The 57,671-nt window shown below is 63.7% G+C and carries 49 protein-coding genes (2 of these 49 cut by a window edge); 20 read left to right on the top strand and 29 right to left on the bottom strand.

Translation table 11 applies throughout. The annotated features are described in order from the left end of the window. Positions 1 to 740, top strand: the 3' portion of a protein-coding gene (locus tag UP09_RS24405; RefSeq protein ID WP_245302177.1) for a serine hydrolase domain-containing protein. 658 nt of this gene lie to the left of the window's left edge; only the last 740 of its 1,398 coding nucleotides appear in the window; the start codon falls outside the window, past its left edge; it ends in the stop codon at positions 738 to 740. Here the strand turns inward: UP09_RS24405 and UP09_RS24410 are convergent. Together UP09_RS24410 and UP09_RS24415 are read right to left on the bottom strand one after the other, a co-directional pair. Further along, positions 737 to 916, bottom strand: a complete 180-nt coding sequence (locus UP09_RS24410; protein ID WP_044540840.1) for a hypothetical protein — start codon at positions 914 to 916, stop codon at positions 737 to 739. The genes UP09_RS24405 and UP09_RS24410 overlap by 4 nt on opposite strands. 32 nt (positions 917 to 948) lie before the next feature. Beyond that, the gene (locus UP09_RS24415) at positions 949 to 1,155 is read right to left on the bottom strand and encodes a hypothetical protein (protein WP_044540841.1); all 207 of its coding nucleotides are present in this window, start codon (positions 1,153 to 1,155) and stop codon (positions 949 to 951) included. A gap of 301 nt (positions 1,156 to 1,456) precedes the next feature. On the opposite strand from UP09_RS24415, the gene UP09_RS24420 reads away from it, so the two are divergent. Beyond that, positions 1,457 to 1,699: a hypothetical protein gene (locus UP09_RS24420; RefSeq protein ID WP_044540842.1), complete on the top strand. Its 243-nt coding sequence runs from the start codon at positions 1,457 to 1,459 to the stop codon at positions 1,697 to 1,699. Between the two features lie 232 nt (positions 1,700 to 1,931). Here the strand turns inward: UP09_RS24420 and UP09_RS24425 are convergent, their stop codons facing one another. After that, positions 1,932 to 2,396, bottom strand: a complete 465-nt coding sequence (locus UP09_RS24425) for an Lrp/AsnC family transcriptional regulator (protein ID WP_044540843.1) — start codon at positions 2,394 to 2,396, stop codon at positions 1,932 to 1,934. Between the two features lie 160 nt (positions 2,397 to 2,556). Between UP09_RS24425 and UP09_RS24430 the strand changes: the two genes are divergently transcribed. The 3 genes from UP09_RS24430 (at position 2,557) to UP09_RS24440 (ending at position 5,119) form a co-directional block, all read left to right on the top strand. Next, positions 2,557 to 3,570 carry a 1-aminocyclopropane-1-carboxylate deaminase gene (locus UP09_RS24430; RefSeq protein WP_044540844.1) on the top strand — a complete coding sequence of 338 codons (1,014 nt, stop codon included), beginning with the start codon at positions 2,557 to 2,559 and terminating at the stop codon, positions 3,568 to 3,570. A gap of 113 nt (positions 3,571 to 3,683) precedes the next feature. After that, positions 3,684 to 3,938 (top strand): hypothetical protein, encoded by a 255-nt coding sequence (locus UP09_RS24435; RefSeq protein ID WP_245302206.1) that lies wholly within the window; start codon positions 3,684 to 3,686, stop codon positions 3,936 to 3,938. 257 nt (positions 3,939 to 4,195) lie between these two features. Then, positions 4,196 to 5,119 carry a sterol desaturase family protein gene (locus UP09_RS24440; protein WP_197082733.1) on the top strand — a complete coding sequence of 308 codons (924 nt, stop codon included), beginning with the start codon at positions 4,196 to 4,198 and terminating at the stop codon, positions 5,117 to 5,119. A gap of 15 nt (positions 5,120 to 5,134) precedes the next feature. Here the strand turns inward: UP09_RS24440 and UP09_RS24445 are convergent, their stop codons facing one another. From UP09_RS24445 to recQ, 3 genes are all read right to left on the bottom strand, one after another. Continuing rightward, positions 5,135 to 6,076 (bottom strand): metallophosphoesterase, encoded by a 942-nt coding sequence (locus tag UP09_RS24445; RefSeq protein ID WP_044540846.1) that lies wholly within the window; start codon positions 6,074 to 6,076, stop codon positions 5,135 to 5,137. 83 nt (positions 6,077 to 6,159) lie between these two features. Beyond that, positions 6,160 to 7,908: a flavin-containing monooxygenase gene (locus UP09_RS24450; RefSeq protein ID WP_044540847.1), complete on the bottom strand. Its 1,749-nt coding sequence runs from the start codon at positions 7,906 to 7,908 to the stop codon at positions 6,160 to 6,162. 678 nt (positions 7,909 to 8,586) lie between these two features. Continuing rightward, positions 8,587 to 10,455 (bottom strand): DNA helicase RecQ, encoded by a 1,869-nt coding sequence (gene recQ, locus UP09_RS24455; RefSeq protein WP_044540848.1) that lies wholly within the window; start codon positions 10,453 to 10,455, stop codon positions 8,587 to 8,589. 100 nt (positions 10,456 to 10,555) lie between these two features. Here recQ and UP09_RS24460 point away from each other — a divergent pair, with 100 nt between their 5' ends. The 3 genes from UP09_RS24460 to UP09_RS24470 are packed head-to-tail and all read left to right on the top strand — an operon-like array spanning position 10,556 to position 14,609. Continuing rightward, a complete protein-coding gene (locus UP09_RS24460) occupies positions 10,556 to 11,899 on the top strand; it encodes a cytochrome c (RefSeq protein WP_063840160.1) in 1,344 nt (447 codons plus the stop codon). Continuing rightward, complete coding sequence (locus UP09_RS24465; RefSeq protein ID WP_044540849.1) at positions 11,896 to 12,387, top strand: (2Fe-2S)-binding protein; 492 nt, start codon at positions 11,896 to 11,898, stop codon at positions 12,385 to 12,387. The genes UP09_RS24460 and UP09_RS24465 overlap by 4 nt, the downstream gene beginning before the upstream one ends. Continuing rightward, positions 12,384 to 14,609 (top strand): xanthine dehydrogenase family protein molybdopterin-binding subunit, encoded by a 2,226-nt coding sequence (locus tag UP09_RS24470; protein ID WP_044540850.1) that lies wholly within the window; start codon positions 12,384 to 12,386, stop codon positions 14,607 to 14,609. The genes UP09_RS24465 and UP09_RS24470 overlap by 4 nt, the downstream gene beginning before the upstream one ends. Before the next feature lie 10 nt (positions 14,610 to 14,619). On the opposite strand, the gene UP09_RS24475 is transcribed toward UP09_RS24470, so the two are convergent. Beyond that, on the bottom strand, positions 14,620 to 15,843 hold the full coding sequence (locus UP09_RS24475; RefSeq protein WP_044540851.1) for a T6SS phospholipase effector Tle1-like catalytic domain-containing protein: 1,224 nt from the start codon (positions 15,841 to 15,843) through the stop codon (positions 14,620 to 14,622). A gap of 379 nt (positions 15,844 to 16,222) precedes the next feature. Here UP09_RS24475 and UP09_RS24480 point away from each other — a divergent pair, with 379 nt between their 5' ends. Continuing rightward, positions 16,223 to 16,729, top strand: coding sequence for a hypothetical protein (locus tag UP09_RS24480; RefSeq protein WP_245302180.1), 507 nt, complete (start codon positions 16,223 to 16,225; stop codon positions 16,727 to 16,729). Between the two features lie 29 nt (positions 16,730 to 16,758). Here UP09_RS24480 and UP09_RS24485 read toward each other — a convergent pair whose 3' ends face one another. From UP09_RS24485 to UP09_RS24495, 3 genes are all read right to left on the bottom strand, one after another. After that, a complete protein-coding gene (locus tag UP09_RS24485) occupies positions 16,759 to 18,135 on the bottom strand; it encodes a VWA domain-containing protein (RefSeq protein WP_044540853.1) in 1,377 nt (458 codons plus the stop codon). Positions 18,136 to 18,142: 7 nt separating this feature from the next. Beyond that, complete coding sequence (locus UP09_RS24490) at positions 18,143 to 19,090, bottom strand: AAA family ATPase (protein WP_044541196.1); 948 nt, start codon at positions 19,088 to 19,090, stop codon at positions 18,143 to 18,145. Positions 19,091 to 19,370: 280 nt separating this feature from the next. Next, positions 19,371 to 20,003, bottom strand: coding sequence for an HAD-IA family hydrolase (locus UP09_RS24495; protein WP_044540854.1), 633 nt, complete (start codon positions 20,001 to 20,003; stop codon positions 19,371 to 19,373). 113 nt (positions 20,004 to 20,116) lie between these two features. On the opposite strand from UP09_RS24495, the gene UP09_RS24500 reads away from it, so the two are divergent. Then, positions 20,117 to 20,878 (top strand): S1 family peptidase, encoded by a 762-nt coding sequence (locus tag UP09_RS24500; protein ID WP_044541197.1) that lies wholly within the window; start codon positions 20,117 to 20,119, stop codon positions 20,876 to 20,878. 136 nt (positions 20,879 to 21,014) lie between these two features. Here the strand turns inward: UP09_RS24500 and UP09_RS24505 are convergent, their stop codons facing one another. From UP09_RS24505 to UP09_RS24515, 3 genes are all read right to left on the bottom strand, one after another. Further along, complete coding sequence (locus UP09_RS24505; RefSeq protein ID WP_044540855.1) at positions 21,015 to 23,237, bottom strand: acetate--CoA ligase family protein; 2,223 nt, start codon at positions 23,235 to 23,237, stop codon at positions 21,015 to 21,017. Between the two features lie 168 nt (positions 23,238 to 23,405). Continuing rightward, the gene (locus UP09_RS24510) at positions 23,406 to 23,975 is read right to left on the bottom strand and encodes a class GN sortase (RefSeq protein WP_044540856.1); all 570 of its coding nucleotides are present in this window, start codon (positions 23,973 to 23,975) and stop codon (positions 23,406 to 23,408) included. A 204-nt stretch (positions 23,976 to 24,179) separates the two neighbouring features. Continuing rightward, the gene (locus UP09_RS24515) at positions 24,180 to 26,396 is read right to left on the bottom strand and encodes a marine proteobacterial sortase target protein (RefSeq protein ID WP_502689079.1); all 2,217 of its coding nucleotides are present in this window, start codon (positions 26,394 to 26,396) and stop codon (positions 24,180 to 24,182) included. A 253-nt stretch (positions 26,397 to 26,649) separates the two neighbouring features. Here UP09_RS24515 and UP09_RS24520 point away from each other — a divergent pair, with 253 nt between their 5' ends. Continuing rightward, positions 26,650 to 27,414 carry a helix-turn-helix domain-containing protein gene (locus UP09_RS24520; protein ID WP_044540858.1) on the top strand — a complete coding sequence of 255 codons (765 nt, stop codon included), beginning with the start codon at positions 26,650 to 26,652 and terminating at the stop codon, positions 27,412 to 27,414. Positions 27,415 to 27,747: 333 nt separating this feature from the next. Here UP09_RS24520 and UP09_RS24525 read toward each other — a convergent pair whose 3' ends face one another. Further along, positions 27,748 to 28,968 carry an ABC transporter substrate-binding protein gene (locus tag UP09_RS24525; protein WP_044540859.1) on the bottom strand — a complete coding sequence of 407 codons (1,221 nt, stop codon included), beginning with the start codon at positions 28,966 to 28,968 and terminating at the stop codon, positions 27,748 to 27,750. 129 nt (positions 28,969 to 29,097) lie between these two features. Continuing rightward, positions 29,098 to 30,639 (bottom strand): acyl-CoA synthetase, encoded by a 1,542-nt coding sequence (locus UP09_RS24530; protein ID WP_044540860.1) that lies wholly within the window; start codon positions 30,637 to 30,639, stop codon positions 29,098 to 29,100. A 217-nt stretch (positions 30,640 to 30,856) separates the two neighbouring features. Here UP09_RS24530 and UP09_RS24535 point away from each other — a divergent pair, with 217 nt between their 5' ends. The 4 genes from UP09_RS24535 (at position 30,857) to UP09_RS24550 (ending at position 34,859) form a co-directional block, all read left to right on the top strand. Further along, the gene (locus UP09_RS24535; RefSeq protein ID WP_044540861.1) at positions 30,857 to 31,993 is read left to right on the top strand and encodes an acyl-CoA dehydrogenase family protein; all 1,137 of its coding nucleotides are present in this window, start codon (positions 30,857 to 30,859) and stop codon (positions 31,991 to 31,993) included. Positions 31,994 to 32,098: 105 nt separating this feature from the next. Further along, positions 32,099 to 33,268, top strand: a complete 1,170-nt coding sequence (locus tag UP09_RS24540; RefSeq protein ID WP_044541198.1) for an acyl-CoA dehydrogenase family protein — start codon at positions 32,099 to 32,101, stop codon at positions 33,266 to 33,268. Continuing rightward, on the top strand, positions 33,268 to 33,924 hold the full coding sequence (locus UP09_RS24545; RefSeq protein WP_044540862.1) for a glutathione S-transferase family protein: 657 nt from the start codon (positions 33,268 to 33,270) through the stop codon (positions 33,922 to 33,924). The genes UP09_RS24540 and UP09_RS24545 overlap by 1 nt, the downstream gene beginning before the upstream one ends. A 128-nt stretch (positions 33,925 to 34,052) precedes the next feature. Next, positions 34,053 to 34,859: a helix-turn-helix domain-containing protein gene (locus tag UP09_RS24550; RefSeq protein ID WP_502689080.1), complete on the top strand. Its 807-nt coding sequence runs from the start codon at positions 34,053 to 34,055 to the stop codon at positions 34,857 to 34,859. A 10-nt stretch (positions 34,860 to 34,869) separates the two neighbouring features. Here UP09_RS24550 and UP09_RS24555 read toward each other — a convergent pair whose 3' ends face one another. Then, a complete protein-coding gene (locus tag UP09_RS24555; RefSeq protein ID WP_044540864.1) occupies positions 34,870 to 36,093 on the bottom strand; it encodes an ABC transporter substrate-binding protein in 1,224 nt (407 codons plus the stop codon). A gap of 215 nt (positions 36,094 to 36,308) precedes the next feature. Between UP09_RS24555 and UP09_RS24560 the strand changes: the two genes are divergently transcribed. The 4 genes from UP09_RS24560 (at position 36,309) to UP09_RS24575 (ending at position 42,483) form a co-directional block, all read left to right on the top strand. Beyond that, entirely contained in the window at positions 36,309 to 37,175 is an 867-nt protein-coding gene (locus UP09_RS24560) for a beta-keto acid cleavage family enzyme (protein ID WP_044540865.1), read from the top strand. A 117-nt stretch (positions 37,176 to 37,292) separates the two neighbouring features. Then, complete coding sequence (locus UP09_RS24565; protein ID WP_044540866.1) at positions 37,293 to 38,891, top strand: AMP-binding protein; 1,599 nt, start codon at positions 37,293 to 37,295, stop codon at positions 38,889 to 38,891. Continuing rightward, positions 38,891 to 40,507, top strand: coding sequence for an acyl-CoA carboxylase subunit beta (locus UP09_RS24570; protein WP_044540867.1), 1,617 nt, complete (start codon positions 38,891 to 38,893; stop codon positions 40,505 to 40,507). Before UP09_RS24565 ends, UP09_RS24570 begins: the two co-directional genes overlap by 1 nt. Continuing rightward, positions 40,504 to 42,483: an acetyl/propionyl/methylcrotonyl-CoA carboxylase subunit alpha gene (locus tag UP09_RS24575; protein ID WP_044540868.1), complete on the top strand. Its 1,980-nt coding sequence runs from the start codon at positions 40,504 to 40,506 to the stop codon at positions 42,481 to 42,483. The genes UP09_RS24570 and UP09_RS24575 overlap by 4 nt, the downstream gene beginning before the upstream one ends. A 140-nt stretch (positions 42,484 to 42,623) precedes the next feature. Here the strand turns inward: UP09_RS24575 and UP09_RS24580 are convergent, their stop codons facing one another. The 8 genes from UP09_RS24580 to UP09_RS24615 form a co-directional block, all read right to left on the bottom strand. Then, positions 42,624 to 43,619, bottom strand: a complete 996-nt coding sequence (locus tag UP09_RS24580; RefSeq protein ID WP_044541199.1) for an ABC transporter ATP-binding protein — start codon at positions 43,617 to 43,619, stop codon at positions 42,624 to 42,626. Next, the gene (locus tag UP09_RS24585) at positions 43,616 to 44,629 is read right to left on the bottom strand and encodes an ABC transporter ATP-binding protein (protein WP_044540869.1); all 1,014 of its coding nucleotides are present in this window, start codon (positions 44,627 to 44,629) and stop codon (positions 43,616 to 43,618) included. The genes UP09_RS24580 and UP09_RS24585 overlap by 4 nt, the downstream gene beginning before the upstream one ends. Further along, positions 44,629 to 45,522 (bottom strand): ABC transporter permease, encoded by an 894-nt coding sequence (locus tag UP09_RS24590; protein ID WP_044540870.1) that lies wholly within the window; start codon positions 45,520 to 45,522, stop codon positions 44,629 to 44,631. Before UP09_RS24590 ends, UP09_RS24585 begins: the two co-directional genes overlap by 1 nt. A gap of 4 nt (positions 45,523 to 45,526) precedes the next feature. Beyond that, positions 45,527 to 46,474 carry an ABC transporter permease gene (locus tag UP09_RS24595; RefSeq protein WP_044540871.1) on the bottom strand — a complete coding sequence of 316 codons (948 nt, stop codon included), beginning with the start codon at positions 46,472 to 46,474 and terminating at the stop codon, positions 45,527 to 45,529. 89 nt (positions 46,475 to 46,563) lie between these two features. Beyond that, positions 46,564 to 48,159 carry an ABC transporter substrate-binding protein gene (locus UP09_RS24600; protein WP_044540872.1) on the bottom strand — a complete coding sequence of 532 codons (1,596 nt, stop codon included), beginning with the start codon at positions 48,157 to 48,159 and terminating at the stop codon, positions 46,564 to 46,566. 381 nt (positions 48,160 to 48,540) lie between these two features. Next, positions 48,541 to 49,428, bottom strand: a complete 888-nt coding sequence (locus UP09_RS24605) for a TauD/TfdA dioxygenase family protein (protein WP_044540873.1) — start codon at positions 49,426 to 49,428, stop codon at positions 48,541 to 48,543. Between the two features lie 68 nt (positions 49,429 to 49,496). Then, entirely contained in the window at positions 49,497 to 51,047 is a 1,551-nt protein-coding gene (locus UP09_RS24610; RefSeq protein WP_044540874.1) for an AMP-binding protein, read from the bottom strand. A 16-nt stretch (positions 51,048 to 51,063) separates the two neighbouring features. Then, entirely contained in the window at positions 51,064 to 52,218 is a 1,155-nt protein-coding gene (locus tag UP09_RS24615) for an iron-containing alcohol dehydrogenase (RefSeq protein WP_044540875.1), read from the bottom strand. A 377-nt stretch (positions 52,219 to 52,595) separates the two neighbouring features. On the opposite strand from UP09_RS24615, the gene UP09_RS24620 reads away from it, so the two are divergent. Then, a complete protein-coding gene (locus tag UP09_RS24620) occupies positions 52,596 to 52,898 on the top strand; it encodes a DUF6916 family protein (RefSeq protein ID WP_245302182.1) in 303 nt (100 codons plus the stop codon). Here the strand turns inward: UP09_RS24620 and UP09_RS24625 are convergent. The 5 genes from UP09_RS24625 to UP09_RS24645 form a co-directional block, all read right to left on the bottom strand. After that, on the bottom strand, positions 52,880 to 53,422 hold the full coding sequence (locus tag UP09_RS24625) for a GNAT family N-acetyltransferase (protein WP_245302184.1): 543 nt from the start codon (positions 53,420 to 53,422) through the stop codon (positions 52,880 to 52,882). The two genes, UP09_RS24620 and UP09_RS24625, sit on opposite strands and share 19 nt — an antisense overlap. A gap of 22 nt (positions 53,423 to 53,444) precedes the next feature. Further along, the gene (locus tag UP09_RS24630) at positions 53,445 to 53,972 is read right to left on the bottom strand and encodes a phage tail protein (RefSeq protein ID WP_044540878.1); all 528 of its coding nucleotides are present in this window, start codon (positions 53,970 to 53,972) and stop codon (positions 53,445 to 53,447) included. 9 nt (positions 53,973 to 53,981) lie between these two features. Beyond that, positions 53,982 to 54,485: a phage tail protein gene (locus tag UP09_RS24635; RefSeq protein WP_044540879.1), complete on the bottom strand. Its 504-nt coding sequence runs from the start codon at positions 54,483 to 54,485 to the stop codon at positions 53,982 to 53,984. A gap of 11 nt (positions 54,486 to 54,496) precedes the next feature. Then, positions 54,497 to 54,994, bottom strand: coding sequence for a phage tail protein (locus UP09_RS24640; protein WP_197082734.1), 498 nt, complete (start codon positions 54,992 to 54,994; stop codon positions 54,497 to 54,499). Positions 54,995 to 55,294: 300 nt separating this feature from the next. After that, a protein-coding gene (locus tag UP09_RS24645) for a cadherin domain-containing protein (RefSeq protein ID WP_044540881.1) crosses the window boundary here: on the bottom strand, positions 55,295 to 57,671 show its final stretch. Its footprint extends 6,767 nt past the window's final position; 2,377 of the gene's 9,144 nt are visible here — the last part of the coding sequence; its start codon lies off the right edge, out of view; it ends in the stop codon at positions 55,295 to 55,297.

A 57,671-nucleotide genomic window follows, 5' to 3' on the forward strand; every position in this document is an offset into this window, starting at 1 on the left:
GGGAGGGCAAGCGGCTGCTGCCATCAGACTTCCTCGATGCCGTCGGCCATGCCACCATCAGCATGAACGCGAGATTTGATCCTGCGCTGCGCTATGCCAACCAGTTCTGGGCCATCCCCGACAAGCACCTCTATATGGCTGTCGGGTACCACTGCCAGGTGATCATGGTGTTGCCCGAACGGGACATCGTCGCGGTGATGACAGCCAGGGATTTTTGTCCGTTCGGCAAACTGGCCGATGATATCTCAGGTGCCGTCCGGTCCGATCAGGCGTTGCCGGTCAATTCGGCGGCGACCGATCAACTGGTAAAGGCGATCGACGAAGTCTCCATCGAGAAGGCAACGAAGGTCGGCGCCACGCCCGCGACCGCGTCCGTGATCTCGGGCAAGACCTACAGATTTTCCGACAATGCGCTGGGCATCAAATCGCTGGCGCTTTTTCTGACCGATGAGAATCCGCACTACAAGGTGGAGACCTCAGCGGGTGATCCGGCGCGGCGTCGCCTCGACGGGCCGATCGGTCTCGACGGCCTCTACAGGAAGGGCACACCCGGCTTCCTCGGTGTTCGCGCCGCCAAAGGTACGTGGCAGAACGAGCAGACCTTCGTCGTCGACTTCCAGTATATCGGGCTCGGCGAGGCGTCGACATGGACGTTCACCTTCGACGGCGACAAGGCCACGCTGCGTGGCAAGGCGAGGAATGGGCGCGAGGCTTCGGCGGAAGGGGTGGCGGGCGGCTAACCGATCTTCCACAGCCCCTTATGGATATCGAACTTCACCAGACCCTCGTCGCGCATTTTCAGCAGCAGGGTTTGGCAGGCTTCCTCGTTCGGAATATTGGCGCGTTTCATGAGCTGGTAGACCTTTTGCGGCTTCTCGCGCAGCGCGCTCAGGATGTTCTCTCGATCGTTCAGCACGACTTAATCTCCGGCCACCACGGCGCGCACACTCACTGCGAGTACGAAAGCTGCTCTTCGGTCACCACGCGCTCGACATTGTCCGACTTGCTCTTGATGCGATAGCGCAGCCGGCCGTCCGCCTCGATCGGCATGCGTTGAATGATGGTGTAGACCATCGGCTGCTCGGCCTCTGCACGACCTTGCGGCCCCTGCGGCCGGTGGCGAACGTCCTGGTTCAGCTTGTAGGCGTATGACATCTGTCCACCTCTGCGATTTAGGGGTTGCTCTAACGTAGACCGTGCTGCGACGCAATGGAGCGATGGCCTTCCGGCGTGAAGGCGAATGGCTGCTGTGATCGATGCGCCAAGCCTTTCCGGAGCACGCGGGAGAACGTAAGCGACATTGACTGAAAACGCTGCAAATAGCCATCGAATACTTGGGTTTGACGCAGACTACGTCAGCCCATTTGGCGGGTTCCCCGCCAGCCTTTGCGGCTTCGATTGCCATTTGATCTCCGGAGGCGGATGCTGCCAGCCAACAAACACAGGGGAGCGCAGCATGAGCAAGCCAGGTCTCGACAACCGGCACCGTAACCACGACGGCGAAATCAGCAGCAAGCACGGCGAGACGCCGCTGCGCACCTTGCGCAAGATTTACGGGCCTGGTTTCGCGGCGGGTTATCCCGAGACGGAGAAGCTGAGCGACATCCTGGTTCATCTGAACGAGACGTCGTTGAGCCAGCTGCGCCGCGATCATGAGACCGGCCATCTCGGTCACAAGATCACCAAGGCCTCGAAGTAGGGCATTATCGGTTCTGATTGCATCAGAACCGAAACTCTAGATTCTTTGTCTTGACGCGTTTTCCCGGCGCGAACCGGTATCCATCCCGGATCAAGTCCGGGACAGGCTTTCGCTTGAAAACGCTCTAGAGCATGATCCGGAAAAGTGTGTAGCGGTTTTCCGAAAAGATCATGCTCAAAACAAAGAGATAGAGCGGGATGACGATTCGAAGAAACGTCATCTCGCTCGAGGCTCAAAACTCCAGCGCGGCATTGTCGACCACTTCCTTCATCACGAAGAAGGTGCGCGTCTGCCGGACGCCGGGCAGCGCGATCAGCTGCTCGCCGTGGATGCGTTTGAAGTCATCGACATCGCCGGCGCGGATCTTCAGGAAGTAGTCGAAGTCGCCCGCGACGAGGTGGCAGTCGAGCACGCATTTCAGCTTTGCCACCGCCTGCTCGAAGCTCGCGAAGCTCTCGGGCGTCGAGCGGTCGAGCACGACGCCGACCATCACCAGCGTGCCCTTGCCGACCTTGCGCGGTGCGACCATGGCGCGGACGCTGCCGACGAAGCCCTCGTCGAACAAGGCTTGCGTGCGACGATGGCAAGTTGCGGGGCTGACACCGACCTGATCGGCAAGCTCGGCGTTGCTGAGCCGGCCGTTCTTCTGCAGCAATCTCAACATCTTGAGGTCGGTTCGATCGAGCCGGGCCGACATGGAAGAATCTCTCACATTTGGCGACGTTTGTGAAAGAAAGCATAGCAAAATAAGAAATAGGTGCAACAGATGAAGAAGGCTTAGCCCGAGTTAGAGAGCACCTTTCGCGCCGTCGGTGATAGGTATTTGCCAACACCAGATCATCAATGGGGATGCCAGCATGCTGGAAAAATTCGCGCGCTACCCGCTCACCTTCGGGCCGACGCATATCGAGAAGCTCGATCGTCTTTCAAAACATCTCGGCGGCAAGGTCGAGCTGTACGCCAAACGTGAGGACTGCAATTCCGGGCTCGCCTTCGGCGGCAACAAGCTGCGCAAGCTCGAATACATCATTCCCGATGCGATCGCCTCCAATGCCGATACGCTGGTCTCGATCGGCGGCGTGCAGTCGAACCACACGCGGATGGTGGCGGCGGTTGCGGCCAAGATCGGCATGAAGTGCCGTCTGGTGCAGGAAAGCTGGGTGCCGCACGAGGACGCCGTTTATGACCGCGTCGGCAACATCCTGTTGAGCCGCGTGATGGGCGCGGACGTGCGCCTGGTCGACGAAGGTTTCGACATCGGCATCCGCCAGAGCTGGGAGCAGGCGATCGAGGAGGTCAAGGCTTCCGGCGGCAAGCCCTATGCTATTCCGGCCGGCGCCTCCGTGCACAAATTCGGCGGGCTCGGCTATGTCGGCTTCGCCGAGGAAGTGCGCGCGCAGGAGAAGGAGCTCGGCTTCAGGTTCGACTATATCGTGGTGTGCACCGTCACCGGCTCGACCCATGCCGGCATGCTGGTCGGCTTTGCCGCCGACGGCCGTGCGCGCAACGTGATCGGCATCGACGGTTCGTTCACGCCTGCGCAGACCAAGGCGCAGGTGCTGTCGATCGCGCAGAACACCGCAAAGCTGGTCGAACTCGGCAAGGACATCGTCGCTGACGACGTCGTGCTGGTCGAGGATTATGCCTATCCCGCTTATGGCGTGCCGTCGGATGAGACCAAGGAGGCGATCCGCCTCTGTGCCCGGCTCGAGGGCATGATCACCGATCCCGTCTACGAGGGAAAATCGATGCAGGGCATGATGGACCTCGTGCAGAAGGGCTACTTCCCCGCCGGCTCGAAGGTGCTCTACGCCCATCTCGGCGGCGCGCCGGCGCTCAACGGCTACGCCTACGCCTTCCGCAACGGCTAAAGCCCGGCCGGGCGGGGGCCTGCCCCCGCCCATTGTGGCGTCTCATGTCAGGCTTGTGTCAGCTTGTTTCGGTATCCTTGTGGGCCGGGCGAGCCAGGAGGCCTGCATTGAGGATGATGAATGCGCTCAGTCGCGCCATTGCCGCTATCGGCATTGGCATCGCCGCCGTCGGACACTGGTTCTGGATCCATCAGCACCATCCAACCCTGCCGCGCTCCAGTCTCTGGGCGATGAACGGAGCGTTCGATCTGTACGCCGGCATTTTCCTGCTCGGCGTCGGCGTCCATGCCCTCGCATCCGGGTACTGGCTCGGCGATCTCGGGCAGCCAAATCGGCCGGCGCCAAGCTCGGTCCGAGAGCCGAATTAGTCGCGTGTCGGGGCGTCGGAGTGACCTTGGCAAGGGCCGCGAGGGCGAGTCAATGCGGCCTGCACCAGTGACGTGAACTTGCGGCAGCGCCATCACCGCGCCGAGCAGTTAGATGGAGGGGGTGCGGTCCAGGACTGTCACCAAAACCGAGGTATCGATTCACCCGGCCTTAAGGCAAATCCCGCTAAAAACTGCACTGCCGGCTTGGCTTCGCAATGGGTCTGCGCCGGCTTTGCGTCCGGACTGATGCGGGTCACGTGGACAACATAGTCAATACCAGCACGTTCGTGTTCGAGGCTTGGCGTGGCGCGGTTTCCGATCCCGGCAAGCAATTGATCTTCGCTGCCCTGCTTCTGCTGCTGGCTGCTTACATGGGCTGGCGATCGTCCTGGCCGCGCCGTGCGGTCGATGCGGTCGAAAGCGTGACGGCGACGCTCGCCATCTTCCTCATCAACATCCTGCTGACGCCCGCTGTGTGGCTGTTGTCGGAGCATTTCAAGGCGCTTTATGCATTGCTCGGAATACCGAGCGTGCCAGGCTCGGTCTGGGAGGGATTGCCGCTCTGGCTGCTCAGCGCCATCGCCATCGTGACTCAGGATTTCGCCAATTACTGGAATCATCGCGCCATGCATCTGAAATGGCTGTGGCCGGTGCACGCGATCCATCATTCCGACCCTGTCGTCAACGGCTTGACGACATACCGCATCCACATCCTGGAGGCGTTGGTGATGTGGGGCTCCTATACCATTTTGCTGACGTGGCTCGGCATGCCCGCCGACGCAATCGGTATCGGTGCACTCTTCGTGACGTTCCACAACGTCTACGTCCATATCAATGTCGACTGGGGCCATGGTCCGCTGCGCTTGTTGATCGCCTCCCCGCGCTTTCACCGCTGGCACCATGCCGATGTGCCGGAGGCTCACGGCAAGAACCTCGCCAACATCTTTCCGTTCTTCGACTGGATGTTTGGCACCTATCGCGTCCCAGGACCATGCGATGCACCTGTTGGCGCCGCGGGTATACCGCGCAACGACGTTGTGAAGCTGACATTGTGGCCGCTGCTGGAATGGGCACGGCTGGCGACCCTGTGGGTCGAAGCAAGACGAGCACGGATCGTCGGCTGGCTGGCGCGCGGCGCCGGTCTGGGCAAGAGCATGCCTTTCGACATCAAGGCCGACTAGAATTGCTCCGGCGTCCTATTCGAACCGCCGCAGCGTGTGCAGCGTGATCTCGGCCGGGCAGTTGAGCCGCACCGGCGCGAGGCTGGTGCCGGCGCCGGTTGCGGTATAGCCGGCGAGACGCTCAAAACGCCAGGGGCCGGCGCCCATCCGGCGCGGCAGCCGCGCCTCCAGCTTGATCGCGATGCCGCCGGGCAGGCAGAGCTGGCCGCCATGGGTGTGGCCGCTCAGCATGAGATCGAAGCCGGCCTGCGCCGCCGCACGATACGACTCCGGCGTATGTGCCAGCAGCACCGAGAACGCATCGCGTGGAATTCCTGCAGCTGCCTTCGCAATGTCGTCGGCGCGATAGAAATGCGCGTCGTCGATGCCGGCGAGATGGATGGTGTCACTGCCGCGTGCAATCGTCTCGGATTCGTTGAACAGCATCCGGATCCCGATCGCCTCCAGCGCCGGCGTCATGCGGATGCTGTCGTGATTGCCGAGGATGCCGTAGAGCGGCGGCCTCAGCCGGGCGCAAAGCTCCGTCATCAACGCGAGGCTTGTGTCGAACGGACCGAAGGTTTTGCCGCGATAGTCGCCGGTCAGCACGCAGATGTCGCACGCAATGTCGCCGACAAAACTCGTCAGGTGCCGCATGGCGCCTGTGCTGATGTCGGCGTGAAGATCGCTGAGCTGCAGGATTGTGAAGCCGTCGAAGCTCGCCGGCAGGTTGGCTGACGTCACGATGTTCCGCCTCAGCTCGACACGGTCCGCATTGCGCCGCGCGCGGCCATAGAGGCCCGCGGCCTTGAGTGCGCCTTCGACGATCCATGGTGCGAGCTGCCAGTTCTCGACATTGAACAGCAGCGTACCCTGGCCGAACAGTTGCGCCTCGTGCTCGGTCTCGACCGCGAGCCGGCGCGCGACATGGTCGGCGCCGATCCGCTCGATCAATCCCTGCAAGTCTCCCTCGGTCATCGTCGTCCGTCCGCACCGCGGGTGCGGCTCGCGTGACACTATCACGCGTGATGAGGGCGCGGAAAACCTCTGGGCTTGTCGCCTCAGACCATGGGGACGCGCCTGGCGGCAATCGCGGCCGGCGAGATCACCTCGATGTCGAGCGGCACTTGCCAGCGTTCGGTGAAGCGCACAAGCGGCGGCGCGTTGCTGCCCCGCGCGCCCTCCAGCACGAAGCCGTCATAGCCCGAATTCATCACCTCGTTGCACTTCTGCACATAGACCGGGAAGCCGCCGATATAGGGCATGAACACCCGGGGCCGGCCGGGGATGTTGGTGCCGACATACCAGGAGCTGCAGGTCGAGCGCAGCGACACCGTCGAGACATCGGTGACATGGGCGACCCAGGCGTCCTCATCCTCACGTGTCGGCTCGATGGTGCCGGCGCCGATGTGGCGCATGTGGCCAAGGCAATCCGCCAGCCAGTCGACATGCTGCTCGATCGCCTGGATCATGCTCGCCAGCACCGACGGGCTGCCGGGCCCGGTGATCATGAACAGGTTTGGAAAGCCTTCGGAGGCGAGGCCGAGATAGGCGCGCGGGCCGGCCCGCCATTTCTCGGCGAGCGTGCGACCGCCGCGGCCGGTGATCGCAATCTTGTCGAACGAGCCGGTCATCGCGGCGAAGCCAGTGGCAGACACGATGGCGTCGAGCTTGTACTCGGCGCCGTCGACCACAATGCCGTCGGTGGTGAAGCGCTCGATCGGCGCTTTGGACACGTCGACCAGCTTCACATGCGGCAGATTGTAGGTCTCGAAATAGTTGGTATCGACGCAGAGCCGCTTGCAGCCGAACACGTTCTGCGGGGACAGCAGCTCGGCGGTCGCGGGATCCTTGACGATGCCGCGGATCTTCTCGCGCGCGAAGCCGGCGATGGTGTCGTTGGCGTCCTTCTCGAACAGCAGGTCGCCAAACGCACCGAGGAACGGCAGACCGCCGCGCTGCCAGGCCTCCTCATATTGCCGCTCGCGCTCCTCGGCGCTCGCCTCCAATGCGGGCTGGGCGTTGAACGGGAAATAGAAGCCGGTCGGACGCGCCCGCGCCTTTGCGCGCAGTTCCGGATAATGCGCCTTGGCCTCTCTCAGATAGTCAGCGGACAGCGCCTCGTTCCATGCCGGCACCGACCAGGTCGCGGTGCGCTGGAACACGGTGAGCTGCGAGGCCTGCCGCGCGATGATCGGGATCGACTGAATCGCCGACGAGCCGGTGCCGATGACGCCGACGCGTAGGCCGGTGAAGTCGACACCCTCATGCGGCCATTCGCCGGTGTGATAGATCGGTCCGTGGAAATCCTCCATGCCGGCGAAGACCGGACGGTTCGGCGCCGACAGGCAGCCGACCGCCATGATGCAGAATTTTGCGGTGACCCTGTCGCCGCGGTCGGTCTCGACCGTCCAGGTGCCGACCGTCTCGTCGAAGGTCGCCGCGGTGACACGGGTGTCGAACACGATCTGGCTGCGCAGGTCGAAGCGGTCGGCGACATGGTTGGCGTACTCGAGAATTTCCGGTTGCGGCGAATATTTCTCTGACCAGCTCCAGTCCTGGTCGAGCTCTTCGGAGAACGAGAACGAATATTGCAGGCTCTCGACGTCGCAGCGCGCGCCGGGATAGCGGTTCCAGTACCAGGTGCCGCCGACACCGCCGCCGGCCTCATAGACCCGCGCGGTGAAGCCGAGCCTGCGCAGCCGATGCAGCATGTACATCCCGGCAAAGCCCGCGCCGATCACGACGGCGTCGAACGTTCCGGTCTCCGCGGAGCGCGCAGTCTCGCGCGCGGCGCTCTCCTGGGCCATGGCCAGTCCCTTCCCTGTTTGTTTTGGCCGCGCCTCATGGGACGCGGCAAGGAAGATTAGGGCGAGCGCGGTATGGCCTGCAAGCAAGCGCGTTGCCGCGCAGCGAATGGCTCGTATGTCGGGGCAATCGCTGCGGTATCCGGACGCCCTTTTGCGAGGATGGGCGCGGGATGGACCTAAGCGCCTGAACCCCCACTTTATGAAGCCGTTAACGTCGACCAGCGCTCGCTGAGACGAATGGGGTTTTGCAACCTGTCTCTATCGGGAATCACGATGAAACTCGGCTGGCGGCCACAAAAGTGGCTGGAGAAGAAGAGCAAATCAGGTTTTCGCGGCTACCCTGTCGGAACCGTGGCGTTCTACGGTCCCGACGATAAACGCGCCAGCAAGGTCGCCGTTGCGGTAATTACAGCGCCGGAGGCGCCGCCGTTCGCATTGCGCAGATGGCTCGTTGAGAGCGGCGATATCCGCGACAATTCGACGGTCATGGAGGAGGTTGCCGCCTTTCTCCGTGCGGAAGAGGTCCGCTCTGTCGCGCTAACGCCGGAGTTGTTGGGATGTCCACATGAAGAGGGAGTCGATTATCCCGAACGTGAGGGTCTGTCCTCACTGTCCATACTGGGCAAACCGCAAGCGTCCCGTATCCCGGGATGGATGAACAAGGCGGTTGGCGTCCGATCAGCCTTCCGTCCTGTTCACCAACCTGATCAGCTCGGTGCCGTAATGCTCGAGCTTTTTGTCACCGATTCCGGCGATGCCGCGCAGATCGTCCAGCGTGTCCGGCCGCATCGCGGCAATACCGTCGATCGTGGAATCATGCAGCACCACATAGGCCGGCACGCCGCGCTGCCGCGCCACCTCCGAACGCCAGGCGCGTAGCGCCGCATGCAGCGTGGGGTTGGCGGCGGCGCCCTTGCTATCGGCCGCCTGTGCGAGTTCGCCGCGGCGCGACTTGCCGCGGATCGCGCGGTTGCGCGCGCCTTCCGGCTGCTCGCGTAGCATCACCGCAGTCTCACCCTTCAGCACGCCGCGGGCACTCTCGGTCAGCTTCAGCGCGCCGAAGGCGTCGCTGTCCGCGCGCAGATGACCCATCGCCACGAGCTGGCGCAGCACCGCGCGCCACTGCTTCTCGTTGAGTTCGCGGCCGATGCCGAACACCGACAATTGCTCATGGTTGAACTGCTTGACGCGCTCGGTGAGGCGCCCGACCAGCACATCGATCAGGTGCATGGCGCCAAAACGTTGCCCGGTGCGATAGACGCAGGACAATAGTTTCTGCGCCAATACCTTGCCATCGCGAATGCGCGGCGGCGTCAGGCAATTGTCGCAATTGCCGCAGCTCTCGCTGCCTTGCGTCTCGCCGAAATAGCCGAGCAGGCGCTGCCGGCGGCAGTGCACCGTCTCGGCCAGCGCGACCAGCGCGTCGAGCTTGCCGATCGAGACGCGTTTGAAGGCGTCGGAGCCGGTCGATTCGTCGATCATGCGGCGCTGCTGCACGATGTCGGAGAGGCCGTAGGCCATCCAGGCGGTCGACGGCTTGCCGTCACGCCCGGCGCGGCCGGTCTCCTGGTAATAGGCCTCGACGCTCTTGGGCAAATCGAGATGCGCGACGAAGCGCACATCCGGCTTGTCGATGCCCATGCCGAACGCGATGGTGGCAACGATCACGACGCCGTCCTCGTTGATGAAGCGATCTTGATTCCTGGCACGCACGCTGGCATCGAGCCCGGCATGGTAGGGTAGCGCGAGAATGCCGGCGTCGCTCAGTGACGCCGCGACATCCTCGACCTTGGCGCGGGACAGGCAGTAGACGACGCCGGCGTCGCCCGGATGCCGTTCGGCGATCAGATTCTTGAGTTGCGTCGTCGCGTTCTGCTTGTCGACGATCTCGTAGCGGATGTTGGGCCGGTCGAAGCTCGCAACGAATTCCGGCGCGTCGACGAGTTGCAGCCGCTCCGCAATCTCTTTCCGCGTCATCGCATCGGCGGTCGCGGTCAGCGCAATGCGCGGCACGTTGGGAAAACGTTCGGCGAGCGCCGAGAGGCCGATATATTCGGGACGGAAGTCATGGCCCCATTGCGAGACGCAATGCGCCTCGTCGATCGCAAATAGCGCGATCTTCGCCTGGCCGAGCAGATTGAGGCAGCGCGGCGTCAGCAGCCGTTCCGGCGCGACGTAGAGCAGATCGAGGTCGCCCGCGAGCAGCCGCCGCTCGACCTCGGAGGCCTCCTGATAGGACAGCGTCGAGTTCAGCACGGCGGCATTGACGCCGGCCTCGGTCAGGCCCGCGACCTGGTCGCGCATCAGCGCGATCAGCGGCGAGACCACGATGCCGCAGCCGTCGCGCAGCAATGACGGCAGCTGGTAGCACATCGACTTGCCGCCACCGGTCGGCATCAGCACCAGGCAATTGCCGCCGTCCGCGACATGGCGGATGATCTCTTCCTGCGCGCCGCGGAAGCCCGGCAAGCCGAACACGTGGTTGAGCACGGACAGCGCATCGCGAGGCGGGGCAGATGCACGATCGAGGGCGGGCTGGGCGGTCATGAGTCCTGGGGTCAACAGGCGGTGATCGAGGTCCTGGGACCGAACGATACCGGAACGAGATGTGTTAATACGCTGGTCCCATCGCAAACTCAATTCAGGCATGGCCGGTCAATTGCGGATCATCACAGGCATTGCCGCTGTCGTGCTGGTCGCCGGCGCGGCCGCGGGCTTTGCCGTCGCCTGGCGGCCGTCGATTGCGGCGATCGCGCCGCCGCGGCCGGACGCTTTCGGTCCTGACATCGTCAAGCGCGGCCGCGATCTCGCTGCGATCGGCAATTGCAACACCTGCCATACCGTGCGTGGCGGTGGGAATTACGCCGGCGGCCTTTCGGTTCCAACGCCGTTCGGTACCATTTTCTCGTCCAATATCACACCCGATGCCGAGACCGGCATCGGGCACTGGCCGGAAGCGGCGTTCGTCCGCGCGATGCGCTCGGGCGTCAGCCGCGACGGCCATCATCTCTATCCGACCTTCCCCTATGACCATTTCACCAAAGTCTCTGATACGGACGACCGGGCGCTCTATGCGTTCCTGATGACGCGGCAGCCGGTTCATGCGTCGCCGCCGGCGAACCGGCTGTCGTTTCCGCTCAATTATCGGCCGATGATCGCCGGATGGAAACTGCTGTACTTTCGCGGCGGCGATGTTGATTCGGATGCGACCAGGAGCGCGGAATGGAACCGCGGCGCCTACCTGGTCGATGGGCTCGCGCATTGCGGCGCCTGCCATACACCGCGCAACGCGCTCGGCGCGGAACGCGTCAACGCGCAGTTTTCCGGCGGCGATGTCGACAGCTGGCACGCCTATGCGCTGAACGACACCTCTCACGCGCCGGTGCGATGGAACGCGGACGCGCTCCACGCCTATCTGCGCCGCGGCTGGCATCCCGATCACGGCACCGCGCGCGGGCCGATGGCTGACGTCGTCGGCAATCTGTCTGATGTCGCCGACAGCGACGTGCGTGCCATCGCCGTGTACATGGCCGATATCTCGGGTGCGCCGGCGCCGGACGGCAAGCGCCCCGCGCCACCGCCTGCGACGGATACGCCTCAGGCCAATGCCGCCGACGCGGCGATCTATGCTGCGGCCTGCGCCACCTGTCACGAAAGCCACCGGCCGTTGCCTTATGGCGGCGTCAATCTCGCGCTCTCTACGGCCATCGCAAGCCCCGATCCGCGCAACCTCGTCAACATCGTATTGTCAGGTATAGGTGCCGTCGAAGGCGAACGCAGCCCGATCATGCCGGGCTTTGCTGCCAGCATCGACGACACACAAATGGTGGCACTGCTGAACTACCTGCGCGTCCGGTTCGGCAAGCAGCCGGTGTGGGGCGATCTCGACAAAACCGTACGCGATGCGCGCGCCGCGCAAACCGTTTTGCTCACGGCTTCGCACGATCAGCGCGATGCGCCTGCGGATTCTCTTCAGCGAGGCAAGCCATGATGACATTGAAAGTCAATGGCCGGGACCATCAGGTCGCCGCCGACCCGGATGCGCCGCTGCTCTACGTGCTGCGCGACGACCTCGCGCTCAACGCGGCCAAGTTTGGCTGCGGGCTCGGGCAGTGCGGTGCCTGCACCGTGATCGTCGACGGCAAGGCGGTGCTGTCCTGCGTCACGCCGCTGGTCCTGCTCGAGGGCAAGCAGGTGACGACGCTCGAGGGACTCGGGACCTTGGATGCGCCGGCACCGATCCAGCGCGCCTTCATGGAGGAGCAGGCGGCACAGTGCGGCTACTGCATCGCCGGAATGATGATGCGGGCGCAGGCGCTGCTGATGCGCAATCCAAAGCCGACCGATGCGCAGATCCGGGCCGAGCTGCAGCCGCATCTGTGCCGCTGCGGCACCCATATGCGTATCCTGCGCGCAGTGCATCGAGCCGCCAGGCTGATGGATACGGCGGACGCCACGATCGAGGGGGGCGGCCGATGAACGCTCCCGTGATTCTCGACCGCCGCAGCGTGCTGGCCGGCGCCGGCGCGCTGATCGTCAGCTTCTCGCTGCGCGATGCGGAGGCGCAGGAACAGAAGCCCGGTAACGGGCCGAAGTTGCCAGGCAGCCTGGCAACCTCGTCCAATCTGGATTCTTGGATTCGCATCGATGCCGACGGCCGCATCACGGCCTTTACGGGCAAGGCCGAGCTCGGCCAGGGGTTCAAGACCGCGTTCCAGCAGATCGCCGCCGAACAGCTCGATGTGCCGTTCGACGCGCTAAATGTCGTCACTGCCGACACCCGGCTCACGGCAAATGAAGGCTACACCTCCGGCAGCCATTCAATGCAGGACAGCGGCACCGCGATCCTGCATGCCGCGGCGCAGGCGCGGGCGCTGCTCGTTGCGGAAGCGGCGAGGCGGTTCGATCTACCGGCAGACGGATTGCGAACGGAGAATGCAACCGTCGTCGCGCCCGATGGCCGGCGCCTGACCTATGGCGAGCTCGTCGCCACCGATATGCTGCATGTCCAGGCGCAGCCGACGTCGAGCTTGAAGGATCCGGCGACGTTTCAGGTGATGGGACAGCCGGTGCCGCGCGTCGATATCCCGGCCAAGGTCACCGGCGGCGCGGCCTATGTGCAGGACATGCGGCTTCCCGGCATGCTGCATGCGCGCGTGGTGCGGCCGCCAAGCTACGGTGCGCAACTGACCGAATGCGAGACGTCCGCGATCGAGAAAATGCCCGGCGTGATCCAGATCGTGCGCGACGGCAATTTCCTCGCCGTGGTGGCGGAGAAGGAATTTCTTGCAGTCAAGGCGATGAATGGGCTGGCCGCGGCGGCGAAGTGGCGAGAGATCGCAAAGCTCCCGAACCAGAATGATCTCGCCAACGTGCTGACGATGCTGCCGTCGCAGGATTTTGCGATCTTTACACGCAGCGATCCCTCCGCGACCGGAACGAAAACGCTGGAGGCGACCTACACGCGGCCCTACCAGTCGCACGGTTCGATCGGGCCATCCTGCGCGGTTGCGCAGTTCCTCGATGGCGCGATGACGGTGTGGACGCACACGCAAGGCGTCTATCCCGACCGGCAAGCTATTGCCGAGATGCTGGGGATGCCGCAGGCCAGCGTTCGCCTGATCCATGTCGAAGGCTCCGGCTGCTACGGCCATAACGGCGCCGACGATGCCGCGGCCGATGCGGCGCTGATTGCCCGCGCGCTTCCGGGCCGTCCCGTGCGGGTGCAGTGGACGCGTGAGCAGGAACATGGCTGGGAACCGTATGGTCCGGCGATGGTGACCAAGCTGAGCGCCTCGCTCGATGCTAACGGCAAGATCGCTGACTGGAATTTCGCGGTATGGAGCAACACGCATTCGATGCGGCCGGGCGGCGCCGGCTCGCTGCTTGCGGCCCAGCACATGGCGCGCTCCTTTGCGGTGCCCGCGCCGAAGCCGTTGCCGCTGCCGGAGGGCGGCGGCGATCGCAACGCGATTCCGATCTACAATTTCCCGAACGCGCATGTGGTGCATCATTTCATCCCGGCGATGCCGCTGCGGATTTCCGCGATGCGCGCGCTCGGCGCCTATCACAACGTGTTCTCGATCGAGAGTTTCATGGACGAATTGGCCGGTCTCGCCGGGACCGATCCCGTCGAATTCCGCCTGAAACATCTCGACGACCAGCGTGGCCGCGAGGTGATCGAGAAGGCTGCCCAAGGTTTCGGCTGGACGCGGGGGCAGAAGGCGCCGCCGAACCGTGGCTACGGCTTTGCGTTCGCGCGCTACAAGAATCTCGCGGCCTATTGCGCTGTTGCCTCCGAGGTGGAGGTCAATCGCGAGACCGGCCGTGCACGCTTGGTGCGCGCGGTCGCCGCCGTTGACGCCGGTCAGGTCGTCAATCCCGATGGAATCACCAACCAGATCGAAGGCGCGATCGTGCAGTCGACCAGCTGGACGCTGTATGAGAGCGTCAGCTTCGACGACACCAGGATCACCAGCATCGACTGGCAGACCTATCCGATCCTGCGGTTCAATTCGGTGCCTGATAACATCGACGTTCACATCATCAATCGCCCCGGACTGCCGTTCCTCGGCAGCGGCGAGACCGGACAGGGCCCGGCCGCCGCCTCGCTCGCCAATGCCATTGCCGATGCGACCGGAAAACGGCTGCGTGACCTGCCGCTCACCCGCAGGCGCATCAAGGATGCGATCGACGCGTAAGGGCGCGGGTTCAGACGACGGAGGGAGCGATCGGCGGTGGCATTGGCGTCAACTCCTCGATCTTGTAGTTTTTCGGCATGTTGATCGGACGGTAGGTTGGAATTTCCTCCATCCGTTCCAGCACCGAGCGATGGATCGTCGAACCGTCCGGAATCAGCCGCGGCTCGCCAAGTGGCAGATAGAAGCCGAGGAAGGATTTACGCTCGGGCCATTCCTTCCACTTGTCGCGCTTCGGAATCCACTCCAGGATTTCCCAGGCGCCGGTCAGCGAATTGTGCAACGGTCCCGTCGCGCTCGGCGGCACATAGACGTGCGCCGGCGGCGGCAGCGGCATTCCCCAGGCGAAATGATCGATCAGCATCCGGTCCATGTGCAGCCCGGCGGCCTGGGCCTGCGCGAGCATCCATATCAGCGGAAATTTCGATAGCCCGCTCTCGGCCTCCGGATAGCCGCCGCCGATGTCGGAGTGCACGCCGGCAAACCAGACCTGACGGATGTCCTGGTCCACGGCCGTCTTCGGATCGAACGGATTCGACCGGTACTTCTGCGGGTCGATCCAGCGGTTGAGGCGGAACATGCGCCGCCGCTCGTCCATCGAGATCGCCTGGCGGAATCGCTTGACGCTTGAATTGGTGCGGGTGAAGAGCAGCGTCTGCATATCGAACCAGAAATTGTCCTGCCGCGGCACGATGATGCAGGCCACGGTGTCCCAGACCCCGATGAATTCGATGTCGATGTTGCGGCCGCCGGCGATCTGGCTGAAATGCCAGACCTCCTTCAGCGGCGCTTCGTCGAAGGTCCCATCGGACCTCTGGGCGTCCGAACTGGCTTTCTTGAAGGTGCCGAACGCATAACTGGCGAGGTCGATCTGGTCGACCGGCAGCAGTCCCATTGCATGGATGAAGCCGGCCAGCACGCGCACCGTGTAGGCGCCGCGGCTGAAGCCGAACACCCAGACCCGGTCGCCGGGCTCCCAAGCCTTGCACAGGAAGACGTAGGCATCGAGCGTGTCCTTGTCGAGGCCTGCACCGAAGGCCAGCCCCCACAGGCCGCGCATCTGCTGCTTGAAGCGCCCCCAGGAATTCTGCATGCCGATCGTGCCGAGCCCGGGCTGGTAATAAATCCGTTGCCGATCACTCTTCTCGGTGACACGAAACAGCTTCAGCACGTTGGAAATATTGTCGCTGATCTCGCTGCCGGTGCCGTCGCAGCAAATGATGATATCCTTCGGCATCCGTTGCCCCCTGCGGTCGCCGTGAACTCCTGCGTCTATCTAGGGCAGAATGCGGTCCGGATTCAATCTTCAATTGAGCACGGTTGTGTTTACGCGGGATGACTCGCCACCCGGCGGCCTGGCGGAGCGTGTCTTGCTGCACCAGGCCGCAGCGCTGTGCACGCGCGTCCGGTTGCGGCAATCCGTAGAATTCAATTGCAACAGTGCGGAAAAGATGGGAATCTGGTCAACAACCATTGCGATATTGTATCCATACTTTCTATTTTCTGGAGATTTGCCCGGTGCGCGCGCATATTCTGCCCGCGGGTGTCCACCACACGTCTGACCACCACACGCCTGACCTGCACAGGGGCGGACCGATATGAGTCATGAAGCCCGCGTGACAGTCATCCTCGCTGGTTTGGTCGTGATTGCGTTTGGCTTGTTCTGGAGCGTCGGCAAGTACGCCGAGGCAGTCTTCGCAGGGAGATTTTCTTCGCGCTTTCCCGAGAAGACATTGAGCTACACAGCCGACCAGCTCAGCGCACTGGTTACGTCGGACCTTCGGTTCAAATATGTCTGCCCGATCCTGTTCCCGCTCGATCTGATCGTCATGCTGGCGCTTGCGGGCGCGATGGGCGCGGCATCGTCGCACTGGATCAAGCAACTCTATCCATCTGAGGCGTGGCTCGGGCTGCTGGTGCCGGGGGTATATCTGCTCAGCGACCTGATCGAGGATTGTCTGCTGGCGTGGTTGTTGCTGCGCGGCGAGCCGAACGAGGCGGCACGGACCGTTCCGATGTTGAAGGCGATCACGACCATCAAGTTCGTCAGCTTCTCCGCGGCGATCGCGCTAACGCTGATCTCATTGGCTGGATGGCTGCTCAGTGCCCGGCTTAACTCGTAGGCACCACCGGTCATTTGAAACCGCGGGGCCTATTGATACGTCGCCACAATGTCCGATACCGCGCGCTCGAGCTGCTGCGCGGTGCCGCATTGGCGCACCACGCTGCAGAAGGTCGCGTAACGCGGCATTTCCGAATCGCCAAAGCCCCAGACCATGCGGCCCTCGGGGTTGAGCCACACCAGCCGCTTGGAGCGTTCGCCGATGCGGCGCAGGATGTCGGCGCGCGGGTCGAGATTGTTGCTGCGGGCGTCGCCGAGCACAATCACGGTGGTCTGCGGTGTGATCGCGCCCATCCACTCGTTCTCGAAATCGGCGAATGAGTTGCCGTAGTCGGACGAGCCGAAGCCGACCTTGGACATGATCTCCTTCATCGCCTCTTCGGGCGATTTGGAGTCCAGGATGTCACTGACTTCGATCAGGTGTCCGGAGAAGGCAAACGAGCGGACGTCGTCGACCACCTCGTGCAGGCTGTGAATCAACAGCAGGAAGAAATCCGAGACCCGCGCGACCGAACCCGAGACGTCGCACAGCGCCACGATCTTCGGCCGGTCGCGGTGCTTGCGTTTCCATGCCGTGAGGAAGGGGACGCCGCCCCAGGCTGCGTTACGCCGCAGCGTGCGGCGCACGTCGAGATGGCCGCGGCGCTGGCGTTTGCGCGGCTTGGAAAAGCGCTCGCGCAGGCGGCGGGCGATCCGGCGGATCAACGCGCGCATCTGCTCGACCTGGCGCGGTTCGATCCGCGCCAGCGGCGCGTTGCGCAGGATTTCGTTGCGCAGGTTTTCCGTCTCCTCGCGGCCGTAGAGCAGCAGGGCCTGCGAGACCGTATCGCGGACGGTGCCGCGCAAACCGTTGAGCGCATCCTGCAGCCGCTCGGCGAGCGCGGGGTTGCGTGTGGTCAGGTCGTCGATGTCGTCGCGCAGCCGCTCGATGCCCATCGCATTGAGGATGCGGGTCTGGAAGATGCCGCGCTGGGTGAAGTAGCGAATGTCGGACAGCGAGGCCGCGCCCGAAGCGTTGGCGATTGCGGCCGAGAGCGCGTTGCGGTCTTGCGACAGCAGCATCTCGGCGAGCGATCCGATGTTCTCGCTCTCCGCGCCACCTTCCGCGTCGCCATGCGCATCGGCCGACGGGTTGGCGCCGGACTCACTGTCGTCGTCCTGCTTGTCCTGCTCGGAGGCGTCCTGTTGCGGCTCGGGCTGGCTGAAGAAAAGATCAAAACAGTCGCCGAGCGCGCGCTTCTCGTCCTGCGTCTTGGCGAGCGTCAGCAGGATGGTGTCGCGCAGGATCGTGCGATCGGCGAAGCCGACCTGAGACACCGCGCGCATCGCGTCGATGCTTTCGGCGGGTGAGACCCGGACCCCGGCTCCCCGCGCCGCACGAAAGAAGCGATGCAGGTTCTCGCGCATTGGAACCCTAGCTAAAGACGCCGTGCCGCGACGCCTTGGCGATGAACGCCGAGACCTGCGGCGTTGCGGCCTCGATATCGGCTTCGTATTTGAGGAGCACGTTGAGCGTGTCCTTGACGATCTCGTGGTCGAGTTCGGTGGCCTGCAGCAACACCAGCACGCGCGCCCAGTCGATTGCCTCGCTGACCGAGGGCAGCTTCTTCAGGTCCAGCGTGCGGATCTCATGGATGAAGCCGACCATCTGCTTGCGCAGGGCCTGCGAGATGCCCGGCACACGGGTCTCGACGATACGCTCTTCCAGCTTCTGCTCGGGGAAGCCGATATGCAGATGCAGGCAGCGCCGCTTCAAGGCGTCGCCGAGGTCGCGCTCGCTGTTCGAGGTCAGGATCACGGTCGGCGCCGCCACCGCCGTCACCGTGCCGAGTTCGGGAATGGTGACCTGGAAGTCCGAGAGGATTTCCAGCAGCAGCGATTCGAACTCGGCGTCGGATTTGTCGATCTCGTCGATCAGCAGCACGCAGCCGGCCGGTTGCTCCAGCGCCTGCAGCAGCGGGCGCGGCTCGACGAATTCCTTGGAGAAGAACACGTCGCCGAAGGCGTGGAGCTGGCCGAGCGCCTCATGCAGCGTCTGCGCGTCGCCCAGCACCTCGCCGAGCTTGTCCTTCAGGATCTGGGTGTAGAGCAACTGCTTGGCGTACTTCCACTCGTACAGCGCCTTGGCCTCGTCGAGGCCCTCGTAGCACTGCAGGCGGATCAATTTCAGGCCGCGCCAGGCGGCGATCGCCTTCGCCAGCTCGGTCTTGCCGACACCGGCGGGGCCTTCGACCAGGATCGGCTTCTCGATCTGCTGCGACAGATACACCGCGGTCGCGATCTGCCGGCTGGCGATATAGCCGTGCGCGGCGAGGCCGCTTTCCACGGCCTCGATCGCGGCGGTGGGCCTGGTATCAGCCACGAGGATCAGCTCCGAATTTGCCTTGAACTCGGACCTGTTCTGCCCCCGTTGCGGGCAAAGCACAAGGCTCGTTTGACCCGCAAAGGCCGGGGGTTAAAGGCCTGGGGTTAGCGCCTGCTTCCGGCGTATTTCCGCGGAGCGCAATACACACACACTACACGTAGCCCGGATGAAGCGAAGCGTAATCCGGGATCAGTGCTCACTACGGAGCTCGAGGTCCCGGATTTCGCTGCGCTCCATCCGGGCTACGAACGTCTGGTGAATGTGCGGGGAACCGGCTTCACCTCAGCGTGAGCCCGGTCGCGGTCTCGAGTTCGCCGATCGCCTGCGCGGCGTTGAGCACCTTGATCGTGGTCATGCCCATCTCGCGGGCGGGCTTCAGGTTGACGCCGAGATCGTCGAGATAGACGCAGTTCTTGGGATTCACTTGCAGCGTCTCCACCATCATCTGGTAGATTCGCGGATCGGGCTTGCGCAGCCCGATCTTTGCTGATTCGATCACATGATCGAACAGCACCATCACCTCGGCGATGTAGAGCGTGCGCCCGCTGTGGCTGCCGATCGCGTTGGCCGGCAGATTGTTGGTGATGCAGCCGGTCTTGAACTTTGCGTTGATGCGCTTCAGCGCTTCGACCATCTCGGGACGCAGGTCGCCGGAGAGCAGCGGCAGCACGTCCTTGCCGCGCACCTCGGCGCCGAGCGCTTTCGATTCCGTCGCGAAAAGTTCGTCAAAGGCGTCGATGTCGATTTCGGCGCGCTCGAATTTGGCCCAGGCGTTTTCGAGATGGTTGGCAGCGTTGGTGCGGCGGATGATGTCGGCGGGCAGGCCGCGCTCGGTCTCATAGCGCGCGAACGCCTCGAACGGCGAGGTGGTCAGGACGCCGCCGAAATCCCAGATCACTGCTTCGATCATTCTTCCCTGCCAGGTCATCTATTGCTTGAGGGAGCGGCTAACACGGATTGACGGCCGGAACCAGCCTGATCCGACGCTTGGCGATCCGCGCGCCGCGGGCTATTGCTGCGCCGATGAAGAAGCCTCAGCTCATCCTCGCGACTGTGATGTCGCTGATATCCGCTCCCGCCTCGGCCATCGTCGGCGGCGGTGCGCCGTCGGCTGACGGTGTCGCGCGCTCGGTCGTCACCATTGTCGGCTCGCGCGGCAATTTCTGCACCGGCGCGCTGATCGCACCAAAAGTCGTGCTGACCGCGGCGCATTGCGTGCAGCCCGGCGCCGACTACAAGATCGTCGATTATGGCGCGGACCGGCAGCCCAAGCTGCAGTACGTCAAGACGGTTGCGATTCATCCGGGCTTCAAGATGCAAGCGATGCTTAATCATGTCGCGACCGCCGATGTCGCGCTGCTGCAGCTCGCCGCGCCAATGGTTGGGAAAGCGCCATCGACGCTTGGTACGCCCAACATTCCGATCCAGGTCGGCGGCCGCTTCACCATCGCGGGCGTCGGCGTCACCGTGCGCGGCGACGGCAAGAGCGGCGGCACGATCCGCGTCGCGGGCCTGGTCGCGACCAGCAAACCGGGTACGCTGCAGATCCGTCTCGTCGATCCGGTTGGCCAGGGCACCCGCGACGGGATGGGCGCCTGCACCGGGGATTCCGGTGCGCCCGTGTTCGAGGACAAGCAGAGCGGGCCTGCGATCATTGGCGTGGTGAGCTGGTCCACGGGGCCGAATGGTACCGCTGGCTGCGGCGGCATCACCGGCGTTACGCCGCTGACGCTGTACCGCGACTGGCTGATGCAGACCGCGCGGCAGTGGGGGGCGAGTTTTTGAGTCACCTCGCCCCGCTCGCGGGGAGAGTCGGATTGCGAAGCAATCCGGGTGAGGGGGACTCTCCGCGAGTCGCGTTCGTGGATGCAGTCCCTCACCCCAGCCCTCTCCCCGTAAGAACGGGGAGAGGGAGTAGCGCCTAATGCCCCGCAGCCTTCTTCGCCGCTGCATTGTTCAGCACGACCAGGCCATCCACGGCGACGCCGAGCTTGCTGTTGATCAGGAACGGGTTGACGTCGATCGAGGCGATGCGGTTGCCGGCGTCGGCCATCAGATTGGAGAGGCCGACCAGCGCCTTCACCGCGGATGCTTCGTGCAGCGCGGGCTTTCCGCGATAACCCTTCATCTTGATGCCAGCCTTGGTCTTCGCGATCAGCTCTCGCGCCTCGGCGGCATCGAGCGGCGCGCCGGCAAGGGCGACGTCCTTCAGCAGCTCGATATCGACGCCGCCGGTGCCGAACAGCACCACGGGTCCCATCTCGGCGTCGAGCGAGGCGCCGACCACAAGCTCGAGGTCGGCCTTGACCTGCTGCGCGATCAGGATGCCTTCGAGCTTCGGCTTGCCCTTCAGCTTTTTCACCCGCGCGGTGATGTCGTTGAACGCCTTCTTCACCTCGGCGGCACTGTTGAGGTTCAGCACCACGCCGCCGATGTCGGATTTATGCAGGATGTCGGCGCTGACCACTTTCGCAACCACCGGGAAGCCGATTGTCTTGGCGATCGTCACGGCCTCGGCCGCGGTCTGTGCGACCTCTTCCCTGGAGATCGGAATGCCATAGGCCTTGAGCAGCTTCTTCGAGGCGACCTCGTCGAGCGCGGCGGCGCCGTTGGCGGCTTTTAGGGTCTTCTCCAGCACGACGCGCGCAGAGGCCTTCGAGCTGGAGACGATGTCAGGCACTTCCTTGCGCAGGCCGGCATATTCGATCAGCGCCTTGATCGCGCCGACGGCGCGGTCGAGGCCCTGCATCACAGCGATATCAGGGAGGCTCTTGCGCAGTCCCTTGGTGAATTCGGTGAAGCCGATCGACATGGTGCTGATATAGATCACCGGCTTGTTGGCCTTGGCCGCCATCTCGTTGACGATGCGCAGATTGCGCTCGCGCAATTCGTGCGGCGCCTTCGGCAGCTCGGCGTCGATGATGACGATATCGGTGTCGGGATCGTCGATCATGATCTCGATCGACTTCATGTAGACGGAGGGATCGACCACCGCGGCAAAGCCGGCATCGAGCGGATTGCCGACGATGCTGCCGGGTCCCAGCATCTTCGCCAGTTGTTCTGACGCGTTCGGGCTCAGCGGCGCAAAGTTCAGGCCGGCGGAATAGAAGGCGTCGATCAGCAGGCCGCGCTTGCCACCGGACAGCGACACCGCGGCGAGGTGATTGCCCTTTGGCGGATCAGCATGAACGAAGCATTCCGTGGTTTCGATCAGTTCATCGAGCCCGCGCACCCGGATCACGCCTTCGCGGGTCGAGATCGCGTCAAAGGTCTCGATCGAGCCAGCAAGCGCGCCGGTATGCGCCATCGCAGCGGCCCGGCCGCCTTCGGAGGCACCAAGCTTGAGCGCGATCACCGGTTTGCCGGCGGCCCGCGCGGCCTTGCAGGCTTCGCGGAACACTTTCGTGTTCCGGACGCCTTCGAGATAGACCACGATGACGCGAATGCTGGGATCGGCGGCAAAATAAGCCATCAAGTCCGGCGTCTCCAGCCCGGATTCGTTGCCGGTCGTGACCATGTAGCCGACGCCGACGCCGCGATCTTCCAGCGCCTGACGGATCGCCATCACGATCGCGCCGGATTGACCGGCGATCGCCACCGCACCTTGCTCCATGGTGACGATGCGGTCGTCGATATTGGTGAACAGGTTTTCACCGGCGCTTAAGTTGCCGAGGCAGTTCGGGCCGGTGACGGCGAGCCCGGTCTCCTTGATAGCCTGCTTCAGCTCGACGGCGAGCCGCTGGCTCTCCTCGTCCTGCAACTCGCTGAAGCCTGACGTGACGATCGTCGCCGAACGCGCGCCGGCGGCGGCCGCATCGCGGATCACCTGCACGGCAAACCGGGCCGGCACCAGCACCAGCACGTGATCGGGCTTCTCCGGCAGGCTGGCAAAATCCTTGTAGCAAGTGACACCCCAGATCGCTTCGCGCTTGGCGTTGATCGGGAATATCCTGCCCGCATATTTGTATCTGATCAGATTGTTCCAGATCCGCTCGGCATAGTTGCCCGGTTTGTCGGTGGCGCCGACCAGCACGATGTTGCGCGGGTGCAGCATCGCATGAATGCTCTTGACTATGTCGCTGGCGTCGGCAGGTGGCGTCCATTTACGGGACGGATGAAACGCGGTGCTTGCGAGAGCTTCCATGGAGCCTGCCCTTACCCTTGTTGTCTTTGGTTTCCTCAGGCCGACGGACGATCGCCGAACGCCGTGATTTTCATTCCTTTTATGGCTGACGGAAGAGGGTGGCAACTCACGCCAGCGCGGGGCAGGGCACCGCACAAAATATCCCGGCGCGCGCAAAATTCGCCGGGCTCAGGAACCCGGTTCGATCAAGGTCGCGTGCAGCAGATAGCGCTCCGGCCCCGAGGTCAGCGCGTCGAACGGCCAGCAGGTCGATAACACCAGCTCGTATCGGTCGGTCAGCGGATCAATCCCGGACTGGTCGAAACGGACCACGGAGCTGCGATCGGCCCGGTAGCGGAAGGTCTTGCCGTCACTCGTGGTGACGTCGATCTCGTCGCCAACAGCGACCTCCTTCAGGAAACGAAAATGCGTGTCACGATGCGCAGAATAGACCGCGACGCCGCGCTCGCCGGCGTCGACGGTCTGCTCGACATGACCCGGACCGAAGGCCAGCGCCTGGCCGCTGCTGCCGGCGAGCACGATTGTCGAGGCGCGGAGTCGTTTCACCTCGATACGCGCCACCGGCCAGGTATCGGCCCAGGACCACGGCTTCACAGGGTGGCCGGTCGCAATGGTCTCTGTGAAAGCACGCTCCAGCAGCACCTGCGCGAGCAGCGCCTTGGCGTGGATGTAGGTGCCCTGGCCGAACAGGATCAGGCCGATGAGGACGAAGACAGCGGGAGAGATGATGCGGGGCATTGTCTATCTCCCGTCATTGCGAGCGAAGCGAAGCAATCCATCGTGCAACATATGTGGGACCATGGATTGCTTCGTCGCTTCGCTCCTCGCAATGACGGCCGGTTGGGGGAAAAGAGCGGCGCGCGCGGCCCTGGGGGGACGGTGAGAGGCCGCGCGCGCTCTTGAAGGAGGAGGTCGGGGGAAACCTCCTCCTTTCATCCGACGTCAGTGGGGCGACGTCTGACGTCGGTTGAACATCATGAGGAGCAGGCTGACCGTGAGCAGGATCACGCCCGCGATCATCTTCAGCTCGGCATCGGTTGCCGTCTTCGGCAATTGGACCGTGACGGGAGCCGTCGTGACGACCGGCCGCTTCAGTGCCGCGAGCCGGACCTTGACGTCACCAGCTTCGGCACGACGCTCGGTCGGTGCCACCGGAAGCCGCGGACGCTCGCCGAACACCTTTGCGAAATCCCAGCCTGCGGGCAGGTTGATCGGCAGCTCGCTCAGCTTCAACGGCTCACCGTCGGGACGGCTCGGCGTCTCGTCGACCGCAACCAGGCTGGTCAGTCGCGTGACGAGCTGGTGCTCCAGTGCGAGCGCAAGGATCGTCTTGTCGGCATCTTCAGGACTTGCCTGCCGCGTGGTGCGCGCGACTTCGGCATCTGCGATCTTGCGGCGCGCCCACAGCTTTGACAGGCCCTTGCCTTCGGCGGCGTTGGCGAGCGGCAGCGTCACGCTCCAGGGACGGTCACCGATCCGGCCCTTGATCTCGACCGAGCCGGCGAGCTTGTCGAGTTTGGCGGCGAGCACCAGCGGCTCGTCACGATAGACGTCGGGGATCGCCGCCGGCGTCAGGTCGGCCGTGGCGTCGGAGAATTTTGCGGAGAGGCCGGTCACCGCCGGATTCTCCAGCTTGCCGAACAGGTCGCGCATCCGTTCGTCGACCTGCTCGACCGAGCCGATATGGGTGAAGGTACCGCGGCCAAGCTCGGCGGCGCGGGTCATTAGATAGGTGTTCGGTGCCGAGCCGATGCCGACCATGAAGATTCGCGAGCGGCCGCGCAGCGCGCTGATGGTCTCGAACAATTGCTGTTCGTTGCCGATCGCGCCGTCGGTCAGGAATACGACCTGGCGGATGGTACTGGCGTCATCGTGGTTGGTGTCGGACAGCGCGGCGCGCATCGCCGGCACCATCTCGGTGCCGCCGCGTGCTTGCAGCGCGCTGACGAACGACGTCGCGTTGCCGATATTGGTGCTGTTCGCGGCGACTGGCGTCGGGAACAGAACATCCATGGTGTCGTCGAAGCGGATCACATTGAAGCGGTCGGTCGGCTGTAGGCGGCCGAGCGCATACAAGAGACTCGCCTTGGCCTGGATGATCGAGGTGCCGCCCATCGAGCCGGAATTGTCGATCACGAAGATCACCTCGCGCGGCAGCTGCTTCTCGTTCGCCTGCTCGACCGAGGGCGGGGTGACGAAGGTAAGCAAATAGTCGGAATTGCCGACATGCTCGCGGAACAGCCCGACCGATGGCGCTTTTTCGGCGGCGGGTTTCCAGGTGAGTTCGAAATCGCGATCAGCGGGCACCGCGCCTTCGGCCAGCTTGATGATGCGCGTGGCGTTGTCGGGGCTCTCGATCTTGACCTGGTGAAAATGGCTCTTCACCTCGCCGAGCGGGAAGCCGGCCTGCAGGTGCACCGTGATGTTGGTCGGATTGATCGGTGCGTTTTCGGCGGGGTCGAGCACCGGCGGCGAGATGCGGTCGCGATCCGGCACCGGATCAGTCGTGGTTGCGCCCCAGCCGCCGCCATCGGCGCGAAGGTCGACGCTTTGCACCACCGGTTGCGGATTGTAGCGCGGGCCGACCACCATCGGCACCCGCAGCGAGAACGCGTTGCCGTTCTGCTGCACCGGCTCCTGATATTCGATCTGCACCAGCACGGTTTCGCCGGGGCCGATATTGGCGACCGAGTTGGTGAAGATGTTCGGCCGCTCCTGTTCGGTGAGCGCGGCCTTCTGGCCGTTCTGTTTGGCCTGCTCGTAGATGGCGCGGGCCTGCTGCCGCTCCTTGATGTCGCCGACCACGACGCGGTCGCCGACCACCATCTTCAGGGTGTCGACCGCGCTGCCCGCCGGCAGCGGATAGACATAGGTCGCCTCCATCCACTCCTTGGTCGGGTTACGGAAGATCTGCGTGACGCGGGCGCGGACGGTCGGCCCCGATACGGTGAGGTCGACGTCGACGCCGAGCCTGAGAGCATCGGCATAGCCGTCCTCGGTCTTGAGCAGCAGCGAGCCGGAGCGCGCATCGGCCGGCCGCAACACCGCTTGCTTCGGCTGCTCTGCCGACCACACCGGATCAAAACTCAGGAAGAGGGCAGCAAAGCCGATTGCCAGCGCGGCCACGCCTTCCACCAGGAAGAACAGCAGGATGCGCATCTTGCGCGACAGGCGGATCCGCCGGCTGGTCTCACTTGCATCGCAAATCGTCATTTTCGTCGCTCCGAGCGAGGGTTTCGCTGCCTCGCGATCATGGAGAACGGCCGTTTTGGCGCGAGCAGAACGATCGGCAATGATTGGCCGCTGTCCGTCGCGATCCGCCTGCGGGTTAGGCGGTTTTGTGCGGTTTTGTGCTGGATTGTCCGGTCTGCTAGACTGCGGAAATCGATGAGGAATCGCGCTGGGGATCACGATGCCGACGCCGGACAAGCAGCTTTCCGCCGAGCAGAGCCAGCAAGTGGCGGAGACCATCCGCGAGGAGATCGCGCGCCGCCGGATCTCGCGGCAGACGCTGGCGGAGCAGGCGAAACTCAGCCTGTCGACCTTGGAAAAGGTGCTCGGCGGCCGTCGCCCGTTCACGCTGGCAACCACGGTGCGGCTGGAGCAGGCGCTCGGTGTCTCCTTGCGCAAACTGCCAGACGTGGCGCCAGCCGCCGCGCCCGTCAATGGCGTGATCGCGCCCGACAACCTCGGATCCTATTCCCGCCGCGCGGTGGCGCGGATCGAAGGGACCTACATCACGGTACGGCCGTCGTTCGGTGACAAGGATGCGATCTATGCCTATCGCACCGAGATCGCATGGGACGAGGCCACCGCGTCGCTCGGTTTTCGTGAGGGCGAGCGGCAGGATGCCGACTACACCCAGTACGGCGAGGTCGCGGTGCCCAACGAGTCGGGCTTTGTCTATCTCGTGACCAACCGCCACGGCCAGCATCGCCTGATCACGGTGTGCCGGCCGCGCAATAGCGGCGAGATGTACGGCATCATCACGACCTTGCTCGCCGGCCGCGCCTCACTGTTGACGCCGATCGCGGCGCCGATTGCGCTGTTGCCGGTGAAGAACGTGCCGAACCCGAGTCTCGGGCGGGTATCGCCGGACGATGCGAACCATAAGCTCTACCGGGAGCATTTGCGCCGCACGGTGGATGAGTCTTTTGCGATTCTGCTGCCGGGCTAGCCGTCGCCTGTCACTTCACCTCTCCCGCTTTGCGGGCAGGGCAATCGCATGTGACTACGGCCACGTCCCATAGGCGCTTGCGCGATTTCGGAATAATGGAATAATGCCGCTGAGTTGCCCGACATGTCAAGTCGTCGTGTCGAACGCCGGCAGCCGCCGGCTACTTTGCATGGGGTTGTTTTCGATATTTGACGCGCTCGGCAGCGCTCTTGCGCGCCGGAGCGCGGCGGGTGGGGCTTTCTCCACAGTACGATTCGTGGAGAGAGCCCCCACCCCGGCCCTCCCCCGCAAGCGGGAGAGGGAGTCTGCTCTCGATTGGCGGTCGACTTTGGATCAGCCCCCCGTCTCGGCGCTGAGAATGTCGCCGAACAACTCCCACTGCCCGCTCTTGAACCGCCACATCTGGAGCTGCTCGATCGGAGCGAAGTCGGTGGCGCTGGTGTTGATCTTGATGCCGGGGATCAGCGTGTCGGGCACGAAATCCTTCAGGCTGGCGGCCTGCTTCATCACATTCTCACGCGTCAGCTCGTCGCCGCACTGCTTCAGCGTCTGCACCATGGTCTGTGCCGCGGCGTAGCCATAGACCAGGTTGGCGTCCGAGATGTTGGCGCCCGGCATGTACTTTTCGACAAAGGTCATGAACTTTTTCATGCCGGCGTCGTCCTTCCACTGCGGATCGGAGGCATCCTTGAGATAGCCGGCCGACAGCACGCCTTCGCTGGCCTCGAGCCCGGCGGGTTTCATGACAGCGCCGATCGAGAGCGAGACGTCGGTCATCACCTGCATCGGCTTCCAGCCGAGCTCGGCGATCTTCTTGATCGCCTGGGCTGCGAATTTAGGCGTCGCGATGTTGACGAACACGTCGGCGTTGGTGTCCTTCAGCTTGACGATGTGGGAATCGATCGACGGCTCGGTGGTCTCGTAGCTTTCTTCGGCGACGATCGTGGCGCTCGATTTGTCGAGGACCTCCTTGAGGCCGATCAGGTAATCCTTGCCGAAATCGTCATTGGCATAGAAGATCGCGACCTTGGCGTTCGGCTTGGCCTTGAGGATGTACTTTCCGAAGATCCGGGCCTCGACGCGGTAGCTCGGCTGGAAGCCCATGGTCCACGGGAAGTCCTTCGGATCGTTCCACTTGCTGGCGCCGGTGGCGAGGAACAGCTGCGGCACCTTCTTGGCGTTGTGATATTTCTGGACCGCGGTCTGGGTTGGGGTGCCCAGCGCGTTGAACACCAAAAACACCTCGTCGCTCTCGATCAGCTTGCGGATCTGCTCTACCGTCTTGGGCGGCGAGTAGCCGTCGTCATAGGAGATCCAGTTGATCTTGCGGCCGTTGATGCCGCCGGCATCATTGATCATCTTGAAATAGGCTTCCTCGGTCTTGCCGATGACGCCGTAGGCGGAGGCGGGGCCGCTATAGGCCTCGACGTTGCCGATCTTGATCTCGGTATCGGAGGCGCCGGTGTCGTATTTCTTTTGTGCAAAGGCGGCCTGGGTGGAGAGCAGGCAGAGCGCCGTGGCGGCCGCGAGCAGCGACAGTTTCGTCGTTTTCATAAAGGCATTTTCCTCGATTGATTTTGGTTGGGGACTTCTGCGACAAACCCGTAGCCGGTCCCGGCAGACAGTTACGGGGCAGTTCTTTGTCTCGGCGTGGTCCGGAAAAGCGACACGCGCTTTCCGGAATCACGCCGCAGTATCGGTCGGCTTCGGCTGGCTGAACGTCTGCCGAAGCGTCGGCTTATGAATTTTTCCTGTCGCATTCCGCGGCAGGGCATCGACAAATTCGATCAGGCGCGGGCACTTGAAGCGTGCCAGATTGGCCTGACAATGGGCGTGAATGTCGACCGGCGCAAGCGTATGGCCCGGCTTGACCGCGATAACGGCCATCCCGACCTCGCCCCATTGCTCGTTCGGGATGCGGATGACCGCGGCTTCGGCAACCGCCGCCAATTGATGCAGCACGCTCTCAACCTCGGCGGGATAAACGTTCTCGCCACCGGAGATGTACATGTCCTTCCAGCGGTCGACGATGTAGTAGAAGCCTTCCTCGTCCATCCGCGTGGCATCGCCGGTATGCAGCCAGCCGTCGGTGAACGAAGAGGCGTTGGCGTCCGGCCTGTTCCAGTAGCCCGGCGTGATGTTCGGCCCCTTGACCCAGAGTTCGCCGAGTTCGCCGATATCGGCATCGGCGCCGTCGGGGCGTACGATTCGCACCTCAGTGTGCAGCACCGGCTTGCCGGACGAGCCGGCCTTGCGCGCGGCATCCTCGCGGTCGAGCACCATCACCGCCGGCGAGGTCTCGGTCATACCGTAGCCTTGCTGCAGCGCCACGCCGCGGGTTTCCCAGGTCCTCAGTAGCGGCACCGGCATCGGTGCGCCCCCGACCCCGCCGATCACCAGGCGGCTGAAATCGGCGGTCGCGAAGGTCGGATGCTGCGCCATGAACTGGTAGATCGCGGGCACGCCGAAGAACACGTTGATGCCTTGCGCGCCATCGCTGATCAGCCGCAGCGCCTCGCCCGGATCGAAGGTCTTCATGATCAGCGCGGTGCCGCCGGAATGCAGCACCGGATTGGTGTAGCAATTCAGTCCGCCGGTGTGGAACAGCGGCAGCACCGTAAGCAGCACCGAGGACGGTGAGATGCAGGCAGAGCCGCCGAGATTGACGCAATTCCAGAATGTCATGCCGTGCGTGATGATCGCGCCCTTCGGCTGGCCGGTTGTGCCCGAGGTGTACATGATGGTCGAGATGTCATCGAGCATGACGATCTCGATGTGATCGAGCGGTTTTGCTGCCGCGACCCCGGCCTCGTAGGAGCCGCCGGGACCGAGCCTCATGACGGAAGCAACATTGCAGAGTTTTGCGACCGCAAGCGCCGTCTCGGCAAGATCGTCGTCGTGGATCATCACCTTGGGCGACGCGTCGCCGACGATGTAGTGCAGCTCGGGAACGGTGAGGCGGGTGTTGAGCGGCACGAAGACCGCGCCGAGCCGGAAGCAGGCGAACTGCACCTCCAGCGTATCGGTCGTGTTCAGCGCCAGCACCGCGACGCGGTCGCCGCTGGCAATCTTGAGCTGGTCGCGCAGGTGGCCGGCCAGGCGCGACACCCGCGCGTCCATCTGCGCATAGGTGAAGCGCCGCGCACTTGCGAGATCGACGAGCGCCACCTTGTCCGGCGTCCGCCGCCGATGATGCGCGATCCAGTCGTAATAACGAACCGGCAAATTGTCCTCCTCCGGATCGGCGGTCTTGCGTCGCCTGTCCCCGGTTCCATTGATGCCACGGATCGGGAGTGGAGGGGGCGTATCGGGAGTGTGTCTTGCGTTTAGTGGCTGGTCGGTGGCCAGATCGGGTGTCTGCCTGATGAGGCAGCCACTCGACGCAAGTGAGGCGGCAGGAATCCGGACATCGTCGGCCGCAGGAATCAACGGAGCAGTGCGAATGGCGAACCCGTTCTACACCGGCGAGCACGAGGCCTTTCGCGAGGTGATGCGCCGCTTTGTTGCGAAGGAAATCGAGCCCCATGCCCACCAGTGGGACGAGGCGGGTGAGTTTCCGCGCGAGCTCTACGCCAAGGCGTCCGGGATCGGGCTGCTCGGCCTCGGCTTTCCCGAGGAATATGGCGGGATCGCTGCCGACCAGTTCATGAAGATCGTGGCGTCGCAGGAATTGGCGCGCGCCGGCGCCGGCGGCGTCAGTGCCAGCCTGATGAGCCACACCATCGGTTCGCCGCCGATCGCGCGCGCCGCGCGGCCCGAGGTCAAGGCACGGGTGCTGCCGGAGGTGCTGGCGGGCAAAAAGATCTCCGCACTCGCGATCACCGAGCCGAGCGGCGGCTCCGATGTCGCCAATTTGCGCACCAAGGCGCGGCGCGACGGCGACCATTACGTTGTCAGCGGCGAGAAGACCTTCATCACCTCAGGCATGCGCGCCGACTATCTGACGGTCGCGGTGCGTACCGGCGGCGAGGGCCCCGGCGGCGTCAAGCTGCTGCTGATCGAGGGCGATACGCCCGGCCTCTCGCGCACCCAGCTGAAGAAGATGGGCTGGTGGGCGTCCGACACCGCGACCTTGCATTTCGACGAATGCCGGGTGCCGGTCGAGAACTTGATCGGCGAGGAGGGGCAGGGCTTCAAGATCATCATGCAGAACTTCAACAGCGAGCGCATGGGCATGGCGGCAAGCTGCACGGCCTATGCGCGCGTCTGCCTCGATGAGGCGATCGCCTACGCTAAGGAGCGCAAGACGTTCGGCAAGCCGATCGCGCAGCATCAGGTGATCAGGCACAAGATCGTCGACATGGCGCAGAAGGTAGCAGTTTCGCAGGCGATGCTGGAGATGCTGGCGTGGCGGCTCGGCGAGGGCGAGAGCCCGGTCGCCGAGATCTGCATGATGAAGAACCAGGCGACCCAGACCATGGCGCATTGCGCCTCTGAGGCGGTGCAGATCTTCGGCGGCGCCGGCTTCATGCGCGGCATCAAGGTCGAGCGCATCTACCGCGAGGTCAAGGTCAACGCCATCGGCGGCGGCACCGAGGAGATCATGAAGGATCTCGCGTCACGGCAGATGGGACTCTAACCGTCATTCCGGGGCGCGCGTAGCGCGAACCCGGAATCCAGAGATAATGGATCGAGATTCCGGGTTCGCCCGCTACGCGGCCGCCCCGGAATGACAGGAAACAAAATGCTCTTCACCGCCGACCACGACGAACCGCGCCGCGCCTTGCAGAAATTCATCGCGGCCGAGATCAACCCGCATGTCGACGAATGGGAGAAGGCCGACATCTTCCCGGCGCATGAGCTGTTCAAGAAGCTCGGCAGTCTCGGCTTCCTTGGCCTCAACAAGCCGGTCGAATTCGGCGGCCAGGGGCTGGATTATTCCTATGCACTGATGATGGCCGAAGAGCTCGGGGCGATTACCTGCGGCGGCGTGCCGATGGCGATCGGCGTGCAGACCGACATGGCGACGCCCGCGCTGGCGCGGTTCGGCTCCGACGAGGTTCGGCGTGAGTTCCTGGTGCCGGCGATCGCGGGCGACCAGGTCGCTTGCATCGGCGTCTCCGAGCCGGGCGCAGGCTCCGACGTCGCCTCGATCAAGACGAGTGCACGCGCCGACGGCGACGACTACGTCATCAATGGCGGCAAGATGTGGATCACCAACGGCACCCAAGCCGACTGGATCTGCCTGCTCGCCAACACCAGCGATGGCCCGGTTCATCGCAACAAGTCGCTGATCTGCGTGCCGATGAAGACCAAAGGCGTGCAGGTCGCTCGAAAACTCGACAAGCTCGGCATGCGCTCCTCCGACACCGCGCAGATCTTCTTCGACAATGTCCGGGTGCCCAAGCGCAACCGGATTGGCGAGGAGGGCCAGGGCTTCACCTACCAGATGATCCAGTTCCAGGAGGAACGGCTGTGGGGCGCGGCGGCCTGCCTGAAGGCGCATGAATTCATCATCAACGCGACCATCGATTACACCCGCAACCGCAAGGCGTTCGGCGGCGCGATCCTCGACAATCAGGTGGTGCATTTCAAGCTTGCGGAGATGCAGACCGAGGTCGAATTGCTGCGCTCGCTGATCTATCGTGCCGGCGAGGCGCTGGTGGCGGGCGAGGACGTGACACGGCTTGCGACCATGGCGAAACTGAAGGCCGGCCGGCTCGGCCGCGAGCTCACCGATGCCTGCCTGCAATATTGGGGCGGCATGGGGTTTACCAACGAGACGCCGGTCAGCCGCGCCTATCGCGACAGCCGCCTGACCTCGATCGGCGGCGGCGCCGATGAGGTGATGCTCATGGTACTCTGCAAGATGATGGGGACGCTGCCGGGCCCCAAGCCAAAGGGAAACGCCTGATGATCACGCTGTATCACTGCGACGCCGCGCGCTCGTTCCGTCCGCTGTGGATGCTGGAGGAGCTTGGGCTTCCCTACGAGCTGAAAATGCTGCCGTTCCCGCCGCGCGTCTTCGCCAAGGAATATCTCGGCATCAACCCGCTCGGCACCATCCCGTTCATGGTCGACGGCGAGACCAGGATGACGGAATCCTCCGGCATCTGCCATTATCTCGGCACAAGACACGGCCCAACGCCGCTCGTCGTCGGCGTCGACGAGCCGGCCTACGGCGCCTTCCTGAACTGGATGTATTTCTCCGACGCCACGCTGACCTTCCCGCAGACGCTGGTGCTCCGCTACAGCCAGCTTGAGCCGGAAGAGCGGCGCAATCCGCAGGTTTCGACCGATTACGCCAAATGGTTCCTCGGCCGCTTGCGTGCGGTGGAGGCCGCAGCAGCCAAGTCAGAATTCCTCTGCGCGGAACGCTTCACCGCTGCCGACATTGCCAACGGTTATGCGCTGAGGCTCGCCGACAATATCGGCCTCGCCAAGGACTTCGGGCCGAATGTCGCGGCCTATTGGGCCCGGCTGCAACAGCGCGAGGGCTATCAGCGCGCGGTGGCGGCGGAGCAAAAAGCCGGGACGGAACAGAACGTTGCGCCGCGTGCTCGGCCTTGATTGCTGCAGCGGCGATCTGTCCCGGAATTGATCCAACCCGTCGGTGACAGGTTGCGAATATGCGCTATGGTAGCCCCGGTCGCAGCGGCCTAAGAGCCGCGCGAGGAGGAGCTGCCATGGACGCCATCGTGGACGTAGAGAGCCATGACTCCGGCCACCGGATGCTGATCACGCCGGAGCGGGTGTTCTACGCCGGGCTGCTCGGCCGCCCGCGCGAACGCTGCCCGGGCGCGTTTCACGTCTATGTCGCGATTCGCGACGGCCTGCATCTCTCCACCAGCGACGGCCAGCAGGGCCATGGCGAACTCGCTGTGACCATGCCGAACCTGCGCCACACCATCACCAGCGAATATCGCTCGGCGATCTGCGTCGCGATCGAGCCGGAGAGCGTGCCTGACGGCACGCTGGACGCCGTCGCCCGCCGCCTGCAAGGCCCCGACTGCGCCCTGTTCGCGAATCGCATCCGCGCTGCCTATGCGCGGCTTGCCGAGATGCAATATCGCGACGCGATCTCGAATGTCGAGTTCGATACGATGTGCTTCGGCGATGCGCTGCCGCAGCGCCTGCTCGATCCCCGCGTGGTGCGCGCGATCAGCCGCATTGGGCAGTTCTCGGGCGAGCCGGTGACGGCAGCGGGTTGCGCCGCGGACGCCTCCCTGTCGCCGTCGCGCTTCCTGCATCTGTTCAAGGACGAGACCGGGATCTCGTTCCGCTCCTTCCGCGCCTGGAAGCGCGCGCGGCATTTGCTGCACTTCGCCAACCAGGACATCAACCTCGCGCATCTTGCGCAGGACATCGGCTATCCTGACTCGACCCATTTCAGCCATTCGATCCGCCGGTTTTATGGGCTCAAGCCGCGCGCGATTTTTTCTGGATCGCGGGATCTGGCGATCTACAGCGCCGGACAGGCGGTGAGCGCGCCGGTGTTGACCTGATCCGTCCCGACTACAAATTCGCGCCCTCGATCACCTCGCCGAACCGCAGCCAGCCCGGACCCTCGATCCGTTGCAACTGGAGTTGTCGCAGCGGGTGGTGATTGGTTGGGCTGGTGTTGACGCGGATGCCCGGCAGCATCGTGGGGATCTGGACATCCCTAAGATTGTTCGCCTGCGCCATGATGTTGTCGCGGGTGAAGTTGCCCTTGCATTGCTCAAGCACGATCTTGAGCACCTGCGCCACCGTGTAGGCGTAGAGGCTATAACCTTCCTTCGGATTGCCGTCGGGAAAGTACTTCGCCATGAAGGTGAGGAAATCCTTGACGCCGGGATCATTGGCCCAGGCCGGATCAGCGACGTCCTTCACATAAGCCGACGAGATCGTGCCTTGCGCCTTGTCGAGCCCAACGGGCAAGATGGTCGAGGAAAGCGAGGCGGCGCCGCTGGCGATGAAATGCATCGGCTTCCAGCCGAGTTCGTAGATTTTGCGGATCGACTGCGCGGCGAACTTCGCCGTGGTGCCTGAGATCAGCACGTCCGGGCTGGCGCCGCGCAGGGTGACGAGCTGGGAATCGATCGTGGGATCGGTGACCTCGTGGGAGGCCACCACCGCGGCGCTCTGGAACTTCTCGCCCAGCACATCCTTGGCGCCTGCGACGAAATCCTTACCCAAATCGTCGTTCTGGTAGAGCACCGCGAACTTCGCATTCGGATTCCGGCTTAGCGCGTATCTAACGAACACCTGCGCCTCGGTCCGCGCGCTCGGCGCAAAGCCCATGGTCCAGGGATAGGTCTGGTAGTCGCCCCATTTGTCGCCATTCACCGACAGGAACAGATGCGGCACCTTCGCGGCGTTGATGTATTTGACCACGGCCGAGTTCGGCGCAGTGCCGAGCATGTTGAACAGGAAGGCGACATTGTCGCTCTCGATCAGCCGGCGCACCTGCTCCACCGTCTTCGCCGGATTGAACGCGTCGTCGTAATAGATGTACTTGATCTGGCGGCCGGCAATGCCGCCCTGCTCGTTCAGCATCTTGAAGTAGGCTTCCTGGCAGCGCGCCTGCACGCCGAGCGCCGACACCGGGCCACTCAGTGACGTCGTGCTGCCGATCTTGATTTCGGCTGCAGTGACACCCGGCGTGTCTTCCGCGAGTGAAGGACGGCTGCCTGCGAGTGCCGCGAGGCCGGCGCCTGCAGCGCCCGTGAGCCATGTGCGCCGGTTGATCGAGACCATGACGTTCTCCCCGCGGGGCCTGCCTGTTGCGCCAGACTTTTGCTTGCCGAGAGGATAGCGCACCACGTCGTTCTGCGTCTTGTGTTAACCGGCTGGCGGCATATCGCTGCGTGAGAGCATCGGGGTAGCCAGTCAACGCAAGATGGCGCGGAGACAAATCTCTCATCATGGAAAATCAGTAGCGCCAGTGCGCTGCAACCGGGACAAGCGACATTATGAGCAACAAGGCCGTCATCACCTGCGCGCTGAACGGCGTGCTCACCGATCCGAAGCAGCACAACGTTCCGGTGACGCCGGAGCAGATGGCGCGCGAGGCGAGGGCCGCGTTCGATGCCGGCGCCAGCATCATGCACATCCATCTGCGCCAGCAGGAGCCGAACAAGGGCCATTTGCCGTCATGGGAGGTCGATGTCAGCAAGGAGATCCAGCAGGCGATCCGCGAGGCCTGCCCCGGCGTGATCATCAATCACACCACCGGCACCTCGGGCCCGAACTACCAGGGCGCGCTGAACTGCGTGCGCGAGACCAGGCCGGAGATCGCGGCCTGCAACGCCGGCTCGCTGAACTATCTCAAGGTCAAGTCCGATAACACCTGGGCCTGGCCGCCGATGATGTTCGATAACGCGGTCGAGAAGATCCAGGACTATCTCGACGTCATGAAAGCGGCCGGCACGATTCCCGAGTTCGAATGTTTCGATGTCGGCATCGTGCGCTGCGTCGGCATGTACCGGCAGACCGGGATGTATTCCGGTCCACTCGAGTACAATTTCGTGATGGGCGTCGCTTCCGGCATGCCGGCGGATCCGGAGCTGTTGCCGATCCTGCTCAAGCTGAAGGCGACCGACGCGCATTGGCAGGTCACCGCGATCGGCCGCGCCGAGATCTGGCCGCTGCACCAGCGCTGCGCCGATCTCGGTGGCCATCTGCGCAGCGGGCTGGAGGACACGTTCTATCTCGGCGACGGCACCAAGGTGACGTCCAATGGGCAACTCGTCGAAGCGTTGGCCGCATGCGCGCGAAGAGCAGGTCGCGAGATCGCGAGCCCGGCGGAAGCGCGGCAGATTTTTGGGGTCAGGCACTGACTTTGGCCCAGCCGTCATTGCGAGCGAAGCGAAGCAATCCATCCCTCCGCACAATGGAAGAATGGATTGCTTCGTCGCTTCGCTCCTCGCAATGACGACTGAGAGGGAGAGCGGGCAATGGACAATCTCACAGTAACCGGCGGCGTCACCGGGCCGGGCCGCATCGGGAGGGTCGCGATTGGCGATCTCCTGAAGCGCGCAGCGAGGCGATTTCCGGATCGCGTCGCGCTGACTGACGGGAACCGCCGCGTCACCTTCAGCGAGATCGAACACGACGCCAACCGCTTTGCCAACTACCTCGTGCAGCGCGGCCTGAAGCCGGGTGAGAAAATTGCGACCATCTGCAACAACTCGGTCGAGTTCGTCAAAGCGCTGTTCGGCATTCATCGCGCAGGCCTGGTCTGGGTGCCGATCAACACCATGCTCGGACCAGCGGATATGGACTACATTCTCGGTCATGCCGAGGTGCGCTTCGCGGTCATCGACGACAATCTCCATGTGCAGGCCGATCGCCGCGCGGCGTTGGACGCGCGCGGCATGCAGATGATCGCGATCGATCTGACCGGCAATGCTGGGAAGGCCGGTCTCCCGGGCTTCAACGACCTGTTGCAGGGCCAGTCCGACATTGAGCCGGAGATCGAGATCAACGACCGCGACCTTGCGATGATCATTTACACTTCTGGCACCACGTCGCGGCCGAAGGGCGCGATGCACTGCCATCTCGCCGTGGTCATGGCTGTGATGAGCAATTGCATCGAGATGCAGCTCTCCCGCGACGACGGCATCACCGGGCAATTCCCGCTGTTCCACTGCGCCGGCCATGTGCTGCTGCTCAGCTATCTCTCGGTCGGCGGCCGCATGGCGCTGATGCGGGGCTTCGATCCCGTCGTCTGCATGGAGGCGATCGTTCGCGACAGGCTCACCGTGTTCGTTGGCTTGTCCCTGATGTACCAGGCCATCCTCGATCATCCGCGCCGCGGGGAGTACGACCTGTCGGGCCTGCGCTGCTGCATCTACACCATGGCGCCGATGGGCAAGCCGCTGCTGGAGCGCGCCATCGCCGATCTCTGCCCGAACTTCGTGCTCTCCAGCGGCCAAACCGAGATGTATCCGGCGACCACGATGTCACGGCCGGAGGTGCAACTGGATCGCTTCGGCAATTACTGGGGCGAATCTCTGATCGTTAACGAGACCGCGATCATGGACGACAATGGCAATTTGCTGCCACGCGGAGAGATCGGCGAGCTCGTGCATAGGGGGCCGAACGTGATGCTGGGCTACTACAAGGACGCGAGGGCGACCGAAGAGGCGCGCAAGTTCGGCTGGCATCATACCGGCGACCTTGCGCTGATCGACTTGAACGGCGAGGTGCTGTTCCTCGACCGCAAGAAGGACATGATCAAGTCCGGCGGCGAGAACGTCGCCTCGGTCAAGATCGAGGAGATGCTGCTTGCCCATCCAGCGGTACAGAATGCCGCCGTTGTCGGTCTGCCCCATCCGCAATGGGGCGAGGCGGTCTCCGCCTTCGTCAAGCTGAAGCCCGGCGCGGTGGCCGACGAGGCCGGGATCGAGGCGCATTGCAGACAGCATCTCGGCGGTTTCCAGGTGCCGAAGCTGGTACGAATCCTCGACGAGATGCCAATGACCGCGACCGGCAAGCTGCGCAAGGTCGAGCTGCGGCAACAGTACAGTGGATATTTCGCGGAGCGTGCCTAGTGGCCATTATCGAGAACACCATCTCCACCGGCAGCGCGGCCTTCCAGGCCAATCGCGACGGCATGCTGGGACTGATCGCGCGGATGCGGGCGCTGGAGGAACGCACCCGCACGGCTTCGGCCGCAGCAAAGGATCGCTTCCACAAGCGTGGGCAGTTGCTGCCGCGCGAGCGCGTCGCGCTAGTGCTTGATCCCGGCTCGCCGTTCCTCGAACTCTCGACGCTCGCCGGCTACATGTTCGACGTATCCGATGCAGACAAGAGTGTGCCCGGCGGCGGATTGATCGCCGGTATCGGCATCGTCTCCGGCATCCGCTGCATGGTGAGTGCCAACGATGCCGGCATCGACGCCGGCGCGCTGCAGCCTTATGGCATCGACAAGACGTTGCGGGTACAGGAGCTGGCGCTGGAGAATAAGCTTCCTTATGTGCAGCTCGTCGAGAGCGCCGGCGCCAATCTGCTGCGCTACCGCGTCGAGGATTTTGTCCGTGGCGGTAACATCTTTCGCAATCTGGCGCGGCTGTCGGCGGCGGGATTGCCCGTCGTCACCGTCACCCACGGCTCGTCGACTGCGGGCGGCGCCTACCAGACGGGCCTGTCCGACTACATCGTGATGGTGCGCGGCCGCACCCGCGCGTTCCTGGCAGGGCCGCCATTGCTGAAGGCCGCGACCGGCGAGATCGCGACCGAGGAGGAGCTTGGCGGGGCCGAAATGCACACCTCGATCTCGGGCCTTGGCGATTATCTCGCCGAAGACGACCGCGACGCGCTCCGCATCGCGCGCGAGATCATGGTCAAGCTGCCATGGGACCGGCCTAAGCGCGACGAAGGCGTGTTCAAGCCGCCACGCTATGACGTGGAGGAACTGCTTGGCGTCATGCCTGTCGATCACAAGCGGCCCGTCGATATGCGCCAGGCGATCGCGCGCTTCATCGACGATTCCGATTTCACCGAGTTCGGCGCCAATTACGGTCCGGCGACGATCTGCGGCCACGCCCATATCGAAGGTCAGGCAATCGGCATCATCACCAACAACGGCCCGCTCGATGTGCCCGGCGCCAACAAGGCGACGCATTTCATCCAGGCCTGCTGCCAGTCGCGCACGCCGATCCTCTATATGAACAACACGACGGGCTACATGGTTGGCAAGGCCTATGAAGAAGCCGGCATGATCAAGCACGGCTCGAAGATGATCCAGGCGGTGACCTCAGCAACGGTGCCGCAGATTACAATCTATTGCGGCGCGTCGTTCGGCGCCGGCAATTACGGTATGTGCGGCCGCGGCTTTCATCCGCGCTTCTGCTTCTCCTGGCCGAATGCCAAGACCGCCGTGATGGGCGGCGAACAGGCCGCCGAAACCATGGCGATCGTCACCGAGGCCGCGGCCATCAGGCGCGGCAAGCCGATCGAGAAGGAGAAACTGGAGGCGATGAAGGCGCAGATCGTTGGCGTGTTCGATGGCCAGATGGATGTGTTCTCGACCAGTGCCCGCGTGCTCGACGACGGCGTGATCGATCCGCGCGATACGCGCAGCGTGCTCGCCGAAGTGCTTTCGATCTGCCGTGAGGCCGAGGCACGCAACCCGCAACGCATGCAGTTTTCGGTGGCGCGGCCATGAGTGGGACAGCAGTGAAGCGGACGCCATTCTTCAAGATCCTGATCGCCAACCGCGGCGAGATCGCGCTGCGCGTCATGCGCACCGCGCGGCGGCTCGGCTACGGCGTGGTCGCGGTCTATTCCGATGCCGACCGCGATGCACTTCATGTCCGCGAGGCCGATCAGGCGGTGCGAATCGGCGAGGCGCTGCCGGCGCAATCCTATCTCAAGATCGACGCGATCATAGCCGCGGCGAAGGCGAGCGGCGCCAGCGCGGTGCACCCCGGCTACGGCTTCCTGGCCGAGAACGAGGCGTTCGCACAGGCCTGCCGCGATGCCGGACTCGTGTTCATCGGCCCATCGCCGGAAGCGATCCGGGCGATGGGCAACAAGGCGGGCGCCAAGGACATCATGCAAAAGGCCGGCGTGCCCTGCGTGCCCGGCTATCAGGGCGCCGACCAGAGCGATGCCGCGATGCTAGCGGAAGCCAAGTCGATCGGCTTCCCGGTGATGATCAAGGCAGTGGCCGGCGGCGGCGGGCGCGGCATGCGGCTGGTTACGGACGCAACAGCGTTTCCGGATGCGCTGCGCAGCGCGCGCTCGGAGGCGCAGGGTGCGTTCGGCGATCCGACCGTCATCCTCGAGCGCGCGATCGTCGATCCTCGCCACATCGAGATTCAGGTGTTCGGCGATCGCCATGGCAACGCGATCCATCTCGGCGAGCGCGATTGCTCGGTGCAGCGGCGGCACCAGAAGCTGATCGAGGAGGCGCCGTCGCCTGCTGTTACGCCCGAGTTGCGTGCACGGATGGGCGCCGTCGCCGTGCAGGCGGTCAAGGCAATCGGCTATGAAGGCGCCGGCACGCTGGAATTCCTGCTCGACCGCGACGGCCATTTCTATTTCATGGAGATGAACACGCGGCTGCAGGTCGAGCATCCCGTCACCGAGGCGATCACCGGGCTCGATCTGGTCGAGTTGCAGCTCCGCGTCGCCAGCGGTGAGCCGCTTCCGCTCAAGCAGGAGGAGGTCACATTCTCCGGCCACGCCATCGAGGTGCGGGTTTGCTCGGAAGACGCCGCGCATGACTTCATGCCGCAATCGGGCACGATGGCTTTGTGGCAGATGCCGGACAACATCCGCGTCGAGCACGCGCTGCAATCGGGCGCGGAGATCCCGCCGTTCTATGATTCGATGATCGCCAAGATCATCAGCCACGGCGCGACCCGCGACGAGGCGCGGGGCAAGCTGATTTGCGCCCTCGAACACGTCGCGGCCTTCGGCGTCACCACCAACCAGGGTTTCTTGATCGATTGCTTGCGGCATCCCGTCTTTGCCAAGGGTGAGGCGACCACGGCCTTCATCGGTCAGTACCGCGATGCGCTGCTGGCCCCGCGTGCGGATCAGGGTCGCGACATCGCGCTGGCGGCGCTGTTGCTGTACGTCACCAACGCCTGCGCGCCGCCGTGGCAGCGCGGACGATCGCTCGCCGCGACATTTCCGCTGGGCTTGCGGATCGATCTCGGCCACGGCGTGCAGGAGATCGAGATCGTCCGCGAACGTGACGGCAGCTACCTCGCCGCCCGCAATGGCGACCAATACCGTTTCAAGATCGACGAGCTCGGCCGCGATAGCATCCGCTTCCACCACGACGGGCTGATGGAATCGGCGAGATTCCTGCGTGATGGCGATCGACTCTCTGTCCTGCATCGCGGCGTTACGCTGTCGGCCCGCGATCTCACGCTCGCGCCGCCGGAATCGGCGAGTGCGGCCGGTGGCGATGGCAAGGTCCGCGCCGCGATGAACGGCCGCGTCGTCGCGCTGCTGGTGAAAGCCGGCGACAAGGTCGCGGCGGGTCAGCCGGTGATGACGCTGGAGGCGATGAAGATGGAGCACGTGCATACGGCCGGCGTGGCTGGCACGGTGTCGTCGATCGATGTCGCCGAGGGTGAGCAGGTGACAACGGGGAAGATCGTGGTCGAGATCGAGGCGGCCGCGTAAACTGTCGTCCCGGGCAAGCGTAGCGCGACCCGGGACCCATAACCACAGGGCATGATGAAGGGGAAGGCTGGAGCCACAGCTGCGCGCCGCAATGAACAGTTGTGGTTATGGGTCCCTGCTTTCGCAGGGACAACGCTGAGTTATTGATCAAGCCGCCCAGTCCCATCATTCAGCCAGCACGCCACCTGATGCCCTGTCCCGGCTTCCTTGAGTGCCGGCCGCTCCGTCCTGCAGCGATCGATGGCGTAGCGGCAGCGGGTGTGGAAGGCGCAGCCGGGGGGCGGGTTGATCGGGCTCGGCACGTCGCCATCGATCATCGGCGCCAACCGCTTGGCTTTGGGGTCGGCGATCGGCACCGAGGCGAGCAGCGCTTGCGTATAGGGATGCCGCGGGTTGGCGAACAGCGCGTGCTTGTCTGATATCTCGACGATGCGGCCGAGATACATCACCGCAACGCGATGGCTGATATGGGCGACGACGGCGAGGTCGTGCGCAATGAAGAGGTAGGAGAAATTCTGCTGGCGTTGCAGGTCGATCAACAAATTGATCACCTGGGCCTGGATCGAGACATCGAGCGCCGAGACCGGCTCGTCGCAAACGATCAGGCGTGGTCCGAGCGACAGCGCCCGCGCGATGCAAATGCGTTGGCGCTGGCCGCCGGAGAACTGGTGCGGATAGTTCTTCATCTGGTCGGCGCGCAGGCCGACCTGCTGGAATAATTCCGCGACGCGATCCCGTTTCTTCTGACCGGTCGCGAGGCCGTGTACGATCAGGGGCTCGCCGACAATGTCGCCGGCCGTCATGCGCGGGTTGAGCGAGGCGAACGGGTCCTGGAACACGATCTGCATCGAGCGGCGATACGGCCGCAGCGCGGTCTTGCTGAGCGGCGCGATATCCTCGCCGTCAAGCCTGATCGCGCCGCTGGTCGGCTCGACCAGCCGCAGCACAGTGCGTGCCACCGTCGACTTGCCGCAGCCGGACTCGCCGACGAGGCCGAGCGTTTCGCCGGCGCCAAGTGAGAAGCTGACGCCGTCGACCGCATGCACGGTGCCGACTTGTCGGCGCAAAATGCCGCCGCGCACCGCGTAATGCTTGACGAGATCGGTGACTTCCAGGAGCGGGCGCTGCTCGGTCATGAGGCCGCCACCGTCTCGCCGGCGCGCCAGCACGCGGCCCAATGGTTGGCGGCAAACTCTTGCAGCGGGGGATACTCCTGACGGCAGCGGTCGATCGCGAGCTTGCAGCGCGGTGCGAAGGCGCAACCGGGCGGCAGATTGGTCAGCGAGGGCACCATGCCGGGAATTTCGGTCAGCCGCGCATCGGTCTTGGCGCCGAGTCCGATCACCGCAGGTATAGAAGCCATTAGCCCACGCGTGTAGGGATGCAACGGGGTCTCAAACAGCGCCTCGACGGTCGCCTCCTCGACCTTCTTGCCGGCATACATCACGATCACGCGCTGCGCGGTCTGTGCGACGACGCCGAGATCGTGGGTGATCAGGATCAGCCCGGTGCCGAGTCGCTGCTGCAGATCGACGATCAGCGCCAGGATTTGCGCCTGGATGGTGACGTCGAGCGCGGTGGTCGGCTCGTCCGCGATCAACAGCGCCGGACGGCAGGCCAGCGCCATCGCGATCATGGCGCGCTGGCGCATGCCGCCGGAGAGCTGGTGTGGATACTCCCGCGCCCGCCGCTCGGGCTCCGGGATGCGCACCAGCCGCAGCATGTCGACCGCCTGCTTCCATGCCTCCTTGCGGCTGACCTTCCGGTGCAGGCGCACGGCTTCGATGATCTGATCGCCGATCCGCATCACCGGATTGAGCGAGGTCATCGGCTCCTGGAAGATCATGGAGATGCGATTGCCCCTGACGTCGCGCATCGCAGCGTCGTCGAGCATCAGGAGATCGGTGCCCTCGAGCAGCACCGAGCCGCCGACGATGCGGCCGGGCGGATCGGGCACCAGGCGCATGATCGACAGCGCGCTGACGCTCTTGCCGCAGCCGGATTCGCCGACGATCGCCAGCGTCTCGCCGCGGCGGACCGAGAACGAGACGTCATCGACCGCGCGGAACAGGCCGGAATTGGTGAAGAACACCGTCTGCAGGTTCTTCACGTCGAGAACCGTATCGAGCGCTAATGCCTCGCTCATCAGCCGCGCTGCCTCGGATCGAGGATGTCGCGCAGCGCATCGCCGAACAGATTGGTGCCGAACACCGCCAGGCTGATCGCGATGCCCGGAAAGATCACCAGCCACGGTGCGACGCGGACATATTCGGCGGCGGATTCCGACAGCATCCGGCCCCATGACGGGTAAGGCTCGGGAATCCCGAGACCAAGGAATGACAGTGACGCCTCGGTCAGAATGGTCGAGCCGAGCTGCGCGGTGGCGAGCACGATCAGTGGCGCGATGGTGTTCGGTAGGATGTGGCGCAGCGCGATCCGTGTCTCGCTCATGCCGATCGATTTGGCGGCCTCGACGAACGGCTGCTCGCGCAGCGCCAGCGTGTTGGCGCGGATCACGCGGGAGACCGTCGGGATCAGGGGAATCGCGATCGCCAGGATCACGTTCGGCAGCGACGGCCCGAGCGCGGCGGTCATGACAAGCGCGAGCACCAGCAGCGGCAAGGATTGCAGGATGTCGGTGACGCGCTGGAACAGGAGGTCGACCCAGCCGGAGAGATAGCCGGAGGTGAGTCCGACCATCACGCCGATCGACGCGCCCAGCGTCGTGGAGCCGATCCCGACCGCGAGCGAGATTCGTGCGCCATGCACGATGCGGCTCCAGACGTCGCGGCCGAACGAATCGGTCCCGAACCAGTGAACCGCGGAGGGCGCGGCAAGGCGGTGCGCGGCATCGACGCTGAGCGGATCGTAGCGGCAGATCAGGTCGGCGGAGATCGCGATCCAGACGAACAGCAGCATGATGACGAGGCCGATCGTGCCGAGTATGTGGCGCTGCGCGAGGAAAGCGAGCCGGCGCCAGCCCTCGCCGGCATTGGCGCCGGCGCGTCGCAATTCGCTGTCGAAGTCGAGTGTCGCCATCGGGTTAATCCCCAAACCGGATGCGCGGATCGATCGCGGCGTAGAGCATGTCGACGACGAAATTCACGGTCACCACCACGACCGCGATCAGCATCACGATATTCTGCACGATCGGATAGTCGCGCCAGCGCAGCGCCTCGACCAGGAAGCGGGCGATGCCGGGGATGTTGAACACGGTCTCGGTGACGATCAGGCCGCCGATCAGGAATGCCGCCTCGATGCCGATCACGGTGATCACGGGCAGCACCGCGTTCTTCAGCGCATGGCGATAATTGACCGAGGCTTCCGAGGCGCCTTTGGCGCGCGCGGTGCGGATATAGTCCTGGCGCAGGATTTCCAGCATCGAGGACCGCGTGATACGCATGGTCAGCGCCGCGCTGCGGAAACCGACCGCCATCGCTGGTACCGCATAGATCGTGATTGCTTCAAGCCAGGTCTTCGGGTTCGGATTGAAGATCGGCATGGTTCCGAACAACGACACCGAGGCCATCAGGATCAACAGGCCGAGCCAGAACGACGGCAGCGACAGGCCACTGAGGCTGACCACGCGCAGCGCATAGTCGAGCTTTGAGCCTTGATGGACGGCGCTGATGACGCCGAGCGGAATGCCGATCGAGGCGGAGAACAGCAGCGCCAGCCCGGCGAGCCGCGCTGTGATCGGAATCCGCGGCAGGATCTCCTGCAGTGCCGGCTTCTCCGAGACATAGGAATAGCCGAGGTCGCCGCGCAGCAGGCCTCCGATCCAGTGCAGGTACTGGATCACGATCGGCTGGTTGAGGCCGAGTTCGCGCTCAAGATTGGCCTTGTCGGCGGGATCGACGAAGCCGGCCGCGTCGAACAGGATGTCGACGATGTTGCCAGGCACGATCCGCAGCAGCACGAAGATGATGACCGAGATCCCGAACAGGGTCACGAGCATCAGGAACAGGCGCCGGACGATATAGGCAAACACCCTGGCTCTCTCCCTGTCCCGCCTGGTTCTTCTTTTGACGCGTTTTCTTCACGCGAACCGGTTCCCACTTCGCTCGAAAACGCTATGCCTTACTTATCCAGCCAGACGTCTTCGTAGCGATAGCCGTTGTAGGAGCTGTTGGACATGATCGTGACATTCTTCACATAGGGCTGCCAGCAGGTGCCGGTCCGGGCATGGAAGATGATCGGACGCGCGACGTCCTCCTGCAGCTTCTTGTCGATCTCCCAGACCATCTTCTTGCGCTTGCTGACGTCGGTTTCCTCCGACTGCTGGTCGAACAGCTTCTCGATGTCCTTGTTGCAATAGTTGGTGTAGTTGCGCTCCGAGCCGCAGGCATAATTCTCGTAAAAGGACTGGTCGGGCTCGTCGACCGCATTGCCTGTCAGATTGAGCCCGAGCGAATAGTCCTTGCGCGCGATCTTGGGGAACCATTGCGCGGTGTCGACGACGTCGAGCTCGGCGTCGATATAGATGCTCTTGATCTGGTCGATCAGGATGATGGCGGGGTCGCGGTAAACCGCGATGTTGCGCGTCGACACCTTGATCTGCAGATGCTTGTCCGGCCCGTAGCCGGCTTTCTGCATCAGCTTGCGGGCCTCCTCGCGATTTTTCTCGATGTCTGGGCCGTAGCCGGGGATGGATTCCATCATGTCCTTCGGCATCGCCCACAGACCCGACGGCGCCGGCTCCATGGTGCCGCCGATGTCGCCCTGTCCCTCGAACATGATCTGGATGAAGGCCTTGCGATCCAGCGCCAGCGCCAGGGCGCGGCGGATGTCGATGTTGTCGAACGGAGGTCCGCTCGAATTGATGATGATGTTGGTCGAGACGTTGTTCGGTTCCACCACGCACACTGCGTTGGGCGCCTGCGACTTGACGTCCTTGAGCAGCGGGATCGAGACTTCGGTCGGGAACGTCATGTCGAACTTGCCGGAGACGAAGCCCAGGATCGCGGTTGAGCGGTTGGTGATGATGGTGAACTCGATGCCGTCGAGATAGGGCAGGCCCTTCTTGAAGTAATCCGGGTTCTTGACGAGCTTGATCGACTCGTTGGCCTTGAACTCGACGAACTTGAACGGGCCGGTACCGACCGGTTTGGTGCGCATCTCCGCCGGCGACAAATGGCAGGGATAGATCGGCGTATAGCCTGAGGCGAGCAGCGACAGCAGCGCGGGTTGCGGCCGCTTCAGGTTGAATGAGGCCTCATAATCGCCGTTGGCCGTGACGTCGTCGACCTCGTCGTACCAGGACTTGCGCGGGTTCTGCCGGAATTTTTGTGGCGACTTGCCCATCAGCATGTCGAAGGTGCATTTGACGTCGGCCGAGGTGAACGGCTTGCCGTCGTGCCATTTCACGTCCCTGCGCAGCTTGAAGGTGAGCGTCTTGTTGTCGCCGTTCCAGGCCCAGCTCTCCGCGAGCTCGGGCCTGATCGTCTCAGTGCTGTTCTGGGCGATGTGCTGGTCGAAGATGACGAGGTTGTTGAAAACCGGCATGAACGGGATGTTGATCGAGTAGGTCGAGCCTTCGTGGATCGAGGCGCTGCCGGGACTGTCGCGGTGATAGATCCTGAAGATGCCGCCTGATTTCGGCTCGCCGGCCAGTGAAACGTCGCTGATTGCCAGCACAGACAATACCGCGATGGCCAGCGCTTGCACGCTCCGCATGGTCCCCTCCACGAATTTCGGTCTCATCGGCCGATTGGCATCGACGATACCACGGTGAGGGGTTGGGGGGATTGGCAATTCGGATGACACAGCAAGATGAAAGTTTCGACACACCGGAAATAATGACGCTTGTGCGCGGAACCGGTGGCTTGTTTTGCTATTCAGTGGTGGATTTCCTTCTCATCTCGGCGATATGCGGTGAGTTGTCAGCGGCAGTTTGTCGCTGAGGCAACCTGTTCAACGAACTTTCAATTCTCCCCGTCATCCTGAGGCGCTCGCGCAGCGAGCCTCGAAGGATCGACGGCCCCGCCGGTGGCCGTCGATCCTTCGAGACGCCGCTTCGCGGCTCCTCAGGATGACGGTGCGATGAGAACAAGACGCTCACTCCGCCGCCTGCGAGGAGGGCGGGCTCATGCCGGGGACGCCGTCCGCATCGGTCGCCGAGATCGTGGTGCGGATCATCAGGCGGCCTTCATGCGCCGGCCACGGGCGACCCCGGTGCATGGTGGCACGGTTGTCCCACATCACGACGTCGCCCTGTTTCCATTGGTGCAGATAGCTGACGCCGGGCGCGGTCGCGGCAGCGGTCAACTCCTCGATCAGAGCCTTGCCGGCCTCACCGTCCATACCCTCGACACCATACGCGTGCGAGGCGAGATAGAGTGCGCCGCGGCCGTTGACCGGATTGCGCCACACCATGCGCCAGCACACCGGCGGCAGCGCATCGACCTCCGCAACTGTTGCGAGCCCGTCGGCGACCTTGCTGCGCGAATGCGCATAGGAGTGCCAGGCGAAGGAATTTTCCAGCCGCTTTGCGACGTCCTCGTCGAGCCGCTCGAAAGCAAGCCGCATCGAGACGAATTCGGTCTCGCCGCCATGCTCGGGGATGATCCGCGCCGACAGGATCGAGGTCAGCGCCGGCACGCGCTTAAAGGAGGAGTCGGTGTGCCAGAGCTGGTTGGCCTTGGCTCGCAATTGCTGCAGGTGATCCGATGGCACCACCTTGCCGTCGGGACCGAAGGTCGAGAGAATCACGAAATGTGAGCCGGTGCCCATCGAGCCGACTTTTGTCACCTCGGGCGACCCGAAGCGGCGCGAGAACGCGAGTTGGAGGTCGTCATTGACCTCCTGGCCGCGGAACACCAGCACCGAGTGCTCCTCGAACGCCGCGCGCACCGCCGCGTAGGCGGCATCACTGGCTGCAACATCGGCGAGCGTGACGCCGCGCAGTTCGGCGCCAAAGCCGGGATCCAGTGGGATCACTTCCATCGGAATATCCTTCCTTTTTTCTTGTTGTGATGAGCTTAGGCCAAGGTGGTGTCTCGGGCAAACGGGCCTCACACGATCCGCGAGGTCTTGTTGCCCCAATAGCGGTCGCGCAGCAGGCGCTTGTAGAGTTTTCCGGTCGGCAATCGCGGCAGTTCGGCCTCGAAATCGACCGTGCGCGGCACCTTCTGGCGTGACAGCGACGTTGCGCAGAATGCGATCAGTTCCTCGGCGAGGTCCGGTCCTGGCGCGACGCCGTCGATCGGCTGCACCACTGCCTTCACCTCTTCGCCGAGATCGGCATTGGGTACGCCGAACACCGCGGCATCGGCGACCTTGGGATGGGTGATCAGCAGGTTCTCGCATTCCTGCGGATAGATGTTCACGCCGCCGGAGATGATCATGAAGGTGGCGCGGTCGGTGAGATAGAGGAAGTTATCGTCGTCGACATAGCCAACGTCGCCGACCGTGCTCATGCTGCCGTCCGGCGAGCGGGACTCGGTGGTTTTGGCGGGTTCGTTGAAATATTCAAAGGCCGTCGCGGTCTTGAACCACACCGTGCCGGGTGTTCCCTTGGGACAAGGCTGCATGTTCTCGTCGAGGATATGCAAATCACCGAGCAGCACCCGGCCTACGGTGCCGCGATGCGCCAGCCACTCCTTGCTGTCGCAGGCGGTAAAGCCGAGGCCTTCGGTCGCGCCATAATACTCGTGGATGATCGGGCCCCACCATTTGATCATGTCGTCCTTCACCAGCGCCGGGCAGGGCGCGGCGGCATGGATTGCGATCTCGAGCGATGACAAGTCGTAGCGGCGGCGCACCTTCTCGGGCAGCTTCAGCATCCGCGAGAACATGGTCGGCACCAGCTGGCTGTGGGTGATGCCCCATCTCTCGATCAGCTCGAGGTAACGCTCGGGATCAAAGCTCTCCATGATGACGACGGTGCCGCCGATGCGGATGGTGAGATTGACCGCGGCCTGCGGCGCGGAGTGGTAGAGCGGCGCCGGCGACAGATAGACCATGCCTTCGCGGTAGTGCCAGAGCTTGGTCAGGAAATCGAACAGCGGCAGGTTCTCTGACGGCGGCTGCTCCGGCAGCGGCCGCAAAATGCCCTTGGGGCGGCCGGTGGTGCCGGAGGAATAGAGCATCGCGGTGCCCGCGAACTCGTCCGCGATCGGTGTGCTCGGCAGGCCGGCGGTCGCCTGTTCCAGCCCGACGATACGATCGCTCTCGCTTTGGCCGTCGACGACAATGCAGAGTTCTACGTCGGAGCATTGCTTCAGCGCCTCGCGCGCAATGTCGAGCTTCAGCTTCGAGGTGATCAGGATCCGCGACTGGCTGTTGGTGAGGATATAGGCGAGTTCGCTCGCGGTGAGGAAGGAGTTGACGCAGGTAAAATACAGGCCGGAGCGCTCGCCGGCGCCGCAGGCCTCGAGGTAGCGGTTGTTGTTCTCCATGAAGATCGAATAGTGGTCGAGCCGCTCCATCCCGCGCTTGCGGAACAGGTGTGCGAGGCGGTTGTTGCGCGCCTCCAGCTCGCGATAGGTGACGATCTCGCCGGTCGCAGCCATGATGAAGGCGGGCTGCAGCGGGCGCAGGTAAGCATGCTTGCCGGTGTACATCGAACCTCATTTTCCCCTAGGCAGCCATCATCAGAATTTCACGCACCTGGGCCGGGCCGTCGATCTGGCGCGGATTGCGCGGCACCCAGGGTGTTCGCATCGCCTGCACCGCGATTCGGTCGAAATGCTCGGGGCCGACGTGCACGTCCTGCAGGCTGCGCGGCATGCCGAGATCGCGGATGAAGCGGTCGAGCACGTCGCCGGCGTCTTCGCCCGGATGGCCCATCGCGGCCGCGACCAGCGCCTGGCGGTCGGCATTGTCGCGTTTGTTCCAACGCATCACCGAAGGCAGCATCACGCAGGACGTGTAGCCGTGCGGCACGTCGAACTCGGCGCCGAGCACGTAGCCGATGCCGTGGCTGGCGCCCATCGGCACGCCCGAGGCGAGCGGGCCGGTCGAAAGCCAGGTGCCGATCTGGCAGTCCATCCGCGCGGAAAGATCCTTCGGATTCGCCTTCACTCGCGGCAGGCCTTGGGCCAGCATTTCGAGGCCCTTGAGCGCCTGCGCGTCGCCGTAAGGGTGCGCCTCGCGCGAACAGATGCCCTCGACGCAATGGTCGACGGCGCGGATGCCGGTCGACAGGAACAGCCAGTCCGGCGTGTGCACCGACAGTTCCGGATCGAGAATGGTCGCGCGCGGCATCACCAGCGGATGGCGCAGCATCTCCTTTTGCCGCTTGGCCTCGTTGGTGACGCCGGCGATCGCGGAGAACTCGCCGCCGGCGATCGTGGTCGGCACGCTGATCTGGCGCACGACAGGCGCCTTCATCTCGGGCGAAACGCCGCCATGGGTCCTGATACCGTCGATGCCGTCCGATGTGGTGACGTTGTTGGCGAGGCAAAGCTGCACCGCCTTGGCGCCGTCGGTGATCGAGCCGCCGCCGATGGTGACGATCAGGTCGGCTTTGGCGGCGCGGGCCTGTTCGGTCGCCGATATGACCGCGGCGCGCGGCGTGTGTGCCGGCATCCGGTCGAAGGTGCCGACACAGCGGGTTCCGAGCGCCTGGCGGACCTTGTCGATCTCGTCGGTCTCGCGGTTCAGCGTCCCTGATACCATCAGGAAGGCGCGTTGCGCGCCGAGCCGGTCGAGCTGCTCGACGACGGCCTCGCGAGCGGGCCGTCCGAACACGACCTCGTCCATGGCGCCGAATACGACACGGCCTCGATGCACGCGGCTGTCCTCCCTTGTCTTGCCTGCCTTTGCCGGCAGCGGTTCGGGGCAGGTTAGCGGAGGAAATCCGGGCCGTCATCAGGGGCGGGGGGTGGTATGGTGCGGTTGACCCGGTCATTCCGCTGCTGTCGTCCCTGCGAAAGCAGGGACCCATAACCACAGGGTTGCGTTGTTGAAGTAAGCTGTGGCCCCAGCGTCGCGCAACAATTGCCATTTGTGGCTATGGGTCCCGGGTCAAGCCCGGGACGACAGCGAATTTGTTACACGGCTGGTGAGTCATACGTTCGCATACAGGTTTCGACTGAGTTGCCCGTCGGGTCATTTTGTCGCGCGCCACGGCATGCTACAGCTCGGCGACAATGGAAGGAAGCATGGGCATGACTGTATCGGTGGATCTATCGAAACTGCACATCGACGACTTCACGCCGCACAAGGACGCCGTCTTCGAACTGCAGGCAACCGAGCGTGTCGTGCTGCTCAAGCTGACCAAGGTCGATCCGGCCGGCAATAGCGGGCGGCAGGGTGGTGCGTTCTCGCTGCTGTTCGTCGGCCCAAAGGCTGACGCGTTGCCGCAGGCGATCTATCCGGTCAAGCATCCGGCGCTCGGCACGATGGAGATCTTCCTGGTGCCGATCGGGCCAGTCGCGGACGGCAACGGCTATCAGGCGATCTTTACCTGAGCGTCGGCTGTGGCGCGCCAGCGCATCAGGTCGTAGACGCCCTTGTCTTCCTCGGTGACGAAGCCGAGCCGGCGGTAGAGCCTCATGGCGGGATTGAACTTCTCGACATGGATCGACATCGCTTTGCCGGCTGCCGCGGCCTCGTCGAGCAGGTCGCGGATCAGCGCGCCGCCGAGACCCGTTCCGCGATGGTCCGGCAGGAAGGCGATATCGATGATGCAATGTTCGCTCGGCCAGCGGTCGAGATAGAGACGGCCGATGTTCTCCCCGGCCCGCATCGTCACCAGCCAGTAGGCCGTCGGATAATACTGCTGGTAATGCGCATGCTGGGCGCGGAACTGCATGTCGAGGAACGCGGCCTTCTGATCCTCGCTCCACGGCGCCGCAGCGAGCTCCTCGGTGCGGGTCGACGCATAGAGCCGCGCGAGGAACGGCAAATCGGCATCGGTGATACGACGGAAGGTCAGGCCTGTATCCGCGGCGCGTTTCCATCCGACCGCCGCGCCGTCCGTATCCGCACTCACAACATCATCCGCCATGGCGGCTTTAGGTGCGCGGCGGGAAGATGCCTTGCATCGCGATGCAGAAATTCAACGTGAGGTAGGGCATCAGGTTGTTGTGAGGCTGACTGCCACCCACCGGCAAAATCGAACCGGTTTGGGAAAATTGCACGAGCGGGGTCAGTGTCGTGCTGTAGGCTTGGCCCGGATTTGCTCTTGCTAGCGCGCGCGCCGGACTGGGTGTGGCCAGGTCTGATGTCCCGATATTGCCCTGGATCGGATGATTGTGGTTCGGGATTTCCGATTGCAGTACGGTCACCGTATCGGAACCGTCGGTTTGTCCCAGAAAGAATTGGGTGCCGCTGGTGCTTTGCCCCTGCTGCATCGGCGCATTGCCTTGCATGTTGGGCAACGCGAAGTTGCTCTTGCCGTCGCCGCCGTAGGTGGTTCCGAGCAGGGAGAAGAGCGCCGTGTTCTGCGAGAGCGGCAGGAGCTGCCCATCGCAGAAGGCCCAGCCCTTCGGCGGAAAGTTGAACGGGAAGATGCGTATCTCGGCCACGAATGGATCAGACATGGTCCCGTCCTAGGTTTGGCTTGGAAAGATGCCGAACAGCGAAATAATGAAGTTGACGCACAAATAAGGCTGCATGTTATCGTGAGGCTGGCTGCCGCCGGTGAACGAGCATGCCGAATTTGCCATCGGCGAGGCCGCCGCCGCCTCGCGGTAGATTTGCGTCGCTCCCACCGATCCGACGACATTGCCCGCGACGGTGCTGACCAAGGCGTTGTTGAGCGACGCTCCCATGGGATGGGAGTGAGAGGGAATTGTCTGGACGGTCAGTGTGACCGTTTCCGCGCCCGCGTTCTGTCCAACGACGAAACTGTTGCCCTGGTGCATCGGCAGGCGGCCTTGCAGGTTGGGCAGCTGGAATGTCTGCTGGCCGTCGCCGCCATAGGTGGTGCCGATCAGGTTGAAGAGAACGTCGTTGTCGGAAATGGCCAGGGTCTGCCCCTGGCAAAGCGCCCAGCCGGCGGGCGCAAAATTGCCGCCGAACATCCGAATTTCGCCAACAAAGGGCTGGCTCATGGTGCTTCCTTTTAGTTCTGCGAGGGGAAAATGCCCTGCAAGGCGATGCAAAAGCTGATCGTGAGATAGGGCTGCATGTTTTCATGGGCCTGCGAGCCGCCGACATTGCCGACGGTGCTCGGCACCAGCGAGGTCATATTGCTGGCGGCAGTGTAAAGATTGGCTGACGTCGCCATCAAAGTACCGGTGACTACCGGGGCATTGGCGTTGTTGGACGTGCCCTGAAAGATGTGCGGGTGCAGCGGCAGCTCCGATATCGTCAGGGTGTGAGATTGTTCACCCCCGAGTTCGCCCAGCGTGTGGCCGGAGCCCATATGCATCGGCACCCTGCCTTGCAGGTTGGGCAGTCCGAAATTGACCCGTCCGTCGCCGCCATAGGTGGTGCCGAGCAGCGAGAACAGCGCCTGGTTCTGATTGATCGGCAACAACTGCCCGTTGCAGAGCGCCCAACCCTTCGGCGGGAAGTTGAACGACATCATCCGGACTTCCGAGAGAAACGGTACGGACATCGATCCTCCGCTAAACTATCTGTTTTGCGAGTGTCTTGATGAAACTGTCTTGATGAAACTGTCTTGATGAATAAGAAATGTCTAGTAATGCGCATCATGCGACGACGAAGCGCACGATAGCGTGTTTTCAGGTAAGCGCAACCTCAACGATAGCTCGGCTTCCGTAATTTTTTGTTCGATCGCCTGTCGCGTGATCTGCCCGCGAAAACAGCGTCACGCATCGATCATCCGCGATGCGGCGCCACATCAGAAACGCCTGCCGAATCGATCCGGCAGGCGTTGTGTTTGTATCATCCCGGGTCAAACGATCAGGTCGTGATGATAGCCGCCCAGGGCTACGGTGTGAGTGTCGGTCGGCAAGGCTCCGACGCCGCCTGAAGCATCACCCAGTCCAATAGTGCTGTGGGCGTCATGCCAGCTCAGGAGGTCGGCCCAATTCCCCTGCGTGACGCCGGGGCTCATCGCCGGGCTTGCGACAGTGACGTGTTGCGCCGGTGCCGAGGTGAACGCGGAGAAGTCGAAACTGTCGCCTCCGATCAGGCCGACGGGCGTGACGGTGCTCGGTGGCGGCGGCGACGCATCGGTGTGGGCGAACACGAAAGCCCCACCCGCGCTGCCGCCAATCGAATGGCCGCTGTCGCTCGGGGCCACCGGCGGCGCTGCTGGCGACGGCGTTGAGGCCGCTGGCGCAGCGCCAACACTGACCGGGGGCGCCGCCGTATTGCTGGCGATAGCCTGGAAGGCGGAGTTCGGCGCCACACTGGCATGTGCGACGTCGGTGGCGGTCGGCAGCCGGCGTTCGCCGTCGGCGAGGCCGATATACATCAGGTCGTTGGTATCGGAGGGCGACGTGGAATCGGGCAGGCCGAGCACGTGCCCCAATTCATGGACGACGGTGGTCAAGAGATCGATGTGACCCGCTGCGGCGCTCGATGCATCCGTCAGCAGATTGGTTCCGGAGGCATTGAGGGCGTGGGTGAATTCAGAATTAACAGACGGTGTCGGATCGACAAACCAGCCTTGGCCGGCGGCATCGGTGTCAACAGTGATATGGCCGGACCCTTCCTGGCCGAGGATCTGGCCGGACAGGTCGGCGACGCTGAAGGTGACGGCCTGTAGTGCGGCGATCTGGGCCGCGCTGGCGCCGGCTGCCGCCCATTCGGCGATGGCTGCCGCCACGACCGAGTCGAGCTCGTTCTGCGTCAGGTGCATCTCGCCTGTGGTCGGCGTCGAAGCCTGCACGCCGCCTGCCGCGGTGAGCAGCGGCGCGACCACCGCGGGAAGTGCCGGCAGCGTGGTGACCAGCGTCGTCGAGCCGCTTCCGCCCGTGGTGTCGACGTTGGGCGACCCATTATTGTCGTCGGTAATGACGCCCTGTGGAGTGCCTGAACCCGAGCCGTTCTTCGACAGGTTCAGATGGGTGGAACTGTTGAAGTTGCTCAGCTCGACGTCGGTGGCGTAGAGCGAGTTATCGGTCAGGGTGTTTTTGGTGCCGGTCACGCCGTTCCCCGAACCAACGACGATATTCGTCGTGCTGGTGTCGGTCGCCGTCGCGCCATTCTCGACGTCGAGTGCGGCAAACGGAAAAGCCGAGGTCGGAGACGACACCGAGTTGCCATACAGCGTGGCGTTCAATGTCGAGCTGCCGTCATTGTTCTGCAACGCGATACCGGAGTCGCCGACCCCGGTGATGGTGTTGTTCTGGATCAGCGTCGTCAGGGAGCCGTGGCCGGCGTCGCGGACGAAGATGCCGTCGGAGTTCGAGCCCGACAGCGCCGGGCCGACCTGGTTGCTGGCGATGGTGCCGGACATGGTCCCGTTGTCCTGGCCCTTCGCGACGAAGATGCCGACGGTATCGAACGCGTTGGCGCCGCCGTCGGTCAGAATGTTGTGCGAGATGTCGAACGTGGTGGTCGCGGCGGAGACATTGCCGCCGGATCCGCTTCTGATATCGACCGCGGTGCCGCCGCCGGGAACGATGGCCTGGCCGTTGTGGAACGTATTGCTCCGGACCACGGCGTCCATCGACGTGTTGTTGTTGGCCGCGAACGCGATGAAGTCGGCCTTGGTGCCGGCAAAGGTGCTGTTGGTGACGGTATAATTGGCAGTCGCGGTGTTGTAGACCTGCCCGCGGACGTTGTCGTTGCCACCGGTCGTGTTGATCAGGCCGAACGTGTCGCTGTCCATCGTCAGCCGGTTCAGCGTGCCGCTGGTATTGTAGAGGTCGATATTCCCCTGGTATCCGCCGGAGATGCTCGATCCCGTGATCGAGGAGGTGCCGAGCAGATTGTCGAACCGGATGCTGCTCTCCTCCTGGTCCCCGGCATTGTTGGTGCCGTTGGTGCCGCTGATCGTGCTGTTGGCGAGCGTGAAGCCGGTGACGTTGTTGCCGTAAATCGCAAAGTTGCTGAAGTCGTGCAGCGCCACGTCGGTCAGCGAGACGTTGGACGTACTGTGCAGGTAAATACCGGTGCCGCCGTTGCCCGATGTCGTTTGCCCGCCGGCGTCGGTGCCGGAGAGGATGTCGCTGCCCGTCTTGCCATTGATCGTGCCGCCGGAGCCGGCGGCCCCGGTGCCGGTGATCGTCAGCCCGCCGGACGTTCCCGTGGTGTCGAGAATGATGCCGGCATGAGTCGATGAACCCGTGGACGAGATGCTCTGGAAGGTCAGGCCACTG

It is taken from the genome of Bradyrhizobium sp. LTSP885 (assembly GCF_000938305.1).
GTDB lineage: Bacteria > Pseudomonadota > Alphaproteobacteria > Rhizobiales > Xanthobacteraceae > Bradyrhizobium.

Coding starts and splice junctions, on each gene's coding strand:
- UP09_RS24635 (WP_044540879.1), bottom strand. CDS start 54,485: ATGAGCCAGCCCTTTGTTGGCGAAATTCGGATGTTCGGCGGCAATTTT.
- UP09_RS24505 (WP_044540855.1), bottom strand. CDS start 23,237: ATGGAAGCTCTCGCAAGCACCGCGTTTCATCCGTCCCGTAAATGGACG.
- UP09_RS24495 (WP_044540854.1), bottom strand. CDS start 20,003: ATGATCGAAGCAGTGATCTGGGATTTCGGCGGCGTCCTGACCACCTCG.
- UP09_RS24520 (WP_044540858.1), top strand. CDS start 26,650: ATGCCGACGCCGGACAAGCAGCTTTCCGCCGAGCAGAGCCAGCAAGTG.
- UP09_RS24425 (WP_044540843.1), bottom strand. CDS start 2,396: ATGTCGGCCCGGCTCGATCGAACCGACCTCAAGATGTTGAGATTGCTG.
- UP09_RS24475 (WP_044540851.1), bottom strand. CDS start 15,843: ATGCCGAAGGATATCATCATTTGCTGCGACGGCACCGGCAGCGAGATC.
- UP09_RS24605 (WP_044540873.1), bottom strand. CDS start 49,428: ATGGAAGTGATCCCACTGGATCCCGGCTTTGGCGCCGAACTGCGCGGC.
- UP09_RS24515 (WP_502689079.1), bottom strand. CDS start 26,396: ATGCGCATCCTGCTGTTCTTCCTGGTGGAAGGCGTGGCCGCGCTGGCA.
- UP09_RS24460 (WP_063840160.1), top strand. CDS start 10,556: ATGGCCGGTCAATTGCGGATCATCACAGGCATTGCCGCTGTCGTGCTG.
- UP09_RS24540 (WP_044541198.1), top strand. CDS start 32,099: ATGCTCTTCACCGCCGACCACGACGAACCGCGCCGCGCCTTGCAGAAA.
- UP09_RS24590 (WP_044540870.1), bottom strand. CDS start 45,522: ATGGCGACACTCGACTTCGACAGCGAATTGCGACGCGCCGGCGCCAAT.
- UP09_RS24445 (WP_044540846.1), bottom strand. CDS start 6,076: ATGACCGAGGGAGACTTGCAGGGATTGATCGAGCGGATCGGCGCCGAC.
- UP09_RS24525 (WP_044540859.1), bottom strand. CDS start 28,968: ATGAAAACGACGAAACTGTCGCTGCTCGCGGCCGCCACGGCGCTCTGC.
- UP09_RS24535 (WP_044540861.1), top strand. CDS start 30,857: ATGGCGAACCCGTTCTACACCGGCGAGCACGAGGCCTTTCGCGAGGTG.
- UP09_RS24470 (WP_044540850.1), top strand. CDS start 12,384: ATGAACGCTCCCGTGATTCTCGACCGCCGCAGCGTGCTGGCCGGCGCC.
- UP09_RS24555 (WP_044540864.1), bottom strand. CDS start 36,093: ATGGTCTCGATCAACCGGCGCACATGGCTCACGGGCGCTGCAGGCGCC.
- UP09_RS24585 (WP_044540869.1), bottom strand. CDS start 44,629: ATGAGCGAGGCATTAGCGCTCGATACGGTTCTCGACGTGAAGAACCTG.
- UP09_RS24500 (WP_044541197.1), top strand. CDS start 20,117: ATGAAGAAGCCTCAGCTCATCCTCGCGACTGTGATGTCGCTGATATCC.
- UP09_RS24630 (WP_044540878.1), bottom strand. CDS start 53,972: ATGTCTGATCCATTCGTGGCCGAGATACGCATCTTCCCGTTCAACTTT.
- UP09_RS24510 (WP_044540856.1), bottom strand. CDS start 23,975: ATGCCCCGCATCATCTCTCCCGCTGTCTTCGTCCTCATCGGCCTGATC.
- UP09_RS24465 (WP_044540849.1), top strand. CDS start 11,896: ATGATGACATTGAAAGTCAATGGCCGGGACCATCAGGTCGCCGCCGAC.
- UP09_RS24620 (WP_245302182.1), top strand. CDS start 52,596: ATGACTGTATCGGTGGATCTATCGAAACTGCACATCGACGACTTCACG.
- UP09_RS24545 (WP_044540862.1), top strand. CDS start 33,268: ATGATCACGCTGTATCACTGCGACGCCGCGCGCTCGTTCCGTCCGCTG.
- UP09_RS24640 (WP_197082734.1), bottom strand. CDS start 54,994: ATGTCCGTACCGTTTCTCTCGGAAGTCCGGATGATGTCGTTCAACTTC.
- UP09_RS24435 (WP_245302206.1), top strand. CDS start 3,684: ATGATGAATGCGCTCAGTCGCGCCATTGCCGCTATCGGCATTGGCATC.
- UP09_RS24450 (WP_044540847.1), bottom strand. CDS start 7,908: ATGGCCCAGGAGAGCGCCGCGCGCGAGACTGCGCGCTCCGCGGAGACC.
- UP09_RS24420 (WP_044540842.1), top strand. CDS start 1,457: ATGAGCAAGCCAGGTCTCGACAACCGGCACCGTAACCACGACGGCGAA.
- UP09_RS24485 (WP_044540853.1), bottom strand. CDS start 18,135: ATGCGCGAGAACCTGCATCGCTTCTTTCGTGCGGCGCGGGGAGCCGGG.
- UP09_RS24575 (WP_044540868.1), top strand. CDS start 40,504: ATGAGTGGGACAGCAGTGAAGCGGACGCCATTCTTCAAGATCCTGATC.
- UP09_RS24565 (WP_044540866.1), top strand. CDS start 37,293: ATGGACAATCTCACAGTAACCGGCGGCGTCACCGGGCCGGGCCGCATC.
- UP09_RS24430 (WP_044540844.1), top strand. CDS start 2,557: ATGCTGGAAAAATTCGCGCGCTACCCGCTCACCTTCGGGCCGACGCAT.
- UP09_RS24560 (WP_044540865.1), top strand. CDS start 36,309: ATGAGCAACAAGGCCGTCATCACCTGCGCGCTGAACGGCGTGCTCACC.
- recQ (WP_044540848.1), bottom strand. CDS start 10,455: ATGACCGCCCAGCCCGCCCTCGATCGTGCATCTGCCCCGCCTCGCGAT.
- UP09_RS24580 (WP_044541199.1), bottom strand. CDS start 43,619: ATGACCGAGCAGCGCCCGCTCCTGGAAGTCACCGATCTCGTCAAGCAT.
- UP09_RS24415 (WP_044540841.1), bottom strand. CDS start 1,155: ATGTCATACGCCTACAAGCTGAACCAGGACGTTCGCCACCGGCCGCAG.
- UP09_RS24600 (WP_044540872.1), bottom strand. CDS start 48,159: ATGCGGAGCGTGCAAGCGCTGGCCATCGCGGTATTGTCTGTGCTGGCA.
- UP09_RS24610 (WP_044540874.1), bottom strand. CDS start 51,047: ATGTACACCGGCAAGCATGCTTACCTGCGCCCGCTGCAGCCCGCCTTC.